This is a genomic window from Bdellovibrio sp. 22V, assembly GCF_030169785.1.
In the GTDB taxonomy this organism is placed as follows: domain Bacteria; phylum Bdellovibrionota; class Bdellovibrionia; order Bdellovibrionales; family Bdellovibrionaceae; genus Bdellovibrio.
In genome coordinates this window covers 112,655-170,325 of record NZ_CP125854.1, presented here as the reverse complement: position 1 = coordinate 170,325, position 57,671 = coordinate 112,655, and the positions used below count along the sequence as shown (strand labels likewise).

At 46.8% G+C, this 57,671-nt stretch carries 55 protein-coding genes (2 of these 55 running past the window's edge); 31 read left to right on the top strand and 24 right to left on the bottom strand.

The genetic code is table 11. The features are described 5' to 3' along the window. Both QJS83_RS00845 and trmFO read right to left on the bottom strand, forming a co-directional pair. Positions 1-209, bottom strand: the start of a protein-coding gene (locus tag QJS83_RS00845) for a fatty acid desaturase family protein (protein WP_284606915.1). 742 nt of this gene lie to the left of the window's left edge; 209 of the gene's 951 nt are visible here — the first part of the coding sequence; it begins with the start codon at positions 207-209; its stop codon lies beyond the left edge, outside the window. 93 nt (positions 210-302) lie between these two features. After that, the gene (gene trmFO / locus QJS83_RS00840; RefSeq protein ID WP_284606914.1) at positions 303-1,625 is read right to left on the bottom strand and encodes a methylenetetrahydrofolate--tRNA-(uracil(54)-C(5))-methyltransferase (FADH(2)-oxidizing) TrmFO; all 1,323 of its coding nucleotides are present in this window, start codon (positions 1,623-1,625) and stop codon (positions 303-305) included. A 22-nt stretch (positions 1,626-1,647) separates the two neighbouring features. Here trmFO and QJS83_RS00835 point away from each other — a divergent pair, with 22 nt between their 5' ends. Further along, positions 1,648-2,043 carry a DciA family protein gene (locus tag QJS83_RS00835; RefSeq protein ID WP_284606913.1) on the top strand — a complete coding sequence of 132 codons (396 nt, stop codon included), beginning with the start codon at positions 1,648-1,650 and terminating at the stop codon, positions 2,041-2,043. Positions 2,044-2,133: 90 nt separating this feature from the next. Beyond that, positions 2,134-2,982, top strand: coding sequence for a S1 family peptidase (locus QJS83_RS00830; RefSeq protein ID WP_284606912.1), 849 nt, complete (start codon positions 2,134-2,136; stop codon positions 2,980-2,982). On the opposite strand, the gene QJS83_RS00825 is transcribed toward QJS83_RS00830, so the two are convergent. The 7 genes from QJS83_RS00825 to QJS83_RS00795 all read right to left on the bottom strand — a co-directional run bounded on the left by QJS83_RS00825 (position 2,970) and on the right by QJS83_RS00795 (position 10,383). Continuing rightward, entirely contained in the window at positions 2,970-5,741 is a 2,772-nt protein-coding gene (locus QJS83_RS00825; RefSeq protein ID WP_284606911.1) for a PAS domain S-box protein, read from the bottom strand. The two genes, QJS83_RS00830 and QJS83_RS00825, sit on opposite strands and share 13 nt — an antisense overlap. Before the next feature lie 308 nt (positions 5,742-6,049). Next, positions 6,050-6,955 (bottom strand): hypothetical protein, encoded by a 906-nt coding sequence (locus QJS83_RS00820; protein ID WP_284606910.1) that lies wholly within the window; start codon positions 6,953-6,955, stop codon positions 6,050-6,052. Between the two features lie 12 nt (positions 6,956-6,967). Further along, positions 6,968-7,486 (bottom strand): hypothetical protein, encoded by a 519-nt coding sequence (locus QJS83_RS00815; protein WP_284606909.1) that lies wholly within the window; start codon positions 7,484-7,486, stop codon positions 6,968-6,970. A gap of 89 nt (positions 7,487-7,575) precedes the next feature. Beyond that, positions 7,576-8,391 carry an MlaD family protein gene (locus QJS83_RS00810; protein WP_284606908.1) on the bottom strand — a complete coding sequence of 272 codons (816 nt, stop codon included), beginning with the start codon at positions 8,389-8,391 and terminating at the stop codon, positions 7,576-7,578. Next, the gene (locus QJS83_RS00805; RefSeq protein ID WP_284606907.1) at positions 8,391-9,137 is read right to left on the bottom strand and encodes an ABC transporter ATP-binding protein; all 747 of its coding nucleotides are present in this window, start codon (positions 9,135-9,137) and stop codon (positions 8,391-8,393) included. The genes QJS83_RS00810 and QJS83_RS00805 overlap by 1 nt, the downstream gene beginning before the upstream one ends. After that, positions 9,134-9,859, bottom strand: coding sequence for an MlaE family ABC transporter permease (locus QJS83_RS00800; protein ID WP_284606906.1), 726 nt, complete (start codon positions 9,857-9,859; stop codon positions 9,134-9,136). The genes QJS83_RS00805 and QJS83_RS00800 overlap by 4 nt, the downstream gene beginning before the upstream one ends. Positions 9,860-9,921: 62 nt before the next feature. Beyond that, a complete protein-coding gene (locus QJS83_RS00795; protein ID WP_284606905.1) occupies positions 9,922-10,383 on the bottom strand; it encodes a hypothetical protein in 462 nt (153 codons plus the stop codon). Positions 10,384-10,613: 230 nt separating this feature from the next. Between QJS83_RS00795 and QJS83_RS00790 the strand changes: the two genes are divergently transcribed. From QJS83_RS00790 to QJS83_RS00680, 23 genes are all read left to right on the top strand, one after another. Beyond that, complete coding sequence (locus tag QJS83_RS00790) at positions 10,614-13,397, top strand: tetratricopeptide repeat protein (RefSeq protein ID WP_284606904.1); 2,784 nt, start codon at positions 10,614-10,616, stop codon at positions 13,395-13,397. 8 nt (positions 13,398-13,405) lie between these two features. Continuing rightward, positions 13,406-14,248 carry a sigma 54-interacting transcriptional regulator gene (locus QJS83_RS00785; RefSeq protein ID WP_284606903.1) on the top strand — a complete coding sequence of 281 codons (843 nt, stop codon included), beginning with the start codon at positions 13,406-13,408 and terminating at the stop codon, positions 14,246-14,248. Continuing rightward, the gene (gene flgB, locus QJS83_RS00780; protein ID WP_284606902.1) at positions 14,245-14,658 is read left to right on the top strand and encodes a flagellar basal body rod protein FlgB; all 414 of its coding nucleotides are present in this window, start codon (positions 14,245-14,247) and stop codon (positions 14,656-14,658) included. Before QJS83_RS00785 ends, flgB begins: the two co-directional genes overlap by 4 nt. Positions 14,659-14,660: 2 nt before the next feature. Next, entirely contained in the window at positions 14,661-15,104 is a 444-nt protein-coding gene (flgC, locus tag QJS83_RS00775; RefSeq protein ID WP_284606901.1) for a flagellar basal body rod protein FlgC, read from the top strand. Between the two features lie 87 nt (positions 15,105-15,191). Continuing rightward, positions 15,192-15,527 carry a flagellar hook-basal body complex protein FliE gene (fliE, locus tag QJS83_RS00770; protein ID WP_284606900.1) on the top strand — a complete coding sequence of 112 codons (336 nt, stop codon included), beginning with the start codon at positions 15,192-15,194 and terminating at the stop codon, positions 15,525-15,527. A gap of 37 nt (positions 15,528-15,564) precedes the next feature. Next, positions 15,565-17,214 (top strand): flagellar basal-body MS-ring/collar protein FliF, encoded by a 1,650-nt coding sequence (gene fliF, locus QJS83_RS00765; RefSeq protein WP_284606899.1) that lies wholly within the window; start codon positions 15,565-15,567, stop codon positions 17,212-17,214. Then, a complete protein-coding gene (gene fliG / locus QJS83_RS00760; protein ID WP_284606898.1) occupies positions 17,214-18,248 on the top strand; it encodes a flagellar motor switch protein FliG in 1,035 nt (344 codons plus the stop codon). The genes fliF and fliG overlap by 1 nt, the downstream gene beginning before the upstream one ends. Beyond that, positions 18,235-19,020, top strand: coding sequence for a FliH/SctL family protein (locus tag QJS83_RS00755; RefSeq protein ID WP_284606897.1), 786 nt, complete (start codon positions 18,235-18,237; stop codon positions 19,018-19,020). Before fliG ends, QJS83_RS00755 begins: the two co-directional genes overlap by 14 nt. Continuing rightward, the gene (locus QJS83_RS00750; RefSeq protein WP_284606896.1) at positions 19,020-20,348 is read left to right on the top strand and encodes a FliI/YscN family ATPase; all 1,329 of its coding nucleotides are present in this window, start codon (positions 19,020-19,022) and stop codon (positions 20,346-20,348) included. The genes QJS83_RS00755 and QJS83_RS00750 overlap by 1 nt, the downstream gene beginning before the upstream one ends. A gap of 54 nt (positions 20,349-20,402) precedes the next feature. Continuing rightward, positions 20,403-20,852, top strand: coding sequence for a flagellar export protein FliJ (gene fliJ / locus QJS83_RS00745; RefSeq protein ID WP_284606895.1), 450 nt, complete (start codon positions 20,403-20,405; stop codon positions 20,850-20,852). A gap of 3 nt (positions 20,853-20,855) precedes the next feature. Then, entirely contained in the window at positions 20,856-21,668 is an 813-nt protein-coding gene (locus QJS83_RS00740) for a magnesium transporter MgtE N-terminal domain-containing protein (protein WP_284606894.1), read from the top strand. 27 nt (positions 21,669-21,695) lie between these two features. Then, the gene (locus QJS83_RS00735) at positions 21,696-23,543 is read left to right on the top strand and encodes a flagellar hook-length control protein FliK (RefSeq protein WP_284606893.1); all 1,848 of its coding nucleotides are present in this window, start codon (positions 21,696-21,698) and stop codon (positions 23,541-23,543) included. A gap of 14 nt (positions 23,544-23,557) precedes the next feature. Then, the gene (locus QJS83_RS00730) at positions 23,558-24,562 is read left to right on the top strand and encodes a flagellar hook assembly protein FlgD (protein WP_284606892.1); all 1,005 of its coding nucleotides are present in this window, start codon (positions 23,558-23,560) and stop codon (positions 24,560-24,562) included. Continuing rightward, positions 24,562-24,993, top strand: a complete 432-nt coding sequence (locus tag QJS83_RS00725) for a TIGR02530 family flagellar biosynthesis protein (protein WP_284606891.1) — start codon at positions 24,562-24,564, stop codon at positions 24,991-24,993. Before QJS83_RS00730 ends, QJS83_RS00725 begins: the two co-directional genes overlap by 1 nt. Positions 24,994-25,133: 140 nt before the next feature. Continuing rightward, positions 25,134-26,417 (top strand): flagellar hook protein FlgE, encoded by a 1,284-nt coding sequence (locus QJS83_RS00720; RefSeq protein WP_284606890.1) that lies wholly within the window; start codon positions 25,134-25,136, stop codon positions 26,415-26,417. Positions 26,418-26,697: 280 nt separating this feature from the next. Continuing rightward, positions 26,698-27,372 (top strand): response regulator transcription factor, encoded by a 675-nt coding sequence (locus tag QJS83_RS00715; protein ID WP_284606889.1) that lies wholly within the window; start codon positions 26,698-26,700, stop codon positions 27,370-27,372. Further along, a complete protein-coding gene (locus QJS83_RS00710; RefSeq protein ID WP_284606888.1) occupies positions 27,353-28,765 on the top strand; it encodes an ATP-binding protein in 1,413 nt (470 codons plus the stop codon). The genes QJS83_RS00715 and QJS83_RS00710 overlap by 20 nt, the downstream gene beginning before the upstream one ends. Positions 28,766-28,861: 96 nt before the next feature. Continuing rightward, positions 28,862-29,542 carry a dienelactone hydrolase family protein gene (locus tag QJS83_RS00705; RefSeq protein ID WP_284606887.1) on the top strand — a complete coding sequence of 227 codons (681 nt, stop codon included), beginning with the start codon at positions 28,862-28,864 and terminating at the stop codon, positions 29,540-29,542. A 308-nt stretch (positions 29,543-29,850) separates the two neighbouring features. Continuing rightward, on the top strand, positions 29,851-35,247 hold the full coding sequence (locus QJS83_RS00700) for a HAMP domain-containing protein (protein ID WP_350159301.1): 5,397 nt from the start codon (positions 29,851-29,853) through the stop codon (positions 35,245-35,247). 3 nt (positions 35,248-35,250) lie between these two features. Further along, positions 35,251-37,317, top strand: a complete 2,067-nt coding sequence (locus QJS83_RS00695) for a hybrid sensor histidine kinase/response regulator (protein WP_284606885.1) — start codon at positions 35,251-35,253, stop codon at positions 37,315-37,317. Beyond that, positions 37,307-37,684: a hypothetical protein gene (locus tag QJS83_RS00690; protein ID WP_284606884.1), complete on the top strand. Its 378-nt coding sequence runs from the start codon at positions 37,307-37,309 to the stop codon at positions 37,682-37,684. Before QJS83_RS00695 ends, QJS83_RS00690 begins: the two co-directional genes overlap by 11 nt. 4 nt (positions 37,685-37,688) lie before the next feature. Continuing rightward, complete coding sequence (locus QJS83_RS00685) at positions 37,689-37,946, top strand: DUF5985 family protein (protein WP_284606883.1); 258 nt, start codon at positions 37,689-37,691, stop codon at positions 37,944-37,946. Between the two features lies 1 nt (position 37,947). Next, complete coding sequence (locus QJS83_RS00680; RefSeq protein ID WP_284606882.1) at positions 37,948-38,214, top strand: DUF5985 family protein; 267 nt, start codon at positions 37,948-37,950, stop codon at positions 38,212-38,214. A gap of 2 nt (positions 38,215-38,216) precedes the next feature. On the opposite strand, the gene QJS83_RS00675 is transcribed toward QJS83_RS00680, so the two are convergent. From QJS83_RS00675 to QJS83_RS00645, 7 genes are all read right to left on the bottom strand, one after another. Further along, positions 38,217-38,933 (bottom strand): ABC transporter ATP-binding protein, encoded by a 717-nt coding sequence (locus QJS83_RS00675; protein ID WP_284606881.1) that lies wholly within the window; start codon positions 38,931-38,933, stop codon positions 38,217-38,219. Beyond that, on the bottom strand, positions 38,930-39,706 hold the full coding sequence (locus QJS83_RS00670; protein WP_284606880.1) for an ABC transporter ATP-binding protein: 777 nt from the start codon (positions 39,704-39,706) through the stop codon (positions 38,930-38,932). Before QJS83_RS00670 ends, QJS83_RS00675 begins: the two co-directional genes overlap by 4 nt. Continuing rightward, positions 39,687-40,658: a branched-chain amino acid ABC transporter permease gene (locus QJS83_RS00665; protein WP_284606879.1), complete on the bottom strand. Its 972-nt coding sequence runs from the start codon at positions 40,656-40,658 to the stop codon at positions 39,687-39,689. The genes QJS83_RS00670 and QJS83_RS00665 overlap by 20 nt, the downstream gene beginning before the upstream one ends. After that, positions 40,658-41,560: a branched-chain amino acid ABC transporter permease gene (locus tag QJS83_RS00660; RefSeq protein WP_284606878.1), complete on the bottom strand. Its 903-nt coding sequence runs from the start codon at positions 41,558-41,560 to the stop codon at positions 40,658-40,660. The genes QJS83_RS00665 and QJS83_RS00660 overlap by 1 nt, the downstream gene beginning before the upstream one ends. Positions 41,561-41,568: 8 nt before the next feature. Further along, positions 41,569-42,690: an ABC transporter substrate-binding protein gene (locus QJS83_RS00655; RefSeq protein WP_284606877.1), complete on the bottom strand. Its 1,122-nt coding sequence runs from the start codon at positions 42,688-42,690 to the stop codon at positions 41,569-41,571. 83 nt (positions 42,691-42,773) lie between these two features. Next, on the bottom strand, positions 42,774-43,763 hold the full coding sequence (gene pfkA / locus QJS83_RS00650) for a 6-phosphofructokinase (protein WP_284606876.1): 990 nt from the start codon (positions 43,761-43,763) through the stop codon (positions 42,774-42,776). A gap of 18 nt (positions 43,764-43,781) precedes the next feature. After that, the gene (locus QJS83_RS00645) at positions 43,782-44,879 is read right to left on the bottom strand and encodes a hypothetical protein (protein WP_284606875.1); all 1,098 of its coding nucleotides are present in this window, start codon (positions 44,877-44,879) and stop codon (positions 43,782-43,784) included. Between the two features lie 322 nt (positions 44,880-45,201). On the opposite strand from QJS83_RS00645, the gene QJS83_RS00640 reads away from it, so the two are divergent. The 4 genes from QJS83_RS00640 to QJS83_RS00625 are packed head-to-tail and all read left to right on the top strand — an operon-like array spanning position 45,202 to position 48,229. Beyond that, entirely contained in the window at positions 45,202-45,819 is a 618-nt protein-coding gene (locus QJS83_RS00640; RefSeq protein WP_284606874.1) for a hypothetical protein, read from the top strand. Further along, positions 45,797-46,735, top strand: a complete 939-nt coding sequence (locus QJS83_RS00635) for an HTTM domain-containing protein (protein ID WP_284606873.1) — start codon at positions 45,797-45,799, stop codon at positions 46,733-46,735. The genes QJS83_RS00640 and QJS83_RS00635 overlap by 23 nt, the downstream gene beginning before the upstream one ends. Positions 46,736-46,737: 2 nt before the next feature. After that, positions 46,738-47,313: a hypothetical protein gene (locus QJS83_RS00630; RefSeq protein WP_284606872.1), complete on the top strand. Its 576-nt coding sequence runs from the start codon at positions 46,738-46,740 to the stop codon at positions 47,311-47,313. Continuing rightward, positions 47,291-48,229 (top strand): HTTM domain-containing protein, encoded by a 939-nt coding sequence (locus tag QJS83_RS00625; protein ID WP_284606871.1) that lies wholly within the window; start codon positions 47,291-47,293, stop codon positions 48,227-48,229. The genes QJS83_RS00630 and QJS83_RS00625 overlap by 23 nt, the downstream gene beginning before the upstream one ends. 13 nt (positions 48,230-48,242) lie before the next feature. Here the strand turns inward: QJS83_RS00625 and QJS83_RS00620 are convergent, their stop codons facing one another. Next, positions 48,243-48,638 (bottom strand): group II truncated hemoglobin, encoded by a 396-nt coding sequence (locus QJS83_RS00620; RefSeq protein WP_284606870.1) that lies wholly within the window; start codon positions 48,636-48,638, stop codon positions 48,243-48,245. A 3-nt stretch (positions 48,639-48,641) separates the two neighbouring features. Continuing rightward, a complete protein-coding gene (locus tag QJS83_RS00615; RefSeq protein WP_284606869.1) occupies positions 48,642-49,091 on the bottom strand; it encodes a hypothetical protein in 450 nt (149 codons plus the stop codon). 107 nt (positions 49,092-49,198) lie between these two features. Here QJS83_RS00615 and QJS83_RS00610 point away from each other — a divergent pair, with 107 nt between their 5' ends. Further along, entirely contained in the window at positions 49,199-49,558 is a 360-nt protein-coding gene (locus QJS83_RS00610; protein ID WP_284606868.1) for a zinc ribbon domain-containing protein YjdM, read from the top strand. 2 nt (positions 49,559-49,560) lie between these two features. Here QJS83_RS00610 and QJS83_RS00605 read toward each other — a convergent pair whose 3' ends face one another. Beyond that, positions 49,561-49,908 carry a hypothetical protein gene (locus QJS83_RS00605; protein ID WP_284606867.1) on the bottom strand — a complete coding sequence of 116 codons (348 nt, stop codon included), beginning with the start codon at positions 49,906-49,908 and terminating at the stop codon, positions 49,561-49,563. Positions 49,909-50,022: 114 nt separating this feature from the next. Between QJS83_RS00605 and QJS83_RS00600 the strand changes: the two genes are divergently transcribed. Continuing rightward, positions 50,023-50,877, top strand: a complete 855-nt coding sequence (locus QJS83_RS00600; protein ID WP_284606866.1) for a LysR family transcriptional regulator — start codon at positions 50,023-50,025, stop codon at positions 50,875-50,877. A gap of 36 nt (positions 50,878-50,913) precedes the next feature. On the opposite strand, the gene QJS83_RS00595 is transcribed toward QJS83_RS00600, so the two are convergent. The 5 genes from QJS83_RS00595 to QJS83_RS00575 form a co-directional block, all read right to left on the bottom strand. Then, positions 50,914-51,972, bottom strand: a complete 1,059-nt coding sequence (locus tag QJS83_RS00595; protein ID WP_284606865.1) for a lactonase family protein — start codon at positions 51,970-51,972, stop codon at positions 50,914-50,916. Positions 51,973-51,990: 18 nt separating this feature from the next. Then, positions 51,991-52,743, bottom strand: coding sequence for a class I SAM-dependent methyltransferase (locus QJS83_RS00590; protein ID WP_284606864.1), 753 nt, complete (start codon positions 52,741-52,743; stop codon positions 51,991-51,993). Positions 52,744-52,929: 186 nt separating this feature from the next. After that, the gene (locus QJS83_RS00585; protein ID WP_284606863.1) at positions 52,930-54,315 is read right to left on the bottom strand and encodes a sigma-54-dependent transcriptional regulator; all 1,386 of its coding nucleotides are present in this window, start codon (positions 54,313-54,315) and stop codon (positions 52,930-52,932) included. Next, entirely contained in the window at positions 54,316-56,403 is a 2,088-nt protein-coding gene (locus tag QJS83_RS00580; RefSeq protein ID WP_284606862.1) for an ATP-binding protein, read from the bottom strand. A 53-nt stretch (positions 56,404-56,456) separates the two neighbouring features. Continuing rightward, positions 56,457-57,671: the 3' portion of a glycoside hydrolase family 13 protein gene (locus QJS83_RS00575; protein ID WP_284606861.1), read on the bottom strand. It continues 456 nt past the right edge of the window; the window shows 1,215 of its 1,671 coding nt (coding positions 457-1,671); the start codon falls outside the window, past its right edge; the stop codon is at positions 56,457-56,459.

Genomic DNA, 57,671 nt, shown 5'->3' with positions numbered 1-57,671 from the left:
TGCCGGGCTGCGATGACAACCACGGCCGCCAAATACAAAAGGGGATGAGGGTAGGCCAGTGAAACCGCGATGGCGCCAGCCATAACAGTCCAATCAAACGCGACACTCAGAAGCTGTCGAGGAGTGTTGATTTCGGCATGATCGCTAACGATTTTTCTGACCTGGGGATCTCGCTTGAATGATTCAACTAAAGACTTATCGCAATCCACGATGACACCTTCTTTTAAACAGACGTGAATTTATCGGCAAAACGTCTGGGTTTCTGAAGGAGGAAGGTGTCTTAGAATGAGAACTGGAAAGTTTTAATGTTTCCAGTTCTCCAGCGCTGCTTTCGCAATCGAGATTTGCTTTTGTTTGCGGACTTCTTTGTCTCGTTCCTTTTCAGGCAACGGCGGAAGAAGTCCAAAATTGATATTGGTTGGTTGAAAATGTTCTGCTCGAGAAGGATCCGTGATGGCCTCTAAGAGAGAACCTAAAGCGGTTTCTCTTGGTGGCGGAGAGAACGGACGATCTTGCAGTTTTTGATTCAGGAAACGCGAAACCAAAATACCTGTGCACGTTGATTCAAAGTAACCTTCAACACCAGTGATTTGTCCCGCAAAAAACAACCACGGGTCGTTCTTGCTGGAAAGATCTTTATTCAAACGTTTCGGAGAATTGATGAACAAGTTGCGGTGAATGCTTCCAAGCTTTAAGAACTCGGCGTTTTCCAATCCAGGAATCATGCGAAAAACACGCACTTGTTCGCCATAAGCCATGCGAGTTTGGAAGCCGACCATGTTGTAAGCCGTGCCTTCTTTATTGTCCTGGCGCAATTGCACGACAGCCCAAGGATAGCGACCCGTGCGAGGATCATCCAGACCGATGGGTTTCATCGGACCGAAACGCAATGTTTGCGGACCGCGATCAACCATCACCTCAATCGGCATGCAGCCTTCAAAGAAGTCTGTTTTTTCGAAATCTTTGGGTTCAATCTTGCGTGCATTTTTAATTTCATCGATGAAGCGATTGTACTCTTCTTTGTTCATCGGGCAGTTGTAATAATCGCCGGTGCCTTTGTCGTAGCGGTCCGCTTTCCATGCGATTTCCGTGTTGATCGAGTCCGCATCAATGATCGGAGCAATGGCATCGAAGAAATAAAGAAACTCATCGCCAAAATGTTTGCGCATGCTTTCCGCGAGATCATCATGAGTCAACGGACCCGTTGCAATCACTGCAGGGCGAGGAATTTCATCCAAAGATTTAACGACATCATTGCGAACTTCAATGCGAGGATGATTTTTTACTTTCTCGGTGATGACGGCAGAAAAAACCTCACGGTCCATGCCCAAGGCTTGACCGGCGGGAACTTGCGCTTCAAAAGCCGCTTCAAGAATATGCGAGCCCAGTTTTTTTGCTTCCCACTTCAATTGTCCCGGGGCGGAATATTCACCCAAACTGCCAAAGGAATTGGAACACACAAGTTCAGCGAATTTGGAAGTTTTATGCGCCGGAGTCATCGTTTTATCGCGCATTTCGTAAAGCACGACCTGATAGCCCATGTCAGCAAGTTGTAAAGCGCATTCAGAGCCTGCGAGCCCCGCACCAACCACTGTAATTTTTTGATTTTGAGTGAAATTTGTCATCTTTGTGGTAGACCTTTTCTTCATGGATTCCAATAAGAAACCCAAGGGCAAATTATCTATCGGCTCGGAAGTACTACAAAGTCTTTTCGAAAATGGCAAGTCGCCATTGTCCGAGCAATTTATGCGCTGGAAACTTTGGGCCAAATGGGAAGACGTTGTCGGTCCCACTATAGCAAAAAACGCCGAGCCAGTGGGCTTTCAAAGAGGCGTTCTTTACGTTTGGGTGCGAAACTCGACGTGGATGCAGCAAATGATCTTTATGAAGGATCCTATTCGCGACACCATCAATCAGAAATTTGAGAATAATTTTGTAAAATATATCAAGTTCACATTAGATCGCCGTGAGGTTCCCACCTCCGATCAGAGTGAATTTAAACAGATGATTCAGAAGATCGCGCCCGAGGGTGACAACGACTGAGTCCCCGGAAGGGCACTGTCTAAATTTGCGACACTTCAACTGCAATAAGTTTCGCGCGGCTTGAGTCGGCTTTTTGCACGGCAGATCGCCATGAGAAAACTGTTAGTACTTGCACTCATGTTAACGGCCTGCCAAGGGTCCCAAGAAGTTTCAGAGATCAGTCCCCTTAACGACGCCACTCAGGTTATCGGGGGCACAGACGTGCCTTTGGAGGACTCTCTTACCCGCACGGCGCTGTCGTTAAAAGTCTTATTCGATCCTGTGGTTAAAGAAACGGAAGAGGGCACATTGACCACCTACAGGGCTTCGCAATGTACAGCTTCGGCCCTTGGCCCTCGTCTGATTTTGACGGCGGCTCACTGTGTTTCAAAAACGGCCGAGATTCATAAAATTGAATTAAACACTCCTGAAGGGGAGGTTGAAATTGAGGCGGAAAACTTTGTCGCGCATCCTGATTACAATGCCGAGAATAAGGTTCCTGACTTGGCTCTCATTCTGCTGAAAGAGGACTTGCCGTTGGACGTTCAAATTGTGCAATTGCCTCCGCCGGTGGTGGCGTTGAATTTGACTTCGATTCAAGCTGCGGGATTCGGGCGTATGGAAGGCAAAAGAAGTCTTCCGGGAAAAACCGGAGTTTTGCGCGCGACAAATCTAAATGTTTTGAACTACGCGCCGACGTCGCCGTTCTTCCAGGTGGATCAAACGCAAGGGCGTGGTGTATGCCAGGGCGATTCCGGTGGACCGGCTCTAACAACTCTCGATGGAAAACTTTCTGTTGTGGGTGTCGTTTCAAAAACGCGCTATGTCCCTGTTGCGGAAGGCGACGGGGAGCAGGATTACTGCAATTATCGCGGAGAATACGTCAACGTGCAGTTCTATCTGGATTGGCTTGTGCCTGCGATGAAGACGTTGTCGTCGCCCGTGACTCAGACTCTTTGAGAAATATAAATCTGGTGAAGCATTTCTATAAGGTCTTCTTTGTTGACGGGCTTAGAGCGAAAATCTGAAAAACCCGCTTCCATGCAGCGATCTATTTCTTCTTTCATGGCGTGAGCGGTTAAGGCGATCACGGGTTTATCATAACCCTTCGAGCGTAATTTACGTACAGCTGTAATGCCATCCATCACTGGCATTTGCACGTCCATCAGGATGGCATGATAAGAAGAATTCAGCGCCATCTCGCAACCTTCGATGCCATCTGAAGCGATTTCTACCTGTGCACCGGAACGAATCAAATAAAATGAAATCAACGATTGAATATCTGGGGAGTCTTCTACTAAGAGCACGCGCATGCCCGTTAGCTTTTCTTGCATAGGAGGATTTTTAAAGGGTTCTGTTTTAAATCCCAAACCCTTCACCATTTGTGATTCTGCAGGCCGATAAACGCGAATGCGAGATAAAAAGATGGAACCTTTTCCGGGAGTACTTTCTTTAAGAAAGAACTCTCCGCCCATCGCTTCACTTAGGCGTCGGGTGAGCACCAGACCCAACCCCGTGCCGCCGTATTTTCTTGTTACAGTGGCATCGGCTTGCGTGAAAGCTTGGAATAAATTCTTTTCCTGTTCCTTGTTGATGCCTTGGCCGGTGTCGATAACTTCAAATTCCAGAAAAGGTTCATGGAAAGATACATTCATTTGCACATGTCCTTGCTCCGTGAACTTAATGGCGTTACCCACGATATTTCCCAGAATCTGCCGCACGCGAGTTGGATCGGACCTGATGATGTCTGGAATATCTGTCGTTGCGTTGATGAAAAAGCCAATACCTTTTTCGCGGGCTTTAAATCCCATTAAGGCAGAGAAATCAGAAAGCAGGTTAACAAGGGAAAAATCAATTTCTTCGATCGTCATCATGCCGGCTTCGACTTTAGATAGATCAAGAATGTCATTTATAATACGCAAAAGTTGTTCTGAGTTGCGCGAAATGACAGAGATAAATTCCTCTTGTTCACGGCTGCTCAGGCGTTCGTCCTTAAGCAGATTGACGAAACCCATAATTGCTCCTAATGGTGTTCTGATTTCGTGGCTCATATTAGCCAGAAATTGGGATTTCGCTTCGCTTGCAGATTGGGCAGCACGCACGGCCTTATGCAATTCTTCGCGGTGACGGACTTGTTCTGTGATATCCACAACAGTTCCCGTTAAGCGGATGGGACGCCGTTGCGGGCCGAAGCCACCGAAAACAGTTTTCCCTAACGATCGTGTCCATCGAATGTCTCCGTCGGGCATGAAGTGCCGAACTTCGATGTCAAAAAAATCGGGGCCATCCACTTTGGCTGAGGCCAAGATCTTTTCCTCCACCTCTCTGCGGTCATCAGGATGAAAAAGGGGGAGAATGTCGGAAAGAAAAATATCGCTTTGATCCAGAGCGAAGATTTGCTGAGCGATGCGGGAAAAGCGCAGACGGCCTGACGCAAAATTCAAATCCCAAACTCCGACGCCAGACACTTCCGTCGCCATGGCCAGAATTTGTTCGTTGTATTGCAGTTCTTGAGAAAGCTCTCTTTGCTCGGTGATGTCGGCTGAAATGCGGATAATACGATCAATTTTTCCTTCCGTGTTTTTCACTGAAGAAATACTGTTTTGCACCCAAACGATTCTTCCATCCTTGCGAATGTAACGTTTTTCAAGAATATGCGCGGGAATTTCACCGCTGATAACTTTGGCGATTTCATTTGTTTCAAAATGACGATCCTCTGGATGTACGATCTCAGAAAGATTAGTTCCCACGAGCTCCTCATTTGCGTAACCGGTGATATCCGTATAAGCGGGGTTGACTTCGATCACGCGATTTTCTGTGTCAGTAATGGCGATGCCCACCGCCGCGTGCGCAAACGTCGAGCGGAATCGTTTCTCACTTTCTATTAAGGCTTTCTGAGCTTGCTTGGTGTTAGTGACGTCGAGAATCATCAGGGCTAGGGTTTCAGGATGGCCGTAAGAAGCTGGCAGAAACTCTGAGGTGACGGCGATATCGAAAAAACCGTTCGGTGATTGAATTTGAAATTCTTCGTTCGTTAGCTTTTCCCCGCGGATCGCCCTGACAGAAGGAAGCTCGTTTTTTTCGAGGGGGCGGCCATCTTTGAAAACCAGGACGCGTCCCTGGCCAAAACGTTCATCCAAAGAAACTTGATCAAAACGGATGCCTAACATTTCTTGTGCACGATGGTTGCCGAAGGTTAACCTATTGCTCGCCGGATCAATCAGCATAAAAGCCGTGGGTATTTTGTCTAAAACCGAGCGTAACCATTTTTCTTGATCTGCCGAAATATCTCGCTCCAGAACGAACTCCTTAACTGCAATGGCGACGGCAATGTCAAAAATACGACCCATCAAAACATAGCATTCTGCATTTAAAGAATTTCTTTCGTTCACTAAGTTGTAGATGGTTTCTCGCAATAAAGAATATTCGTGAACAACGTCGGGAATCTCATATTCTCTGGTGGTGGCTCTTTGCTGACCGTGAGAGGCACTATTATTTCTCGCATCAAGAATAGCTTCGATATCCATCGGATTTTTAAGGACCTCGCTCAAGTATTGCAAAAATTCTGGAAGTTCGTTTTTAAGGAAAGATTTTTTCTTGGAACGGGCCGCCTCTAGATTCTCAAGCTCTTTGAGCCAGGTTTGTAGAATAAGATCTCGATTGTCTTCGATGAATTCGGCGAAGTCTGAAGGGTTCATCACAGGCGTGCCTCGGCTCATGCATCAAGTTTAAGACGTCCAGTAAAACAGCGTAAGCCCGACAGGAGATAAGCATTGTATTAATCGCCCGCAATGCTTCTGACATGTTCTGAGTTTATAAACTTGTTTTTGATATCAAAGACAGAAACCGTGGCATTCGCGGCATAGCAGGCTTCGAAGGTTAATAAGAGGGCGACAAAGACTGTGAGTAACTGAACAAACTTTTCCATGAGTTGAGAATAAGAAGGCCTGACAAAGTTCTCCACTCGGATTTGCCGAACTTCACGACCATCTTCAAGAATCTTACGGAATTTAAATAGAAAGCAGGCCTAAGGGCACCCTTCGGGGCCATAGACTTTTACGCAGATCAAGCGCGTCTCTTCGCCATCGGGCAGGCGGTCGTATTTTTCCCGGAAATTCGCAATAACTGTGTCGAACAGGACATCCTCTTTGCTCTCAGTTTCAGAGCGGGATTCCAAAGATTCATTAAGACGTTTCATCATCTCATCGAATGCCTGAGCACTTTCTTCTTCACTTTGACCATCAAGCTTCGCGCGTGTTTGTTCGTACACAATATACATCAAAACGCCCAATGCCACACGTGTGTAATAACGGCTGAACAGGTCATAACCGCGATTAGCTTCCAATTTCAAACGGTACCGCTGCAGGATTTCTTGGCCCTCAACCGAGTCTTTGCCTTTTAAGAGCAATGTGTTGAGATCCGCCTCTTTGACCGCAAATTTCATTTCCGGCAACAAAACCGGCGGGGCTCCCTTGGCCATGGCAAAAATAGACCACACGGCGCTAATGCCATTAAAAGTGCGGCTGCGATTGAGAAAAACAAGTTTGGTGTAAAGACGGGATTTGTCGACAAGCAAGCCGTTGTCTTCAAAGTATTTAAGAATACCTTGCTTCGCGACTTGTTCGCTGATTTTTCTTTCCAGAACCAAGGCGGCCCTTTTTTCTGAGTTCAGTTTCCAGTAGGCCGAAACTTTATGGGCTTTACCTTCTTTTTTATTAAAGACACGTTCGATCAGAAGGTCCAAATCTTTCGATGAAAGCCCTTTCACCTTTCCACGTTTAGTAATGGCTTTACCCAAAGCCGCTTCAAGCACGGCTTCATGGTACGGACTGGTTTCGAAAACGCTCTCGCACTTCTCAGCAGCCTGAGAAATCGAGGCGACAAGCACCGCCGCCATTAATGATAGTAGGAAAGAGGAGATGATCAAACGCACAAGCTCTCCTGATTATTTCAAAAATTCTGCGTTTTGTTTTTCTAACGTTTGTTTCAGCTCCGCCATTTTTTCCTGAAGAGCAGGAAGCTTGTCTTCGTCAATGCGAACTAAAAGATATCTGTAACCGGCATTTCCCAGGAAGTTGATAGTTGCACCCGTACCGACAAGAAAAGCCCCAGTGGAGAACAGCAAGTTCATATGATCGGCTATTTCACTGCGGCCTACTTTTCCTTGAAAATAGAAAGTCGCAATTCCTGTCGCCAATGCCGTGCCGCCGGCGATATAAAGGTTTACTTTCATGCGCTCACGGTTTTCGCCGAGATTGCTTTGAATTTCATTGATCTGAAGCTCCAGCTTTGTGATTTCAGCAATGAGCTCTTGGTTCTCTTTAAGTTTTTGTTGGATGGTTTCTTCCGCTTGGGGGCGGCTCTCCATGAGCAATCGGTCGATTTCAAGAGAAGTCGCCGCAAAACTGTTCACGGGAACGACATGAAGACAAATTAGGGCAGCACTGATCGCTCTTTTAAGCATGGTAGCTCCTTATATTCATTTAAATCGAATTCGGAGCTTCAAGGAGCAAAACAAAAGCCAACCGAAAGCGGTTGGCCGGGATTAACAGACTATTTTTTGTCTTCTTCTTCGATGGACGTTCTGAGCAGGGTTTTAACGTGGTTCTTGCGGGCCGAGCCGCCCAGCATGGATTTCAACTGATTATGAACGGAAGGGTCGTTAATAAGCGCCCCCAGTGAGCCTTGCCCCTTATCGATCTTTGTTAAGATAGAGTCGAGACGATCGATAGATTGTCCTAGTTTTTCTCCGGTATTTTGCGCTGTCACCTGTGACATCATTTGGCGCATGTCTTTGCTTGTCGTTGAAAAGTTCATAGCGGCGGAATCCAAGTTGCTCATCACACGACCCAGGCGATTTTCAGCGTTCAGAGTTTTCGTGATCGCATGAAGCTCATTGATAATATCAAAGACTTTATTAGCTTCGTTGCCTCTTTCCGTTAACACGCCAAGGATATCAGTCGCTTTGGCAACATCAAGAATGTCGCCTTCTTGCACAACTTTACCTTTAGGGTCTGAGGGAATGATAAAGACGTACTTGTCTCCCAAAGCCCCTTGGGTGCGGATTTCCACTTGCGATCCTTGACGGATACGTTGGATGTAATCTTCATTGATGCGCATTTTTACGTCGAGCGCGTTGGCCTCTGGTAAAAACGTGATGCTTTCAACGTTACCTACGGTGACACCGGAAAGCGACACCACACTCCCCGCGGAAAGACCTTGCACTTGATCAAAGTGCGCGTGAATTCTGACGTAAGAAGTGAAAAGAGCTTTGTCCGCTCCTAAAAAGAAAATCGAACCGAGAATAAAGATCGTCCCGATCGCTAGGAAAATTCCGACTTTCAGTTGAGTGCTTGTTTGTGATTCCATTAGGCACTTTCTCCGTTGATAAACTCGCTCATGGCGCCTGGAGGCTCTTGTTTTAACTTTTCAATTGTATACTGCTCGCCGATACGACCGTGTTGCAGAAGTGCGACTTTGTCGCAAACGGCATAGACCGTGGGCATATCGTGCGTAACCAAAATGGAGGTCACGCCCTTTGCTTTCAAGGCCAAGATAGATTCTTGGATTCTTTTTGTGTTGTAAGGATCCAGCCCTGCCGTCGGCTCATCATACAGCACGACTTCAGGATGCATCATCATCGCTCGAGCCAAACCCACACGCTTTTGCATCCCGCCGGAAAGATTTCCCGGAAGAAGATTTTCTGAATTTTCCAATCCAAACTCTTGCAGCTGTTCGCGAATTTTCCGCGCCACTTCATTTTCTGTAAAATTAAAATGTTCGCGTAAGGGATAGGCAAGATTTTCGTAGACCGACATCGAGTCAAATAAAGCGCCGCCCTGAAACGCGTAAGCCACTTTTTTGCGAATTTCGACAAGCTCAGATTCGCGCAGCGGTGAAATATCCACGCCATCAATCAAGATTTGCCCGCGATCCGGTTTCTCCAAACCGACAAGGCTGCGTAAAAGAACGCTCTTTCCTGTCCCGGATCCACCGATCAATCCCAGACACTCGCCTTTGCGAACGTAAAAGCTCACACCTTCGTGCACCTTTTTGGTGCCGAATGATTTGTGGAAATCAACAACTTCGATAAAACCGCGGCGTTGCTCGTTCATATCATCTTCTCGAAGATCCAAAAGAGTTTCGACAAAAAGAAGTCGCCGACCAGAATAAGAATGGAGGAAACCACAACGGCTTTCGTTGTTGCGATACCGACCTCTTTTGTTCCAGCTTTGACGTTCAAACCAAAATAACAGGCCGAGATGGAGATAAAGATCGCAAAGAAAAATGTTTTTCCAAAACCGGAAAGGTAGTCTTCAATCGTCGACGTGGTGAGCACTTTTAAAAGATAAAAGTTCGGATCGAGGTTTAGCTCGACAGCACCGACAATCAAGCCGCCGGCATTGCCTACGATATTGGCCATTGACACCAGAATCGGAAGAGCAATCAAACAAGCAAGCACGCGCGGAATGACGATTTTCTTAATCGGCGAGGTGCCGAGCGCGCGGATGGCATCAACCTGCTGAGTGACCACCATACTGCCGATCTCACTCGCAATACCGGCGCCCACGCGGGCCGCCAGCATAAGACTTGTGAACACGGGACCCATTTCGCGCAGAATCGTCACGGCAAGAAGTTTTGGCACATAGAGTTTTCCGCCGAACTTTTCAAGACCCAGGCCAAACTGTAACGACATCACCATGCCGATACTGACAGACGTGATGATGATCAAAGGCATAGAACGCATGCCAATCTGATAGATTTGTTCGATAAGAAGTTTCCAATAAAAGCGGCCCTTAAAAAGTTCGCGAAGCACGTCGCGAAACAATATGCCCACGCCTCCCAAAAAGTGGAGGATTTCAAGCACGAGTTTAGTGAAGGGTTGCGCGATATTATTCATCAAGGCGCCTTAAAACTCTGTTTGAATTTTTCAAAGACGTCTTCTTCGACGGAAAACTGTTTGGCGACTCCACCGTAACTTAAAGTGTAGTTACAGCCGTTTTTCTTAAAAACCAAAAGGGCCATCTGCACAGAGACGCCGTCGATTTGGCCTTGGGCGGTGCTTTGGCGTGCGGCCCGACCATTAAACATTGTTTCATCGGACTGAAGAACTTTGACTTTGTTGATCGCCCCTAAAGAGTCCACTTCCAGTTGTTCCAAACTTGGATCCGCTCCGCCGCCGCATTCAGAAAGAAACGAGATCGTGTTGCCGGTTTTGCCGCTCAACCAAGCTTTGTCGGAGCTGTCAGCTTTGATTTCTTGAAAAGGGGATGGGGGAGCCGTGAACGTGACATCCTTGGCAGACGTGACTTTCCCGCCCGGCAGCTTAACCGATACGCAACTTCCAAGAAGAAGACTCATGATGCAAACAATGAAGTGGTTTCTCATAGCACCTATCTATCGGAATCTTCTGAGGGAAAATTCAGTCCCGCCGTTGCAAACAGGACCAAGGTCTCTGTCATGAGTTTGTCGGCCCCGACAAAAATTCTATGAAACTTTTTGCCCATCTTGAACATATTTGCCAATAGACCTTCGAAAGGCATGGCACCGTATGTGCAACAGCACAAAGCAGGGAAAAGAGGGTTCAAGGAGTGAACACTTTACGATTTGTGTTGATGGCAGGATGCCTGATCTTAGGTCTAGCTGAAGCTCGAGCTAATAAAGTCAATGGCGTGATCAATTTCCAAGGCGACACTGTTCATTTGGAATTGATGGGCCAGCAGAATTGGGATTACGACGTTAAACGTGTGGAACGTAAAGGCCAGACCATTGTCGAGATGACGGTTCCGGCGATGGACGATGCGACGATTCAATCTCTTGCCTCTTTCAAAAGTGATTTCATTCAAGGTGTTTCCGTGGATCGTAAAGGTCCCGATGGCAAACATATTATTCTATTCACGCTTTCCGGTGATGACGTGGATACGTTTGATTATCTTACGGATCAGCCTTCGCGTTTGATTGTGGATTTCTATCTAAATCCCAACCTCAAACCTAAAAAAGAAAACAAAACAGTCGCGCAAAAAGAAGAAACTAAAAAAACAGAGGCAACAGCTAAGCCGGCAAAAACAGCTGCAAAAGTTAAAACTGATAAAGCCAGAAAGCCGGCAACGGCAGACGCTTTGACGATTGCGAATCAAGGTGTCTCTGTCGCGGCAAATGATACGGTGAAATCCGGTATCTTTGATGGCGGCGATCCTGACTATGATCGTTTCTCTATTAAAGATTATGAAATCAAAGAAGAGGCGATGATTCGCGCCAAAGACAACTATTATATCCCGTTTCCAATGTTGGAAACGCCGGTGTCGTACTGGGAGAAGTTGAAAGTCACACCGACAATTTATCAGATTTCTCCGCAACAAAGTGATGAAAACAAACAAGCGCGTCTTTTGCTGACTTTGTTTGAGAAACAAAGATACGGCGTATTTTTAAAAACACGTGAGTGGTTCCAAGATAAATATCCTCAATCTCAATACAACGAAGTCGTGGATTTTATGACCGCTGATGTTCACCTTGCTTTGTGGCAGGATGAAGGCAAGCCTTCGCATTACGACGAGGCTTTGCAGAAATATAAAGAAGCGATTCAGAAATATCCGAAGTCTCCTTTGGCGGAAAGAACGTCTTTGAAAATTGGCTATCTTTCATTGGAAAGAGGCGATTACTTAGGTGCTCTTCGTCTTTTTAAAGAGCACATCGACAACAAAAACTTCGGCGAGAACGCGTCGTTATCAAAAGACCTGGCTCGTTTGGGAATGGGCTTGGCTTACATGAAATTGAATAAATGGCAGGATGCCGTTGCACAATTTGATGAGGTCGAAAAAACATCGACGAACCGTGATCTTAAAGTCGAAGGGGCTTTCCGTCGCGGTGACGTATGGGTGCGCGCGAAAAACTACAAAAAAGCCGTCGAAGATTATCAAACGGCTTTGAAGAAATATCCCGAAGGACAAAACTCTTATCCGAACGCCTATTACAATCAGGCGGAGTCTTTGTTTTGGATGAATAAATACAACCAGAGCTTGGATGTATATCGTGACTTCGTAAAAAAATTCCCAAGCAACGATCATGCGCCGTTTGCGATGACTCGTATGGGCGAGCTTTTGGAAATCTTCGGCGCGGATAAATCCCGCGTGATGGGCTCCTACCTTGAAACATATTTCCGCTATGGTGAAAGTCCAAGTGCGGTGATTGCACGTTTGCGCCTGTTGAGCGCGCGCATGAAAGGCATGAAGCCGAAAGAAGTGAACAATGCTGTCGGTGAAATTATGTCTTTGGCAAAAAAAATCGACTTGCCGAATATCGAGCAGTTCGCGACTGTCATGGTGGCGGATGGATATTCTTCTCGCGGCGAACAACAAAAGGCGATCGATCTTCTTTCAAAGTATTATAAAGAGCATCCGACTTCAGTGGACGTGCCATTGATTTCTAATCGCATCGTTTCAAATATCAACGATAAGTTGCAAACGGAAGTGGATAGCGGAAATTTCATCAGAGCTTTGAAAACTCACAGTCAGTACGCCGACACATGGTTGAAAAACTCGAAGCGTCTGGATACGAAGTACAACGTAGGCCGCGCTTTTGAAATGGGGGGCGCTCCCAATGAGGCGGAAAAATATTATAAAGATGTTTTGAACCGCGTTTACGCAATTCGCGGAACTCCGGAAGCGCGTGAAATTCAAGTGAAAGAGGAAATTCCCTCTGAAGACGAATTGAATCTGCGTTTGGCGGCCGTCTTCACGCAAGAACACAAGTACAATCAAGCTTACGAAAATCTTAAGAACATCAAAACGCCGGAAAAGCTTTCTGAAGATGCACAAATTGAGCGAGTGAATATCGCAGTTCGTCTTTTGGAAAAACGCGGCGACAATGAATCGGCGATTCGTTATCTCGGTGAACTTTTGCGCACGTGGAAGGGACAGCCAGAGCTTGTGGCGGAACCTTATCTAAAATTGGCCGAATTGCAGCTTAAGCAAGAGCGTCCGACGGAAGCATTGCAAGCATTGGAAATGATCGACAAACAACAAAAAGATTCAAAGAAAGTCGCTCCGGTTATTCACGCGAAAGCTTTGGAAATGATGGGCGATATTTACATGCAAAAAGGTCAAGTGGACCAGGCGATTACTTCTTACGATTCTCTTTTGGAAACGTATGAAGAAAGCCGTCCGCTTTCTTCAATTCGCTATAAGTTAGGACAAATTTACTTCAAACGCGGCGAGATTCAAAAGGCTGCGGAAGTATGGAACGACTTTAAAGGTGAAAAAAGCGCATTCTGGAAAAATTTGGCTCAAGAGCAGTTGAAGAATTCGGAATGGCGAGACGGTTACAAAAAATATATCAAAAGAATTCCAGCAATGTCTGAGAACGAGCAAGGCAAATAGGGGATTTGATGTCGTACTTTGATTTTGATGCTTTACACATTGAAGACAGAAAAATGTATGAAGTGAAGCAATTGAGTTTGCAATTGGCGGGCACGCAGGCCAGCCTTTTGATTCTCGGTGAAGCCGGTGTTGGAAAAACCAGCTTGGCTCGCTACATTTACACAAAAAGCCGTTCGCCGCGTTTGTACTGCTTGGATTGTAAAAATGCCGGCGGTTTTGATTTTTCAAAAATCGACGGTGGCACTCTTTTGATTGAAGATTTGGATTGCGCTAATCCTGCTTTGCAAAATGAATTGATGAAGTTGGTTGAAAGAACCAATGGTTCACGTCCACGCTTCATTTCCACATCGCGCCGTGATTTGCGCAGCCTGGTGAAGCAAGAACAATTCCGTCAGGATTTGTTCTATAAGCTTGCGGTGGTTCATTTGGAAATTCCGCGTTTGGAAGACCGTGGCTCTGATTTTCAGAATATCGTGAATTTTCTTCTGGAAGTTTCCCAAATCATGTATGGCAAATCGGGCCTTCGTTTAACTGCGGAAGCATACGGTCGTTTGAACTCCTGGAACTGGCCTGGAAACATCCGTGAACTCGAAAACGTGCTTGAGCGTGCCGTGGTTCTTGCAAAAAGTTCACTCATTGGACCTGAATCTATTCAATTTGAAGCTGTGAATGATGAAATGGCGGCTGATTTTGCTCCGGGCATGTCCCTTTCCGAGGTGGAAAAGCGTCTTATTTTACAGACCTTAGAGCTTACGGCACAAAACCGGACTCGGGCAGCACAGATGTTAGGTATTAGCATTAGAACATTGAGAAACAAACTCAACGAATACAAGGAGGCAGGTGTTTTATGAGCAGCGGGCTTTTTGATAAAACAACCAACGCTCTCGCGACGTCACTCGCGATGAGACAACTCCGACATAATGTCACGTCATCCAACATCGCCAATGCCGAGACTCCGGGGTACCACGCTAAGAAAATGGACTTCGAGGGCGCTTTGCAAAGAGCATTGGATTTGGATGGCGGTAACTCGCTCAGCACAAGCAATCCAGAGCACTTCGCTGTCGGCGGAACTTCGGTGACGAAAACACGTCCCGATATCTACGAAGATCCCGAAGGCGCTGTGAACAACGACGGCAATACGGTGGACGTGGAAAAAGAAATGTCTGCGCTTTCTGAAAATGCCGTGATGTACAAAGCGGCTTTGCAATTGATCAATAAAAAGATGGCGGCGTTAAAATACGCTGCGACTGAAGGGCGCTAATCATGGCTGATTTTTTGACGGGCATGAGAATTAGCAGCAGTGGTATGGCGGCGCAAAGAATGCGCATGAACACCATTGCCAGCAATATCGCGAACATTAATACCACGCAAACGCCTGAAGGTGGGCCGTACCGCCGTAAGGACGTGGTTTTCGAAGCGATGCCTGATGCAAAGAATTTCGGTGAGATCATTACTTCGACGGATCCTCACGGCAGTTTTCAACGGGTCCAGGTCACCGACATTCTTTCCGATCGCAAAGCTCCGCTTTTGAAGTACGAGCCTGATCATCCCGATGCGAATGCTGACGGTTACGTGGCGTACCCTAATATCAACCTTATGGAAGAGATGACCAATATGATACAGGCATCGCGTTCTTATGAGGCAAACGTGACGGCGCTTCAGGCGTCAAAAGATATGGCTTTAAGCGCCTTAGAGATCGGCCGGTAGAGGAGTTATTTACCTAGACCGGGGCAAATTTTAGGGACTTTTTAGGATTAGTTATAATACAATTTTTAGTAAGGAGAAGGTGAAGCCATGGAGGGTTTTACTGTATCAAATGCAAACAGATTTCTTGACACTGGACTCGTCCGCGATTCCAAGTCGTTAAGCATCGAAGGCCCCTCATCCGCAAGTTCGACAGCAGGTACTGGTAAGAGCTTCGCCGACACTCTGAAAGACGCCGTAAGCAGCGTGAACGAGATGCAAAAAGCTTCAGACAAAGCAATGCAGAATCTCGCGACTGGTAAAACGGACAACGTTGCAGACGTTATGATCGCTGCTGAGAAAGCAGACATCGCCCTCAAGGTGATGGTGCAAGTACGTAACAAGATTATTGATGCGTACCAAGAAGTCATGAAAATGCAGGTTTAATTTAGGCAAGTGTAGTTTTTAGGCCGGAGGGGTTGCCTTGAATAAGATTTTCGGTGGATTGGTTGTCCAATTTCGTGAGTTCTTCAAAAACTTGGGTCCAACCAAGCGTCTTTCAGTCATTGCGGTTTCAGTCATCGCGCTTGTGGCTATTCTCACAATGCTTTTCATGGCTTCCGGTAAGGACTATGTTCCACTTTTCACAAATATTCCTACGGAACAAGTTTCTACAATCGTAGCGAAATTGAATGAAAAGAATATTCCATTCCAGTTACGTGACGACGGTAAAACCGTCGCTATTCCCAAAGAGCTTTTACATTCAACGCAAATGACGTTGATGTCAGAAATTGGCTCTCCGAAAATGGGTTCCGTCGGTCTTGAAATGTTTGAAAAACAAGACTTCGGAATGAATTCTTACGCGCAAAAAATCAACTACCAAAGGGCTTTGCAGGGCGAGTTGATGAGAGCGATCAACACTTTGACGGCGGTGAAGCAGTCGAAAGTGATCTTGGCTCTTCCAAACAAAAAAACATTCCTTGAAGAAGGTGGCCAAGCGTCCGCTTCGGTTGTCGTTGAACTTCATCAAGGTAAAGAACTCGCTCCAGAGCAGGTTCGTGGTATCCGTTACCTCGTCGCGAACGCTGTCGAGGGTATGGACGCGGATAAAGTGACGGTTCTTGATGAGCGTGGAAAAGTTCTGACTCGCACGGAAAACGGTGCGACAGGCGGTTCCAACGAACTTCTTGATCTGAAAGCGAAGATCGAAGGCGATCTTGAAAATCGTATTGAAGATATTCTTTCCAAGGTGGTCGGCCACGCTAAAGTGGTTGCGAAAGTCGACGCGACCTTGAATCACCGTGTGATTTCATCTGTGGAAGAGTCTGTGGATCCGGATAAAACGGCGATCCGTTCGCAACAATCCGAAGAGGAATCTTTGGATGGTTCCCGTACAAATCCGGCGGGGGTTCCCGGTTCACGTTCCAATCTTCCGGGTGCGGAGGATCAGGGAACAGTCGGTTTTAGACAAGACGTTAAAAAAGAAATTAAAACGACAAACTACGAAGTTCCAAAAACAGTTCGTAATATCCGTGAAGCTGCCGGCGGTTTAGAGCGCGTGAGCGTAGCCGTCGTGGTTGACGGTATTGCGGTAACGACGACAAAGCCTGACGGAACAACGGAAACAAAGTACCAACCGCGCAGTGCTGAAGATCTTAAAAAGTACGAAGACCTGGTGAAAAATGCGATTGGCTTTAACTCTGCTCGTGGAGACAGCGTTAGAATTGAAAGCATGCAATTCCAACCGGAAGACTTCTCTGAAGCTGAGAAAATCTTGACGACGCTTGAGCGTAAGAAGTTGATCCACGCTTTGTTCAAGTGGGCGCTTCTAGGTTTCAGCTTGGCTTTATTCTTCTTCATCGTCGTTCGTCCATTCATGCAATGGATCACCGACAGTTTCCAAGATTCGGTGGAGGAAATGTTGCCTCGTACAATTGAGGAACTCGAAGAATTACAATCAGTGGATAATACACTTCCTGGAATGTCGACGGCTCTTCCTGTCTTGCAGGAATCTATCGATCCGGAAAAAGCAGAAAGCGAACTTCTCAAAGACCGTATCATGGCGACCATGTCACGAGACGAAGAGAAAGCCGCCAATGCGTTTGGTATGTGGCTAGTTAGGAAGGATGGCTAATGAAACTTCATAAGGCCGATAATATTGAGTACGAAAATCTAAAAGGTTTTGATAAGGCCGCAATCCTTATCAACTATTTGGGTCGTGATGCGGTGAAAGTCCTTCTGCGCCGTATGGATGACGCTGACATTCGCAAGCTGATCAATCAGATGAGCAAGCTGCGTGTCGTTCCTGTGCACGTGACAAAGCGTGTGTTGGAAGAATTCTATGAAATGATCTCTGAAACGGAAGATTATATCTTCTCGGAAAGTATTTCTGCTAAAGACACTATTGTCGACGCTTTGGGAGAAGAAAGAGCGCGTGGCATCCTCGGGGGTTTGAATATCACTTCCGGTGGTTCCCGTTCTTTGGAATCTCTTGAAATGGTTGACGCGAAGTCATTGGCGACGTTCCTAGTGAACGAACATCCGCAGACAGTGGCGGTGATTTTGGCTCACTTGGAGCCAGAGAAAAAAGGCGAGGTTTTGAAACGTCTTCCGGAAGCCCTTCAAGCAGAAGTGGTTTTGCGTATGGCGAACCTCGAGCACGTCGATCCAGAGCTTATTGCCGAGATCGACCGCGTTCTTAAAAATCAATTGTCCAACACGGCGACGGTGGAACAAGCGGCTTTGGGCGGCGTTCAACCGGTGGCGGAAATGCTCAACGTTATGGACAAAAACACAGAGACGGCGATTATGTCCCGCCTCGAAGAAAAAGACCCACTCTTGGCAGAAGAGATCCGCAAACTTATGTTCGTCTTCGACGATATCGTCAAGATCGACGATCGCGGTATTCAGGCTCTTCTCAAGGAAGTTCCAAACGAAAAACTTCTTTTGGCTCTCAAAACAGCCAGCGAAGACATTCGCAACAAGATCCTCAAGAACATCTCTGCTCGTGCGGCGGAAATGTTACGCGAAGACTTGTCGAACATGGGACCGTCTCGTTTGTCCGACGTCGAATCGGCACAACAAGAGATCGTCAACGTCGCTCGCCGCCTAGAGGCGGAAGGAAAGATTTTGATCGCAAGAGGTGGTTCGGAAGATGCAATGGTCTAATCGTGTTTCCAAATCCGTTCTTCCCAAGGAAGTGGCTGAACAAACCGTTCTCGAGTTTGTTCCAGTCCGCTTTGACTTGGGAACTCCCGAGCAGGCCCTTAACTATCTAGCCGAAAAGAAAAAAGGTTCGGACTTCCGCATGAACGATGCCGTTCGTGTGCAGACCGGTATCGACCAGGTCGAAAAAGTCAGTGAAGAAGAAAAAGTCGAAGCGGCTGCTTTGGAAAAACTTAAGGAAATTCAAGAAGGCGCGTATCAAGAAGCCTATCAGTTAGGTCTTGAAGAAGGCCGTAAGAAAGCTTTCGAAAAAGTTTCCGCTGAAATTGCAGAGCGCATGGAATCTTTGGATACATTATTGAATGCGATTAAAGAAATGAAAAAAGAGATGGCCGCATTCAATGAGTCGCATTTGCTTCAGTTGATGTTCCAAATGGCGGCGCGTTTGGCGAAGACGGAATTGCAAGGCAATAACGAGGCAATGGTGCAAATTCTTCGCGACGCTGTGGCATTGTCTCAGGATGAAGAAAACATCACGGTGCATGTTTCTCAGGCGCAGTTTGAATTCCTTGAAGAGCTTAAGCGCGAAACCGGCCGTGAACTTGAATTCCTTAAAAAGATTCGCTTCGAACCCAGCGCGGAAGTTTCCGACGGTGGTTGTATTGTTGAAACGAATTATGGCGAAGTCGATGCGCGTATTGAACAGCGTATTGCTCAATTGTGGTCTGTTCTTGCCGAGAACATGCCAAAAGTAAAAGACAGGATTGCCGGTTAATGAGCGACCTTGAACTGAACCTGGATAAATACGCCGACGTTATTCATTCCATTCACTTGACTCGCGATAGTGGCAAAGTCACTGAAGTGAACGGGATGTTGATCAAGGGTTATCTTCCGGGTGCCAGTGTCGGCAGTATCGTGCAAATCATTCCTAACGGCATGGAAAAATCCTTCCTTGCTGAGGTTGTCGGTTTTAAAGACAAACACGTTTTGATGATGGCTCTCAACGATATGAGAGGCGTCGCTTTGGGTTCTAAAATCGTCTTGGCTCGCCAGATCGCAACTGTGCGTGCAGGCGAAGAACTCTTAGGCCGCGTTGTCGATGGTTTGGGCCGTCCTTTGGATGATAAAGGTGAAATCGAAAATTTCCGTGAAGTTCCTCTTTATAGTGAAGTCAGGAATCCGTTAGACCGTCGCCCTATTCGCGAACCTATTGATCTTGGCATTCGGGCCATCAATGGTGCATTAACCGCAGGCCTTGGCCAGCGTGTCGCTATTATGGCGGGTTCAGGCGTGGGTAAGTCCGTTCTTCTGGGGATGATGGCTCGTAACACAAGCGCCGACGTGAACGTCATTGCAATGATCGGTGAACGGGGACGTGAGGTCCGTGAGTTCATCGAGCATGACCTGGGTCCTCAAGGGATGGCTCGTTCGGTGGTTGTTTGTGTGACCAGCGATCAAAGTCCTCTTCTGCGAATGCGCGGCGCTTACGTCGCGACAGCCTTGGCGGAGTACTTCAGTTCGCAAGGTAAAAACGTTCTTTTGATGATGGACTCTGTTACTCGTTTTGCAATGGCGCAAAGAGAGATTGGTTTGAGTACCGGCGAACCACCTTCCCAAAAAGGTTATACGCCGAGTGTTTTTGCGACTCTGCCAAAGCTTTTGGAACGTGCCGGTTCTTTCGAAGGAGAAGGCAGTATCACGGGATTCTATACAACCCTTGTTGAAGGGGATGATATGAATGACCCGATCGGGGACTCTGTTCGTTCGATCGTGGATGGGCACATTGTGCTTAGTCGTGCTTTGGCACAAAAAGGTCATTTCCCGGCGATCGACATCGGGCAAAGCGCGAGCCGTGTGATGCGGGCTGTGGCCTCTTCAGAACACGTAAAGTTGGCGCAGAAGCTGCGTGAAACGTTGGCGGTTTATAAAGACGCCGAGGATCTTATCAATATCGGTGCTTACAAACCAGGATCGAATCCTAAGATTGATAAGGCTGTGAAAGTGATCGACTCCGTGAATGATTTCCTCAAACAACGGGTGGAAGATCCGACAAACTTCACGCAAACAATCCGTCAGTTGCAGCAGATTCTTGTGAATGCTTAAGGCGCCTTGCGCGCAGAGTGAAGGGCCGCAGGCCCGGAACTGGAGTGACTTCTAATGAAATTTAAATTTCCTCTTCAGAAAGTTCTTGAGCACCGCAAGATTAAAGAGAATCTTGCGCAAAAGGATTTTCAAGAGGTTGTTACGCAGCTGAATCAGGAAACCGAAGTGCTGGAGAAGATGCACGATCAGGTCACTCAGGCGCATTCGCAGGCGGGATCCTTCGCTTCCCAGGGTGGGGCCCAAGGTCCAGCTCTTTCACAAATCCATGAATTCTTAAAAGGACAGGAAATCCGCATCCAGCGGCAAAAGCAAAAAGTACAAGAAATCGAGAAATTGGTCGAGGCCAAGAGAGAGATTTTGCGACAAGCCGCACTCGAATATAAAATTATGGAGAAGATGCGGGAAAATAAGTTCGAGGAGTACAGACTCGAACGGCTTTCCAATGAACAAAAAGAAATGGATGAGCAGAGCATCCTGCGTTTTAAAGCGGTGAAGGAATCCTAAAAAATGAAAAGCGGATACGATCAGTTCTTCAAAAATGCACGTAAGGTCGCCGATCAATCAGGTGGAGTGAAGTTTCAGAAAAATCCTTCCTCTCCGCGTTTGCATTTGGATTTGGCCTCTGAAGATATTGAAGCGCAGATTCGCCGTCGCATGAAAATGGGTGCTCCTCGAAAAAAGAAAAAAGCCACGGTTCCTTGGAAAATGGTCGGCGTTTCTTTCATGGGGTTGCTTGTTGCCGTTTGGGGATTTCAGAATCACGAAGAAGTTGAACGTATGATCAAGCGTGTGGAAGTGCAATGGACGGGGGAAGCCATGGCGGAACCGTCAGCAGCTCCGGCGGCGAAAGCGGCGGCAGCGGCACCAGCAGAATCCGCGGAAGCAGCTCCTGCCGCGGCAATGAGCTCCGTGGAAATTGATCATTTACAAAAGCTCAACGATAGAAAAAAAGAACTGGATGCGCGCGAAGAAGAACTCAACCGTATGGAGAGTGAACTGCAAGTGCAGAAAGTGGAATTGGAAAAGCGTTTGAGCGAGCTCGAAGAAATGCGCGGTAAAATCTCGGGCATGCTTGAAGACCGTGTTAAGGCGGACGACCAGAAAGTCGATACCTTGGTACAGATGTACTCGAATATGAAGCCACCACAAGCGGCTAAAGTCTTTGAGACAATGGACGAGGATTTGGCGGTTGAAATACTTGGTCGTATGAAAAAGAAGAACGCTGCTGATATCATGAATTTATTAAAGCCAGAAAAAGCTCAGATCCTGTCTGAGATGTTTGCTGGATACAAAAGACGCTCGCCCGCGAGCGCGAAGTAAGAACTTTTTCCAAGGAAGGAGGAAGGTTTGTTACAAAGTATAGTCGGCCCTCCCATGGTGGGTGCGACCGAGTTGAAATCTCCGCCCGAGAGATCGGTGGAAAGGGATTTCAAAGGTTCCGGCTCCGAGTCTTCATTCGGAAAGGCCCTCGAAGAAAAGATTTCTTCAAAAGCGCCGAAAGAAATGAAAGACACGAAAGAGACGCCGCAACGAGAGATGAGGCAAAATGAAAAAGAAGAGCCTCAGAAATCGGAAGCGAAAAAGGAATCACCGGTTCAGCAGCAAGATGGGAAGATAAGTAAGAAGGCGACGGTTCGACAGAAGGCAATTCAAGAGTTCATGGACTCATTCGAGAGTGAATTCAAAATCCCCCCCACACGACTTGTGGAGGCGATGGCCCAGCTGGATGAAACCCAACTCGCACAATCTCCTGAAGTAACAGCGAATGCTGTGATTGCTCAATTGGGACTGGATGAAGAGCAAACGGACAAAGCGCAGGCAATGTACGTTTCGCTTCTTATGCAGTTGCAACAGGCGCAACCACAACAACCTAAAGCCGTTCCCGAAATGACTTTCGGTGGCGCAGGTGTATCGCTGCAACAAGTGCAACAGCGTATTGCGGCTGCTCAGCAGAAGCAAAACGGACTGGAAGCATCCGTGGATCGCGTGAATTCAAAATTCTGGATGAGACAAGAGCCCAAGGCAATGCCGACCGCAATGCCTGCTCTTGAATCTTCCTTGGCGCAAAGAATGATGATGGATGAAGGAGCCTTTGCTTCTCTTCCTCAAGAAGAAATGCCCATGGAAATTCCAGCTGATTTGATTCCACAAGAAGAAGAAGCGCAAGTTCCGGCTCAGCCACAAACTCCGATGAAAGAACTTCCTCCGCATTTGCAAGGGCAAATGAAAGAGGCGGCTTCTCCGGCATTGTTGGCGGCTTTAGCAGCGGCGCGAGCGCAGCAAAGTTCCGGTGCATCGGCTGAAGGCGAAGAGTCTGCGGAATTGATGCAGGAGTTCCAGCAAGCGGTGCAAAATCCGCGAATGGAGAAAGCTCCAATGCCGGATCAACAAGCTCCGGTAATGCAGGGAAAAGCGGCGCAAGACTTCTTCCAAAACGCTTCACAAGATCAATCCATGATGCAACAAAACTCGCAAGAGTTCATGCAACAGGGAACGGGCGCTGAAAAAGACGCGGCGAAGTCCAAACTTGTGACGAAGGGTGCGGAGTTTAAGCACAGTCTGAACGGTTTGGAAGCATTGCAAGCGGCTCCGATCAAAGGTGAATCTTTGAAGCTTGAGGGTTTGGTTCCAATGGCACCGGCGGCTCCGACAGCTCCTGTAAATCAGGGAGAGAATGATGCGGCCGTGAAGCAGTTGATGAATCAAGCACAGTACCTGATCAAAAAGGGTGGCGGAGAGATGAAAGTTCAAATGACCCCCGAGGGCATGGGAACGATTCACCTCAAAGTGATGCTTCAAGACGGTAAGGTGAACTTGCAGATGTCAGCAGATACTCAGGAAGCCAAGAAGACGATTGAGTCTAGTCTAGCTGAACTGAAAACCAGTCTTGCTGCTCACAAGCTCTCCATGGAAAATGTAAAGGTGGACGTTGTGAATTCGACTTCCACGGATACAGCGACGCAAAACCAGACCAACATGAACGGCAATCAAAACAGAGATCAAGCTCGTCAATTCTGGAACCAGTTTAACGAAAACTTTGGTTCACAGGGACGCAGAGAATCTTTGATGGATATGCCGAACCTGAAAGGTTATGGTGCGCGCAATCGTGATCCTCTTCAACCGATCGAGACAGCAAGTAAAGCTCGTCCTCGCAACGTTGAAGGCAAGGGCAACGGACTTAATCTGGTAGCTTAACGAAGGAGTAAGGCATGACAGTCATGAGTACAAAATTAGGAGTGAATGCATTCGGGGCGACACAAACAAAACCTGAGTCTGCAGGCGCTTCCAATATCAGTGCTCACGATAAGGACAAAATCGGCGGTGAAAACGTCGGTGAAGTTCTGAATAAAATTGTTGATCCGAATTGGACTGATCCGTCGAAGAAAGTTCGTGCAACGGGAAATCCAAATTTGGATAAAGATGCTTTCTTCAAGTTGATGCTGACACAAATGAAAAATCAAGATCCAACGAATCCGATGAAGAGCCATGAGATGGCGGCGCAGCTTGCGAACTTCTCGTCACTCGAGCAAATGCAGAATATGAACAGAACGCTCGATGAAATGAAGAACGGTCAAAAGCCGGCGGAAAATTTCCAAGCGTTGAATTTGATCGGTAAAGCGGTGGCGGGTGATTCTTCGAAAGTGGTGCGCGGCCCGAATGATAAAGATCACGATTTCAAATTCACTCTGCCAATGGAAGCAAGTGAAGTGACAGTGAAAGTTCGTGACGCCGAAGGAACAGTTGTTCGCACTTATAATCTGAAAGGTCTCAAGAAGGGTGAAAACAAACTCACTTGGAACGGTGAAGATGATAGAGCGATGAAAACTTCTCCCGGCGAATATCAATTCATGGCTGAAGCGAAAGGCGCAGACGGTAAAAAAATTGCGATCAAAACAGATTTCGACGGAGTGATCACAGGCGTGAGTTACTCTGGTGACGGACCTGTTCTTCACGTAGGAAACCAAGCGATTCGTTTCTCTGACGTGAAAAAGATCACAGACCCTCGTCTTATGAGCAACGACCAGAAAGCAAATGATGTTACAAACCTAGACTTGAAAAAAGATGATGCTACAGGACAAACTAAAAAAGAGGGGAATGTTGTTCAACAAACATCTTCCACTACACCGGTTCCTGCAGCAAAATCGAATATCATGAATACAGTGGGATTATCCCGCGACATGATGGAGAGAATCGCTAAGGAGACGGCGAAGTAATGGTAGATTTAAAGAAGATACAAACATTCGACCAACTTGTTCCGAGCCAGCCAGGGAAGGTAAAACAACCTGATCTGGGCACGGGACCTTCCTTCAAGGATACTCTGAATAACATCGGAGGCATGAAGCCTCAGAATGTTGGACAGATCAATCCTCAAGGCCTTGCCAAGGCTGCTGAAGGAGTGAAGTTCTCGAATCACGCGATTGAGCGTATGCATACTCGGGGAATTAGTTATTCACCTGAAGATATCGCAAAACTCAATGATGCGATCTCGAGAGCGGCGGCGAAAGGTTCCAAGGATTCATTAGTGTTAATGAATGACTCGGCACTGATCGTCAGCGTGAAGAACAAAACAGTTGTGACTGTGATGGATAAGAATGCATTAAAAGAAAATGTATTCACGAACATCGACTCAACAGTTGTTTTGTAATCGGCGGACGCCGAGGAGGCCGAAGAGCGGAGCTCGTAGGCTGAACTGATTTTAAAAATTAAATATTAGGGCTGGTCCTCGTAGAGGAGGCCCTCCAAACGGCGGATTCCGATTGAAGACGCCAACGACATGGAGGTCACATGGGTATTCTTTCATCTCTTTACACAGGTGTGTCTGGTATGACTGCTCAAGGCGAAGCCTTGGGTGTTATCGGTGACAACATCGCCAACGCGAACACGACAGGTTTTAAAGCCAGCCGTGCAGAATTCCAAGATATCATCTCTAAAAACTTAAAAGGTATCCTTGGTGGTAACCAAATCGGTCGTGGTGTGAAGATCGGTGCAGTAAACCCTATCCTTACTCAAGGTAACATCGATGCGACAGAGAAAGTCACTGACTTGGCGATCTCTGGTGACGGTTACTTCAAAGTAAAAGGTTCCGACGGTGAGTCTTACACTCGTGACGGTTCCTTCCACTTTGACCGTGAAGGTTACCTTGTAACTAACGACAATCAACGCGTGCAAGGTTTCTCGACGGACGAGAAAGGCAATATCGTTAACAAAATGACGGATATCAAGTTCCCACGCGCATTGATCCCAGCGAAAGCAACTAAAGAATTGAAATTGGATTTGAACTTAGACTCGCGCATGGAAGCGACTAAAAAGTTCGATATCAAAGACCCTTATTCGACTTCTCACTACTCTACAGGTGTTGAGATGTACGATTCTCAAGGTAATAAGCACTTGGTAAGCTTCTTCTTCAATAAAGTGGCTGACCGTGAGTGGGAATTCAAAGGTCTTGTTGACGGTAAAGAAGTCACTGGTGGCGAAGAAGGAATGTTGTCTCAAGTATGTGCTGGTAAGTTGACGTTCACAGTGGACGGTAAACTTGACAGCCAAGAAACGACAGAGACGAACTTCAACTTCAAAGGTGGTGCTCTTCAAGACCAACAAGTAAAATTGAACTTCGGTGACGCTATTAAAGAAGGCGGTAAAGGTTTGGACGGTACTAAGCAGTACGGTAAAAACTCAGACCTTATCACTTGGCATCAAGACGGTGCGGCGGCTGGTACGATCACTGGTTTGTCATTCAATGACGAAGGTATCTTGACAGCGGTTTACTCGAACGGTCAGGCTTCTGACCTTGCGCAAATCGCTTTGGCGAAGTTCGAAAACCCAGAAGCTCTTTTCAAAGTCGGTAACAACCGTTTGAAAGAGTCCAGAGATTCCGGTACGGCTTCTTTGGGTGGCCCGGGTGCAGCTGGTCGCGGTAAGTTGTTCGCGAAATCTCTCGAAAGATCTACAGTAGACTTGGCGACAGAATTCGTAAACATGATCCAAAACCAACGTGGTTTCCAAGCCAACGCGAAGACAATCACGACAACAGATGAACTTTTGAACGAAGTGATTCAGTTGAAGAGATAATATCTCTAGTACCAGCTAAATTGTAAATCCATGACCATGTCGACAGGCCCGCTGACCCCGGGCCTGTTCTTTTTTTAGCGATTTTTATTGAATCTAAATTTGGCAAGTCCGTTTCAGAGCGAGAATATTTTAACTCTGCAATCTCATTCCCAGTGTCGATTAAAAGTGTGTAATAATAAGGTATTTAGGAATAATTACGACATTTGCTCCTTTTGTTTAAGAACAAATCTGATATATCCTAGCCCCACAAATAACACTTGTTTAGCAAAGGTGACTCCAAATGAGATGCTTGGTAGTTGAAGACGATAACGAAATTGCAACAATCGTGAAGCAAGGACTAGGGGAACTTCAAGGCGACGTCGAAGTTGAATCTAACGGCAGACGCGCTTATGAAAGAGCACTGACTAATCATTACGACATCATCGTTCTAGATCTAATGCTTCCAGAGATGGACGGTTACACGTTCGCAAAGTCTCTTCGTGAGAAAGAAATCAATACCCCGATTTTAATCTTGAGTGCCCTTCGTGAGCTTGATGACCGCTTAAAAGGTCTCAGCATGGGTGGAGATGACTATTTGACGAAACCATTTGCAATGGCTGAATTGCAAATCCGCGTGAAAAACCTTTTGAAGCGTGCTCAAAAAGCTTCGGAAGTAACTCAATTGGTTTTCCAAGATTTGAAATTGAACCGCTTAAATCGTGAAGTGATCCGTGCCGGCCGTAAACTTGATCTTCAAGAAAGAGAATTCGTGCTTTTGGATCTATTCATGTCCAATCCGAATAAAATCATCGGTAAACAGACTATCCTTAAAGAAGTTTGGAATTATGATTTCGATCCGCAAACGAATGTGGTAGACGTATTAGTATGTCGTTTACGAAACAAGCTAGAAAAAGATTTCCCTACACGCCTCATTTATACGGTTAGAGGTGTAGGATATGTTCTTAAGTCGTCTTAAGCCGACGCTCTTCCGGATCAGCACTAAATTAACGCTCGCGTACTCTTTAGTGCTGATTCTCAGTTCAACAGTCATTTTTAGTTTCCTCTACTTTCAAATCAGCCATGCCCTGAATGATCAGGAACGGGTCGTTCTTGATGCCAAGCTCGAGGAATATCGTAATCGCATAGAAATTCGCGGTCTGAAGGACTTCAACGAATATTTTATGTATGTCCCTAACTATGACCGGGACGCCTCTTTGTTAGTGACCATCGTTTCTCCGCGGGGAGAAGTGCTTTTCACTCACGAACCTTTTCCGAATTTCAAAGTGGATGCAGAAGCGCTTCGCCGGGATGCCTTGTCGCAAAAAACTCAAATCTTTGAAATGAAGATGCCCGAGGTGCATGGCAATGACACGATCCTTATTTTGGGTCGTGTTTTGAAAGATGGGAATCGTCTTATCGTCGCAAAAAGCACGGAAGGCCTTGCAACTCAATTGCGCAATTTGCAGAAAATTTTCTGGTGGCTTCTTCTGCCGGTCGCTTTGATCGGTTTCTTGGGCGGTCTATTTCTTTCCAACAGAACACTCAGTCCTGTGCGTGAGCTGATCACCTCCATGAAAAAAATCGAAAGCGGATCACTGTCGACTCGCGTGCCCGTGGGTGGAAGCGAAGACGAGCTGGAAGAACTCAAAATTCTTTGTAATAAGATGCTAGATAAAATCGAAGGTTTGGTAAACGGTCTGAAAGAGGCCTTCGATCACTTGGCGCATGATATTCGTACGCCGGTGACCAGACTTCGCGGTCGGGCGGAGATCGCATTGACCAGCGAAGGGGATGTGGATTCCTATCGCGAAGCTTTGCAAAGTTGTTTTGAAAACTCCGATAAGATTCTTAATTTCCTGCAGGTTCTTACGGATATCACCGAAGCTGAAAATCGCAGTAAAAAGCTGAAGCTTGAGAAGAAATACATCAGCGATCTTGTGCGCGAGATTATGAGCTTGTACGAAATGGCTTTTGAAGAAAAAGAAATTCGGGTCGTGCAGAAGCTGGATACCCATGATTGGGCGATGGTGGATGCAAGACTTATCAGTCGTGTTATCGCCAATCTTTTGGATAACGCCCACAAGTACACTCCTTCCGGCGGCGAAGTGACAATCGAGACCATCAATCAGACTGAAAATGTTATTTTGAAGGTCACCGATTCGGGGCCGGGAATTTCGCCGGATGAGCACGCGATGATATGGCAGAAACTTTATCGCAGTGATAAGAGCCGGTCTGAATACGGAATGGGTTTAGGGTTGACGTTTGTCAAAGCGGTCGTCGAAGCGCATGACGGAAAGGTTTCCGTTCGCAGTCCCGTGAAGGACGGGCGTGGCACTGAGTTCGAAGTTATCCTGCAAAAGATGTCATAAACCCTGTCAACAGACAGAGTCTTTAATTCAACAAAGATCTGATATTCCATAGAACAAATGCCTCTACCTTAATATAGAGTGGAGGCCGAGGTATCTATGGTTTCCCATCATGATTTAACGGATATTGAAAAAGAAATTGAAATTCCAAGTGGAGACCTTCGTCTGAAAGGAATTCTGGGTTTACCGGAGTGGGTAACGTCTATCGTGATTTTTGCTCACGGAAGCGGAAGCAGTCGGTGGAGTTCACGAAATAACTTTGTTGCGCACGTCTTACAAAAAAGAGGCCTGGGAACTCTTCTGATGGATTTGCTCACAGAAGAAGAATCCAACGATCGCAACAAAGTCTTTGATGTCGAACTTCTTGCGGAGCGTTTGCAGGCCGCTAAAAAATATCTTTCAACCCAAGCTAAAACAAAGAATCTGCCGGTCGCCTACTTCGGTGCAAGCACGGGAGCGGCCGCGGCCCTTACAGCAGCTGCTCACGACAGAACTATTTTCGCGGTGGTTTCCCGAGGCGGTCGTCCGGATTTGGCAGAGCCGAACTTAAAAAAAGTCAAAGCACCGACATTGTTGATTGTCGGGGGAAATGATCCCGAGGTGATGACTTTAAATAAAAAAGCTCTGGCGCAGATGAAATGTGAAAAGCAATTGATCGTTGTCTCGGGTGCGACTCATCTTTTTGAAGAAAGTGGGACGTTAGAGCAAGTCACACATCACGCAGTCGGTTGGTTCCTGCAGCACTTGCCCCTAGAGAAAACAAAAGAGGCTTCTTTATGAAAGAAATGGGGCGAGCTTATCACGTCTATATGTTTTGGCGAGAGTTTCAAATGAGAAGTCTGTAATTTACCAAAAGGGCCGGTAAAATTAAAACGCGGTAATAGATCTACTTTTTGTGTTTACTAAGATTGCGACAATGTTATGTGGGTTTGGCTCTGTAACGGGAGGAAATCTTTGTGGCGAAGTTGGACACGACTGTTGAATTAAAGAATAGGTCTTTGAAAAAGAATGCAAAAAATCTGCGGACTTCGAAGGACGATCCGGAACAAGAGAGAAGAAAACGCGCTCTCAAAAAACAGCGCAATCACATGGCAGCCGATCTTGGCAATGGTAATGGCTTTGAAATCACGTTCGACTCCCAAACCAAAGAACAACTTCGCCAACTTCTTTTCACGGTCAAAGCCGTGCGCCGTGGGGAGTTTTCGACGCGTATGCCGGTTGGTGAAGAAGGAATCATCTCTGAAATCGGCGAAGTTCTGAATGACATTATCGAACTCAATGAAAACATGGCTAATGAATTTGTGCGCGTTCGTAGTACCGTCGGTCAAGAAGGTCGCATGAATGAACGCGTGAATATGGGAACCGTTCGTGGCGCTTGGTCCACGAGTGTCGATTCCGTCAATCTTCTTATCGGCGATCTGGTTCAGCCGACTCAAGAAGTCGCACGTGTCATCACGTCGGTGGCGAAAGGGGACCTTTCACAGAAAATGACGATGGAAATTGACGGTCGTATGGTGAAAGGGGAATTCCTGCGCATCGGTACGACGGTGAATGCCATGGTGGATCAGCTCAACTCATTTGCTTCCGAGGTAACTCGTGTCGCGAAAGAGGTAGGTACTGAAGGAAAACTGGGCGGACAAGCTGACGTGCGCGGAGCTTCGGGAATTTGGCGCGATCTTACCGATAACGTAAACGGTCTCGCGGGAAACTTAACGGATCAGGTGCGTAACATCGCGAAAGTAACAACTGCGGTTGCGAAAGGCGACTTGTCGCAAAAAATCACCGTCGATGCCAAAGGGGAAATCTTTGAACTTAAGAATACCATCAACGTGATGGTGGATCAGTTGTCGTCGTTCGCAGCCGAAGTAACTCGTGTCGCGAAAGAGGTGGGTACCGAAGGACGACTGGGCGGTCAGGCTGACGTAAAAGGTGTCTCTGGTACTTGGAAAGATCTGACCGACAACGTAAATGGTCTTGCAAACAATTTGACAGCGCAGGTCCGTAACATCGCGAAAGTAACAACCGCGGTTGCGAACGGAGACTTGTCACAAAAAATCACCGTTGATGCGCGAGGTGAGATCCTTGAACTTAAGAACACCATCAACGTGATGGTGGATCAGCTGAACTCGTTCGCCGCCGAGGTGACTCGTGTCGCGAAAGACGTAGGTACCGAAGGTCGTTTGGGTGGTCAGGCTGACGTAAAAGGTGTGTCGGGTACATGGAAAGATTTGACCGACAATGTGAATGGTCTTGCGAACAATCTGACAGCGCAGGTACGTAACATCGCGAAAGTGACGACCGCCGTTGCGAACGGGGACTTATCACAAAAAATCACCGTTGATGCGAAAGGTGAAATTCAAGAACTGAAAGACACCATCAATACGATGGTGGATACACTTCGTTCCTTCGCGGCCGAGGTGACTCGTGTGGCGAAAGAGGTGGGTACAGAAGGTAAACTGGGCGGTCAGGCCGACGTAAAAGGTGTGTCGGGTACGTGGAAGGATTTGACCGACAACGTAAATGGTCTTGCGGGAAATCTGACGGCACAGGTGCGTAATATCGCGAAAGTAACGACGGCCGTTGCGACAGGGGACTTGTCGCAAAAAATCACCGTCGACGCCAAAGGCGAAATCTTAGAACTAAAAAATACAATCAATACGATGGTGGATCAGTTGAACTCATTCGCGGCCGAGGTGACTCGTGTCGCGAAAGAGGTGGGTACCGAAGGGAAACTGGGCGGACAAGCGGAAGTGCGCGGTGTTTCCGGTACGTGGAAGGATCTGACTGATAACGTAAATAGTTTGGCTGGAAACTTAACAGACCAGGTTCGTAACATCGCAAAGGTAACAACTGCGGTTGCGAAAGGGGATTTGTCACAGAAGATCACCGTCGATGCCCGAGGTGAAATCTTGGAGCTTAAAAACACCATCAACGTGATGGTGGATCAGTTGTCATCGTTTGCTGCCGAGGTGACTCGTGTGGCGAAAGAGGTGGGTACTGAGGGACGTCTGGGCGGTCAAGCCGAGGTAAAAGGGGTTTCCGGCACCTGGAAAGATTTGACTGACAACGTAAACGGTCTTGCAGGAAATCTAACGGCGCAGGTTCGTAACATCGCGAAAGTAACAACAGCGGTTGCGAATGGAGACTTGTCACAAAAAATTACTGTTGATGCCAAAGGCGAAATCTTCGAATTGAAGAATACGATCAACGTGATGGTGGATCAGCTGAACTCGTTCGCCGCCGAGGTGACTCGTGTGGCGAAAGACGTGGGTACCGAAGGAAAACTCGGAGGACAAGCCGAAGTTAAAGGTGTCTCTGGTACGTGGAAAGATTTGACAGATAACGTGAATGGTCTTGCTGGAAATCTAACAGCGCAGGTTCGTAACATCGCGAAAGTAACAACGGCGGTGGCGAAAGGCGACTTGTCGCAAAAAATTACCGTTGATGCCAAAGGCGAGATCTTGGAACTCAAAAATACCATCAACGTGATGGTGGATCAGCTGAACTCGTTCGCGGCCGAGGTGACTCGTGTGGCGAAAGAGGTGGGTACGGAAGGTAAACTCGGCGGTCAGGCCGACGTAAAAGGTGTCTCTGGGACGTGGAAAGATTTGACTGACAACGTGAACGGTCTTGCCGCCAATTTGACAGCCCAGGTTCGTAACATTGCGAAGGTAACAACCGCGGTTGCAAACGGAGACTTATCACAAAAAATCACCGTGGATGCAAAGGGTGAGATCTTAGAACTTAAAAATACAATCAATACGATGGTGGATCAGCTGAACTCGTTCGCGGCCGAGGTAACCCGTGTTGCGAAAGAGGTGGGTACGGAAGGACGTCTGGGAGGACAAGCGGAAGTGCGCGGTGTTTCCGGTACGTGGAAGGATCTGACCGACAACGTAAATATCATGGCCTCGAATCTGACCATGCAAGTGCGTGGTATCGTAAAAGTCGTTACCGCGGTTGCGAACGGAGACTTGAACCAGAAATTCGTTCTTGAAGCCAAAGGGGAGGTCGCAGCCCTGGCGGAAACGATCAACTCAATGACGGATACACTTCGTACATTCGCCGATCAGGTAACAACCGTCGCGCGTGAAGTGGGTATCGAGGGTAAACTGGGAGCACAAGCCCACGTACCTGGCGTTGCTGGTACATGGAAAGATTTGACCGACAACGTAAACTTCATGGCATCGAACTTGACGAAACAAGTGCGTGGTATCGTGAAAGTCGTAACGGCCGTCGCAAACGGGGATTTGAATCAGAAGTTCGTCCTTGAAGCGAAAGGGGAGGTCGCGGCCCTCGCTGAAACAATCAACTCAATGACGGATACTCTGCGCACATTCGCCGATCAGGTAACGACGGTGGCACGTGAGGTGGGTATTGAAGGTAAACTGGGCGGCCAAGCCAGCGTACCGGGAGCAGCCGGTACATGGAAAGACTTGACCGACAACGTGAATCAGCTTGCCGGAAACTTAACCGCACAGGTACGTGCGATCGCGGAAGTATCAACGGCGGTAACCAAAGGGGATCTTACTCGTTCCATCACCGTTGAAGCGGAAGGCGAGGTCGCAGCTCTTTCTGAAAATATCAACCAAATGATCTCGAATTTGAAAGAGACCACACAGAAGAATAACGAACAGGACTGGTTGAAAACGAACTTGGCGAAATTCTCGGGCATGATGCAAGGTCAAAGAAGTATCACCTCTGTAGCTCAGCTTATTATGTCAGAGCTGACTCCTCTCGTAGACGCGCGCCAGGGAACTTTCTTCATGTTAGAGAGCGAGAACAACGAGCCGTCTTTAAATCTGATCGCGAGTTACGCATATTCGGAAAGAAAACGCCTGAATAATAAATTTAAAATGAAAGAAGGTTTGGTTGGTCAGTGCGCCTTCGAAAAGAAACGCATTCTTCTGACAACACCTCTGGAAGATGATTCGATTATGATCAGCTCAAGCATCGTCGACGAAAAACCGCGCAATATTATCGTTTTGCCGGTTCTATTCGAGGGTGAGCTTAAGGCGGTCATCGAGCTGGCGTCTGTTCAGCCGTTCTCGCAGAACTATATCAACTTCCTGGATCAGTTGATGGATAGCGTGGGCGTTATCTTGAATATGATTTCTTCAAGCATGCGTACAGAAGAACTTCTGCAAGAGCTGAAACGTTCTAATGCCGAGCTTGAAGCGCAAGCAAAAGAGCTTGAAGAAAAAGCCAAACTTCTTGAGGTTAAAAATCAAGAGGTCGAATTGGCCAGCCGTTCTTTGGAAGAAAAAGCGGAACAATTGTCGCTTATCTCCAAGTATAAATCGGAATTCTTGGCGAATATGTCGCATGAATTGCGCACGCCTCTTAATAGCTTGTTAATTCTTTCCAAAACACTTGCGGAAAACCGCGATAAAAACCTCAGTAACGAGCAGGTGAAGTTCGCGAGTACTGTGCATTCGGCAGGACAAGATTTGTTGGCCTTGATCAACGAGATCCTGGATCTTTCGAAAGTCGAAGCAGGCAAAATGCCGGTCACACCGAAGGCGGTCTCTACGAACGAGGTTAAAGAATACATTGAACAGACATTCCGTCCTGTTGCTGAACACAAGGGGCTGGAGTTTGTTATAGAGACAAGCACAGATTTACCGCCGGCGATTTTTACCGATGAAAACCGCTTGCATCAAATCCTTAAAAACCTTCTTTCTAACGCCTTTAAGTTCACTGAAAAAGGCCATGTGAAACTGGAAATGCTTTTGGATGATCGTGTGAAAGAGGGCATTGTTGATAAAGAAAAGATGGATGTCATCTTCCGAGTCAGCGATACAGGGATCGGTATTCCTCTCGAAAAACAAAAACTGATCTTCGAAGCCTTCCAACAAGCTGACGGCACGACCAGCAGAAAATATGGCGGTACTGGTTTGGGTCTTACGATCAGCCGCGAGATCGCACGTCTCTTGGGTGGCGTGATCGAAGTGCAAAGTCAGCCGGGTGTCGGCAGCAGTTTCACTCTTTACTTGCCGCAAAAATACACGGGCCCTGATGCCTCAACGATCGGTCCGCAAGTGGAAGAAACGCCAGAAGCGGCACCTCTTCCGCTTGACGCCGATTTTACCGGCAGAAAAATTTTGATCGTTGATGATGATGTCAGAAACGTATTTGCACTCTCGAGCGTGTTAAAAATGCGCGGCATGAATGTGATTTATGCAGAGAATGGCAAACAAGGCATTCGTGTGCTTCAGGAAAATCCGGATACAGATCTGGTGTTAATGGATACGATGATGCCGGAAATGGATGGTATTGAAGCTACACGGGAAATTCGCAAACTTCCTGAGTTCCAGCATCTGCCTATTATTTCATTAACGGCAAAGGCGATGAAAGGAGACCGAGAAAAGTGTCTTGAAGCGGGAGCATCTGATTACGTCACCAAACCTGTCGACGAAACGTATTTGCTGGCAGTGATGTATTCGTGGCTTCCTAAAAAGAATGGCCCTTCTCAAACCGAGTAATCCATGCCAAACAAGCAGAATCCCGTAGACATACTGATTGTTGATGACAGGATTGACGGCCTCATTGCTCTTGAGGCCGTTCTGGATATGCCTGACATCAATCTCGTTAAAGCCCAATCAGGACGCGAAGCCTTGGAGCTTTTAAGTCACTATGATTTTGGCGTGATTCTGCTCGATGTGCAAATGCCCGAAATGGATGGTTTTGAAACGGCCATTCGTATTCGTCAAAATGAAAAGTACCGACTGACACCGATTATTTTTGTTACGGCGATCAATAAAGATGACCGTTATATCTACCGCGGATACGAGGCGGGCGCTGTCGATTATATTTTCAAACCTTTTGAGCCACAGATTTTGCGCGCCAAAGTCAGTGTCTTTATGGAGCTATTCCGAAAGTCACGGCAGCTTGAAGATCAAGCCGAGAAAATCCGCGAAAGTGAACGAAGAGAGCGGTACTTACGCCTGACGGAACTGGAAAACGAAAGTCTTAAAAGATATCGAGCTCTGGCTGATGCGATTCCGCACATGGTATGGCGGGCACGTAATGATGGCATGCTCGATTATGTGAATAAGGGATGGATTGATTATACTGGTCTTTCTTTAGAGCAGAGTTCCGGTAACGGATGGCATTCAGCGATAGATTCGGAAGACCTTAAAAGTTTTTTGAAATGCTGGATGGATTCGATGACCGACGGCCGTGCTTTTGAGGCGGAACTTAAAGTTCGCAATGCCAAAGGAGAATACCACTGGTTTTGGGTCAAGACCGTTGCAGAAATAAATCAGATGGGACAGGTTGCAAGCTGGCTGGGAACCTGCACTGACATTAATGATCGCAAAATCACCGAAATGAAGCTTATCAAGGCGGAGAAGGAAGCCAAAGCCGCGAGTGTTTCAAAAACAAGTTTCCTTGCGAATATGAGCCATGAGATTCGTACTCCGATGAATGCGATTTTAGGATTCACGGAGTTGATGCTGGATCCTTACCAAACGGCGGAAGAAAGAATCGAGTGCATTCATACAGTGCAAAGAAACGCGAGTCAGCTGCTTAAGATCATTGACGAGATCTTGGATATCTCCAAGGTGGAGTCGGGCCACATGCAAATTGAAAAAGTTGAAGTGAATGTCCCGACACTTCTTGATGATTTAAAAAACTTGCTGCAACTGCAAGCCGCAGACAAGGGATTAGAGTTGCGTTTCGGTCTTGATACGGAGATCCCGCGTACGATCATTTCCGATCCGACGCGCCTACGGCAAATTCTTCTAAACCTCATAGGCAATGCCATAAAATTCACGCAAAAGGGCTCCGTCGTGATCAACGTCGCATGGCACGCTAAGGAAAGCGCGGAGGCACGGGATAAAATGGAGTTTCGAATCATCGACACCGGTGTCGGTGTATCTGCGGAGCACGCGCATCGCCTGTTTCAACCGTTCATGCAAGAAGACAGCTCAACGACAAGAAAATTTGGCGGAACCGGATTGGGCTTGGCGTTGTCGCGCCAGCTCGCGCGAGCCATGGGGGGCGACATCTCCTTACTGCGAAGCGAACAAGGCAAAGGCAGTGAGTTTTTGATTCAGGTGGATGCTCCGGCTCTTTCAGATACGTCCTTTGTCGATAATCTTTCTGTGGCCGTGAAACGCAAGACCAAGAATTTTCCGAAAAGAGGAGATGAGCGTCTTAAAGGCATGCGCATTCTTCTTGTGGAAGACGTCGTCGACAATCAGGCGCTGATGGTGCACTTCCTGAATTTAGCGGGGGCGACGGTGGAAGTCGCCAATGACGGCTACGAAGGTGTTGCGAAAGCACTTGCGGGAAAATTTGATGCTGTTCTTATGGATATTCAAATGCCGAAATTGGACGGTTACGAAGCGACCAAACGTTTACGTCAGCAAGGATATAAAACACCGATCATCGCCTTGACGGCGCACGCGCTGAACGAAGAGCGCGATAAAAGCATTGAGGCAGGATGTGACGATCATCTTTCAAAGCCCGTCGAATTTAATAGCTTGATTGAGCACTTGGTTAAATTCAGTCCGAAGAAACCTAAGGAGGGAGAGCGCAGTGCTGAATGAAATCCCTTTTGAGGTGCGGGAATTTATTAAAAAATATATTTCTTCTGTCTCTCTGCTAGAACTTCTTCTTTTGATGAAACGTAATCCGCAACGTTCTTGGACTGCAGAAGAGCTGAGCGGAGAAATGCGCACAAACAATTCTTACGCTTCTCTTCAACTGGGAGAGCTTGTCGATTCGAAACTTGTTATACCCGGCGATCGCCAGGGAAGTTTTCGCCTCACGGAAAATCCTGAAGACAACAAAATGCTCTCGGAGCTTGAGTTTCTTTACAATAATCGCCGCTCGAGTCTCATTAATAGTATTTACGCTCAACCCATGGATAGCATTCGCGATTTTGCGAACGCGTTTAAAATTAAGAAGGATTAGCAGAATGGTTTATTTTGTCTATATGCTTTGTTCGCTGATGAGTCTTGGGGTCGCCATCGTTCTGTTGCGCGCCTATAGATCGAATCGAACCCGACTTCTTCTGTGGAGCAGTCTGTGCTTCGTCGGCATCGCCGTAAACAATATTCTTCTGTCCATCGATTTCAGCCTGGGACCTAACTATGACCTGACGACCGTGCGGGCGTTCTCGTCTTTGATTGCTATGTTTGTTCTTCTTTACGGTTTGATTTGGGATACGGTGTAATATGGATAAAGTCGATCTAAACAATTTCGTTTACGGTGCGGTGATGATGGCTTCGGTGATCGCCGGTCTGTTCTTTTTGAAGTTCTGGCGAAAAACCCGAGATCGTTTTTTTGCGATTTTCGCAGCAGCTTTCTTTTTACTCGCGATTGAAAGATGGTTCTTTTTATTTATTCAAATTCAAAACGAAGTGCACACGTATATTTTCGTGATTCGTTTGTTTGCCTTCTTATTGATCTTGGGAGCCGTCGTCGATAAAAACCGGGCGTAGATTTAAACGCCCAGATAGGATTTGCGAACTTCGTCGTTATTCAAAAGATTCTGGGCCGAATCTTGCATCACGATACGGCCGGTTTCTAAAACGTAGGCTCGGTGTGAAATCTTCAGCGCCATTCGGGCATTTTGCTCCACCAAAAGAATAGTCATACCCTCTTGATTCAGTTTTTTTACAATTTCAAAAATCTGCGCGACGATCAACGGAGCCAGGCCTAACGAAGGCTCGTCTAACAAAAGCATTTTCGGATGACACATCAAAGCGCGACAGATCGCGAGCATTTGCTGTTCTCCGCCTGAAAGAGTTCCCGCCATTTGCGAAACACGTTCTTTCATGCGCGGAAACAATGTGAAGCACATTTCCAGATCCGCCTTAATGCCCGCTTTATCCTTGCGCGAATAGGCACCTAATTCCAAATTTTCTAAAACGCTCATCTGAGGAAAAACGCCGCGACCTTCCGGGGACTGCGCCAGTCCCAGTCCAACACGTTTATGCACAGGGACCGTTAGCAGATTGTGCTCGCCAAAAGAGATTTGTCCCGAGGCACACGGAACAAGGCCCGATATCGCGCGCAGAGTGGTTGTTTTTCCCGCACCGTTAGCGCCGATCAAAGAAACGATTTCGCCCTGATGTACGTTAAAGCTGATGCCTTTCAAAGCTTGAATGGAACCGTAGCGAACTTCCAGATTTTCAACGGTTAAAAGAGGAGAACTCATTCTGCTTCCTCCACGCCAAGATAAGCTTCGATAACTTTCTGTGAGCTTTGGACTTTTGCCGGCGCGCCTTCTTCGATCTTTACGCCGTGATCAAGCACGATGATGTTTTCACAGATACCCATGACCAGTTTCATATCGTGTTCGATTAACAAGACCGTGAGGTTGAACTGCTGACGGATTTTCGCGATGGTTTCCATCAAATGATGGGTCTCCGAATGGTTCATTCCGGCAGCGGGTTCATCAAGCAGGATAATCTTAGGGTCTGTTGCGAGGGCGCGAATAATTTCAAGTTTGCGTTGTTCACCATAGGGTAAGGCGCCTGCGGGTTTGTGTGCTTTCTCGTCCAAGTGGAAAATCTTAAGCAAGGACATTGCTTTATCCTGCAACTCGATTTCGGTTTTTTTGAAGCGGGAGTTTTGCAAAAGCGTATCGAACAATCCGTAACGAACGTGCTGGTGGCTGCCGACAAGAACGTTGTCTAAAACGGTGAGACCCTTAAAAAGACGAATGTTTTGAAATGTGCGAGTCACACCACGGTGAGAAATCTCGTAAGGTTTTAAACCTTTCAAAGACTTTCCTTCCAACAGCACTTCGCCTGAAGTGGGTTGATAGACGCCCGTGAGCATATTAAAAACCGTGGTCTTGCCGGCACCATTCGGTCCGATCAAACCGGCAAGCTGACCTTTTTTGATCTGGAATTGCAAAGAATCGACGGCTTTAAGGCCGCCGAACTGCATGGTGATCTTGTGTGCCTCAAGCAGAACGTCGGACATATTTTCTCCAAACATCAGTGAGTTCAAGATCTCCGAAAAGGCCTTTAGGACGCAAGATCATCACAAGAATCAAAGCCAATGAATAAATCACCATGCGCAAGTCGACGCCTGTCAAATCCTGCAGGGGGCGTAAAACTTCCGGCAACGCAGTAATCAGAAATGCGGCGACGATAGAGCCCGTCATAGAACCCATGCCGCCTAAGACCACCATGATGACGGCATTCACACTTTGCAAGAACGTGAAAGAAGACGGATTGATGAAGTTCGTGAAGTGTGCGAACAAAGCGCCAGCAACGCCTGCAAAGAAACTGGAAAGAACAAAGGCGCGTACTTTCATTTTTGTTGTGTTAATACCCATGGCCTCTGCAGCGATTTCATCTTCACGCACCGACAAAAAGCCGCGACCGTATGTCGAGTGCATCACGCGCCAGATCGTGAAGAAGCAGATCACGCCCCACAAAGAAGCGAAGATGAACGAGAATAGGAAGGAACCAAATCCTGGAATACCAGAGTAGCCGCGCGGTCCACCAAGGAAATCCATGTTCAAAAGGGCAACACGAATAATTTCACCAAAACCCAACGTCACAATCGCAAGATAGTCACCCTTTAAACGAAGGGAAGGCAGACCGACAAGGAATCCTGCTGCTGCGGCAGTAAGACCGGCTCCCGCTGCCCAAACGAAAAATTCAATGTATTGCAAAGACGGCGGAAGAATATCCCAATGGGTGTTGGCGTAAGCGGAGAAGTAAGCTCCAATAGCCATGAAGCCCGCGTGGCCCAAGGAAAACTGCCCCGTGTAGCCATTGACCAAATTTAAGCTCATCGACATCAGGCAGTTCACCAGAACGAAGAGCAAAGTCAGTTGAATATAAGCGTTAAAGCCGAAATCAAAGATAAGACCTAAAACGGAAAGACCTGCTAATGCAAGAAGAGGCATTTTGAGAAACTTCATCACACCTTCTCCACTGTGTATTTGCCCAAGAGGCCTGCGGGTTTAAAAATCAAAATAACAATAAGAATACCGAATGCCAAAGCGTCGCGGTACGTACTTGAAATATACGCGACGACCATCTCTTCAGAAAGGCCCATGATAAGAGCGCCAAGAACAGCGCCGCCGACGTTGCCGATACCACCAAGCACCGCCGCAACGAAAGCTTTAAGGCCAATCATCATTCCCATCAAAGGATCGATTTTTGGATACTTCATTCCGACAAGCACGCTGCCGACACCTGCGAGCGCAGAGCCAACGATAAACGTAAAAGCAATAATGCGATCGGGATTCATTCCAAGAAGACTTGCTACAGAAGCATTGCTGCTTACGGCGCGCATGGCTTTGCCGATTTTGGTTTTGTGAATAAGAAACTGCAAGCCCAGCATCGCGATCAAGCTGACCACCAAAACAGTGACGTCAAAAGATTTCAGTTCGACAGAGCCGATGTTGAAAAGAACAAAGTCCTTCATCACCTCAGGGAATACCTTCGGGTCGGCGCCGAATACCACTTGGCCACCGTACTCGAGGAAAAGACTGACACCGATCGCCGTAATAAGAATATTGAGTTTAGGAGAAGAACGCAGAGGACGATACGCCAAACGCTCGATCGCAAGTCCCAAAAGACTGCAGACCACCATGGAAGCGACAAGAAGAGTGATCAGAGTCGGAAGGCCGGGGTTGGCTTCGATGCCAAAGAAGCGGGCGACATAGTAGGCGGCAAAAGCGCCCACCATATAAACATCAGAGTGGGCGAAGTTGATCATTTTCAGGATTCCATACACCATCGTGTAACCAAGGGCGATCAGTGCGTAGATAGAGCCAAGACTGATGCCGTTGATTATATGCTGAATGAAATCCTGCATGCACGTCCTTAAGGGTTCACCGTTGTGACAAATTTACGGTTGTTTTTATCCACTTGAATGATCACGGCGCTTTTCACAGCATCGCGATTTTCATTCAAAGAAATTTTGCCAGTCACTCCGGCAAAATCTTTCGTCTTAGCTAGTTCATCACGAATTGCTTTGCCTGACAAGTCAGGAGCGCGCTCAATCGCTGCCACCAAGATTTTCGCGGCATCGTAACCTAAAGCCGCCAAGGCATCCGGAGTTTCATTGTATTTCGCTTTGAATTTTTTGATGAACTCAGTCACGACAGGATCTGTGGACTCCGTGGTGTAATGATTCGAATAATAGTTGCCGTTGATAGCGTCTTTGCCGATTTCGTAAAGCTTGTCACTATCCCAGCCGTCGCCGCCCATCATTGGAACTTTAAGACCCAATTGGCGCGCCTGTTGGGCAATCAGACCGACTTCGGTGTAATAACCAGGCACGTAAATACCGTCTGGATTTTTAGAGCGGATTTGCGTCAATTGCGCTTTGAAATCAATATCGCCCGCTTGATAGCTCAGATCCGCAACGATTTCACCGCCGCGCTTTTTAAATTCTTCATTGAAAACGTCTGCCAAGCCCACGCTGTAATCATTTTTTACGTCACGAAGAATAGCGACTTTTTTAAGTTTCAAATTCTCTGAAGCGAATTTCGCCATCACCAAACCTTGGAATGGATCGATGAAGCACACGCGGAAAACGTAATCTCCGATTTTGGTGACATCAGGGTTTGTCGATGCCGGAGAAACAAAAGGAACTTTGTGAGATTGAGCGATAGGAGCTGCCGCTTTGGAGCGACCGCTGGCAACACCACCCAAAATCGCTACGACATTATTCTGTGTGATCAAACGAGTCGTCGCGGAAGCCGCTTCCTCATTTTTTCCTTGGTCATCCAAAGTGATGACTGTGATCTTCTTGCCTTTGACTCCGCCTGCCGCATTGATCTCATCTATGGCCAAGCGAACGCCTTTGTTTGTACTCAAACCAAAAGTAGCATCGCTGCCTGTCAGTGAATCGTATTCACCAATAACGATTTCATTTTCTTTTTTTGTACAGCTTGTAAGTAGGGGTAAAACTAAAACAAGAGCTAAGAGCAAGCGTTTCATCGGGACCTCGTTTCTAAATACATGAATGGGAATACATCTAGAATTCAAGTATCTAAATCCGAGGTCAAGACAAAACGCACCTTCTACATCGCTAAAATATTCGCGAGAGAGATCAAATCGAGTTGAGATTTTTTTTCATGCTTCGTCACGAGATCTAGAGGCACTTGCACGAGGCGCTCTCCTTCGGTGCCGATCATGACATCACAATAGCCTTTGAGCAGAGAATCCACCGCAGCAGCTCCCATACGGCTGGCAAGAATGCGATCCGCCGCCGTCGGTGCGCCACCACGCTGAGTGTGCCCAAGAATACAAACCTTTGCATCCAATCCTGATTTTTTGCGAATAGCATCGGCAAGATCGTAAGCGCGTCCGGGCTTTTGCCCCTCTGCTGTAATCAAAATACTCGATGTTTTTCCGCGAGCCTTGGCATCTTTGATTCGATCCAGCGCTTTTTCAACAGTCGTGTTGCCTTCAGGAGTAAAGATTTCTTCCGCGCCACCAGCAAGGCCTACGTGTGAAGCGATGAATCCGGAATTTCTGCCCATGACTTCAACGATAAAAAGACGATCATGCGAAGCCGCCGTATCACGAATACGGTCGATCGCTTCGAGAGCCGTATTCACTGCCGTATCGAAGCCGATGGTTTTATCACTTCCATAAATGTCGTTATCAATCGTGCCGGGAACGCCGACGATAGGAATCTGGTGTTCTTCCCAAAGAGCATGAGCGCCGCGGAAAGAGCCGTCTCCGCCAACGCAGACAAGAGCATCCAAACCCGCCGCTTGCAAATTCTGCGCGGCTTTTGCGCGACCTTCGGGTTTCATAAACTCAGTGGAGCGTCCTGTTTTTAGAACAGTTCCGCCTCTTTGAATGATGTTGGCCATATCCCGAAGTTGCAGAGGAAAAATTTTATTCTCCATCATGCCGACGTATCCATTGTGAATACCGTAAACTTCAAGATTTTGCGCAATACCGACACGAACCACGGCGCGAATCGCCGCGTTCATTCCAGGCGCATCGCCCCCACTTGTATAGACACCGATTTTCTGAATTTTCTTTGTAAACTGAGCCATAAGAAGAGGCTACTACCGTCAAATTAAAAAAGGAAGGTTATTCGCGTTGTTGGCGTTATTGCCGTTATTGCCGTTATTGCCATTGTTTGCGTTGTTCGCATTGTTCGCATTGTTTGCGTTATTTGCGTTGTTACCGTTGTTACCGTTATTGCCGTTATTGCCGTTATTGCCGACGATACCTGCAACGCCTACAATAGAACTATTTCCGTTGTTGCCATTGTTGCCATTGTTGCCATTGTTGCCGTTGTTAGCGTTATTGGCATTGTTCGCGTTATTAGCGTTATTGCCGTTGTTACCGTTGTTACCGTTATTTCCATTGTTACCAACGATACCCGCAACACCTACAATGGAGCTGTTTCCGTTATTTCCATTATTTCCATTGTTGCCATTATTGCCGTTGTTTCCGTTATTGCCGTTGTTGCCGACGATACCTGCTACACCAACAATAGAGCTATTTCCGTTATTGCCGTTATTGGCATTGTTAGCGTTATTGCCATTGTTCCCATTATTGCCGTTATTCCCGTTATTTCCTACGATACCGGCTATACCAACGATGGAGCTATTGCCATTATTTCCATTGTTAGCATTGTTGGCGTTGTTTCCGTTATTACCATTGTTACCGTTGTTACCAACGATACCGGCTATACCAACAATACTGCTGTTTCCATTATTTCCATTATTTCCGTTATTGCCGTTATTGCCGTTGTTGCCGTTGTTGCCGTTGTTGCCGTTGTTACCAACGATACCCGCAACACCGACGATACTGCTATTGCCATTGTTCCCATTGTTACCATTATTGGCGTTATTACCATTATTACCAATGATGCCAGCGACGCCTACGATACTGCTATTTCCGTTGTTACCGTTGTTGCCGTTATTCCCGACAATCCCGGCGACACCAATACTCCCCGCATTGCCCGGACTTTGCACTTCGATGCCGGGGCCTCTATAATTAATAAAGCCACCCTTTCCACCGATGTAAGCCGTCTCAGAAGGACGCTGATTCATTTGTTCATTCTTCGTGGCATTATTATTCCCCGGATTATTCGCGAAAGCGAAATTCACAGCGAGAGTAAATCCTGCCAAAAGGAATGTGCTCTTAGACTTCATAGTCATACATTCTCCTTTTGTTGTTTTTTACGGTTGCTAAAAAATTGAAAAGAACTTTTGTACGACTGGATTTTTTTAGCACGATAAAATTTTGTTACTTGCGTTGATTTAATAGCACTAAACAAACGCGGCTCTACTTAAAAACGAAACATATCCTTTTTGTTTAGTTTTCATATCTTTTCTGTTTAGTAGTGTTGCGCTGGCGATTTTTCTCCGCGCGAAAACTTCATCAATGTTTCAAATCAATAACCAGACTTTGTCGAAACAGACGTGATAGATGTTTGCGAAACTATTTTTTGTTTTCTCAAAGTTTATCATAAGGACGGGTATGAAAAACATGTTGATAAAAAGAATGAAACCATTCAAAGAGGCGATGCTAAAGATTGTGATCTTTCTTTTCTTTAGCGCGAACGTCGGAATTATGGTCGCCGATGGACTTCCGGATCGCAGTGCACTCGGCACCAAATATATAAAATTGATAGCGCGTTACCAGGCTTTTGGAATGCTCTACCAACCTTGGAGTATGTTTGCTCCAAATCCGATGAACACGAACGCACACATTGAAGCCGTGATCTACTTTGACGACGGCTCTCACGATATATGGAAGATGCCGCGGCAAAGAAACACAGAGGGTTTACGCAAGCTTCTTGTGGCCGACCGCTATCGTTTAATGGGACAGGAAACACTTCTGCCGAATCAAAACGAACTCGTATGGTTCGATCTTTCGAAATACATTCTCAAACAAACAGCTTTGAAGGAAGCAAAAGAGAAAAAGCGCGTCGTTAAGAATATCGTCTTCAATCGCTTCCACAGCCAAATTGCTCCGCCGACGGATTCAAATTTTATTCCGCACGGCCGACTCAGCTCTTCTTATAAAGCAGAGCCGGTATTTTTCTTTACTCCAACAGCACAACAGGTGAGACATGAAGCTAACAACCGCTATTAAAAATATTCACGATTTTATTTTCAAACCTCAACCCGTGCATAGCGTGGCAGCTCTTAGGATCGGGATCGGTCTGCTTATGCTCTTAAATTGGTTTATGATCTATAGCGATCTGGATGTTCTATATGGGCCGGAGGGAATGGTGTCCCTGCAAACCGCGCAACAATACGGAAACCAGCTGCGTTTTTCTCTTTTTGATTACATTCCGCTCACCGATAAGACGACCGTGACACTGGCTTTCGTAAACCTGATTGCCGTACTGGGGATTATCACCGGAACCTTCACGCGAATGGCGATAGGGATTACCTTCATCACCTTGGTGTCTTTCCATCATCGCAACGGATTTATTCTGAACAGCGCCGATTCTGTTCTCCGTATATTCTTGTTCTTCCTTTTCTTTACTCCCAGCGGAGATCTTTGGTCCGTCGACCGCTGGCGCAAGCTCAAACAAGGCCGGGCTCCGCTCGTGCCTCTGGAAAGAAGCCCATGGGCCCTACGCCTGATTCAGCTGCAATTTTGCACGATCTATGTCGCAACAGTTCTCTTCAAAATTAAAGGAGAGCCGTGGGTCGATGGAACGGCTGTTTATATCGCCACAAGGCTTGACGAGTTTTACCGTTTTCCATTTCCACTTCTGAATAGCATGCTCTTTATCAAATTTCTCACATGGTCGACTCTCATTGTGGAGTTCGCGATGGGCACATTGGTGTGGTTCAAAGAACTGCGCTACTGGGTTCTGCTAGCCGGCGTCGGCCTGCATCTGGGAATCGAATACACTATGAGTATTCCGATGTTCGAATGGGCCATGATCGTGATGATGATTGCGATGATTGACTCGCGGGATCTGGCAAATCTCTGCGAAAAGATAAAATCAGGCGAACTCACGCTACGCAAACCCTTAAAGAGTAAGGAAGCATAATTATGGGACTCGTCTGGAAAACAATCATTTCCATTTTCATCGCCGTCCATCTGTCTATGGTTATTATTGCCGGTCTTCCCGATCGCAGTTTGTTTGGACAGAGGATTCTAAAAAAGTTGGAACTCTATCAGGTCTTTTTAGGACTGGACCAACCTTGGAGTATGTTTGCTCCGAATCCTTCGCCGACAAACTCTTATATCGATGCAGAAATCACATTTAACGACAGTTCCACTGAGAAATGGACGTTCCCAAGGTCCTCCCGTCTGGATTCTTGGGAACGTTTCACCTCAGGGGAACGTGTCAGAAAATTCTCGCAAGAAAATCTGATTCCGATGCAAAGACCGGAGCTTTGGTTGGATCTCTCACGCTTTCTGGAACGCGAGATTAATAAAATTGAGGCGCACGGTCGCGGTCGTACTGTCGCATCGGTGCAATTCTATCGGCACGTAAACACCGTCAAACCTCCGACGGAGCAGTTTATTGAGCATGGCAAACTTAGTACCGTGTTCAATAAAGAATCCGTCTATCAATACAAACCTACTCAGGAGTTAAGACATGAAGCTAAAAACGATCACTAATTCCCTTCATGATTTCTTTTTTAAACCGGCGCCGGTTCATACCGTGGCTCTTCTGCGCGTGGCTTTAGGGATTATTTTACTTTTTAACTGGATTTCGATCTGGGACAATCTGGAATTTTTCTGGGGCGTCGACGGAGTCATGTCACTTAAGACCGCTATTAAGTACGGACATTCTTATCGTTTTAATCTGTTCGAGCTTCTTCCCAATAAAGAAAGCGTTCCGGTTTTCCTCGCGCTTCTGAATCTTGTCGGCGTTGTCGGAATGCTCTTTGGCTTCTTCACCAGAACGTCGATTGCCATCACGCTCTTTACTTTGCTCTCGTTCCATAACAGAAATATTTTTGTTCTTAATAGCTCTGACGTGGTTATCAGAAATTTTCTTTTCTTGCTGCTTCTTTCCCGCTCGGGAGATTGGCTGTCGCTGGACCGCTGGCTTCTTCGTCTGCGCGGCCTGGCTCCGGAAATTCCTGAAGATAAAGCGCCGTGGGCTCTGCGCCTTATGCAGCTCCAAATCTGTGTTATTTATATTGCGACCGTGATGTTTAAACTTAAAGGAGCTGCGTGGGTGGACGGCACAGCTGTTTACATCGCCACCCGTCTGGATGAGTTCGTTCGCGTTCCGCTCGGTTTATTGAATCACCTGGCCGTGATCAAATTTTTGACGTGGTCGACCTTAGCGGTGGAGCTGTCTTTAGGAACATTGATCTGGGTTCGCGAGCTTCGTTACTGGGTATTGCTCGCCGGTGTCGGTCTGCATCTTGGAATCGAAATCACTATGAACATTCCCCTGTTCGAGTGGGTGATGATTGCTACGATGATTTCAATGGTACCTGCTGAGGACGTTAAAAAAGTCGTGGAGGGTTTCCGCTGGCGTCTTCCGCTGCGACTAAGCCGACGCAAAGCTTTGAGCGTTTAGCTAAGTCTTGAATCTAAGTAGGCTCTTGCTGATTGCGCATGTGATCAGCAAGCCTCAACAACGAATGCAAAAGCTCAGAACGCAGAGGTTCTTGAACTTGCAGATCGTCGAAAGCGTGAACCATACACAACATCCATTGATCTCTTTCCGACTTTCCGATCTCAAAAGGCATATGGCGCGCACGTAAACGCGGATGGCCGTATTTCTCTTGAAACAAACTCGGACCGCCTAACCATCCTGATAAAAACATAAAAAGCTTTTCTTCCGAGCCCTGCAAGTTACCTGGATGCATATCACGCAGCGGTTTCACTTCAGGCAAAGTGTCCATCACTTCATAAAAACGTTGGGTGAGTTTTCTTAAAACGGCTTCTCCACCAAGAAGTTCATAAGGAGTCTTTTCCTGATCCATGATTTACTTCTTCGGAATAAATTTGCTGCCGGCTTTGCCCGAAGGTTTCACCGCTTTCTTTTTGTATTTTTTAGGACGAAGATCATCATAGCCATCGTCATTTACTGCGAACACAGTGTCTCTTTTATTAAAAGGCTCTGCCGCTTTATCCATAGATTTTTCTTCGGCGTCTTTTTTGACCTTAAGGGGTCTTTCTGACTTGGGTTTCGCTTTTTCGAATTTTTCGATGTCTTCGAAACGAAGCAAAGAAACTTTGTTAACAGCAAAAACTTTAAGGCCTTCAGCAGCGACCGTTTTGATAAAACCCGTGAACCCCAAATGGCCCAATGTCTTCCCGGAGATTTTGTACTTCACTTGTTCTGTGTTTTTATCTTTAAGAAGTTTATTGAGCTCATCAACATTCGTTGTTTTATAGTCCTGCGCTAGAACTTTGGTGATATCGGCTTGTTTCATGGAAGGTCCTTTAATGATTCGTCCTATTATAAATAAAAATGGCCCTTCTTACTATGAATATTGCAATTTAAATAGCCAAAAAGGCTCGGATATGGTTCAACTACAACATGAGTAACGAATCTAAATGCCCTCAATGCAGTTCTGAAAATATTTACCAAGACGGCAACCTTTGGGTCTGCCCTGAATGCGGTCACGAGTGGAGCGCTCATGCTTCAGCGAATTCCGAAGAAACTTCTGAGCCTGCAGAGCACGTTATTAAAGATGCCAATGGCAATATTCTGCAAGACGGCGACACTGTCGTCGTGATCAAGGATCTAAAGGTTAAAGGTTCCTCGTCCGTCGTAAAAGTCGGAACAAAGGTTAAAAACATTCGCCTGGCAGATGCAGGCGATGGGCATGACATTTCCTGTAAGATCGATGGCTTTGGAGCCATGAATCTCAAGTCTGAATTCGTCAAGAAGGCTTAGGCCTAACGGGACGGACAAGTCAGCTGCAACGAGCGTTTTGTCGTGCGAAGATTTGCCGTCACACCCTCTTGTCCTTCGGCGAAAGTTTTAACTCCGTTGAACTTAATAGAGGCAAAATAATTTCCGTCCACTTCCATAATATAAACTTCAAAACCTTCGATCTTGCCTTCGTACACATAAGAAGCAAGATCCAATCCTGGTTTTACTCGCACCTCTAATTCAACCGTGTGAGTTACACGGCCTTTTGCAGAAACAGAAACTTCCACCTGGCACTGACGGCCTGAAGCGGACGCCGTTGAGTAAACAAACGCACTTGCCATCACCAAAAAAAGACCGACATAAGATTTCATAAAATCTCCATAAATGTTGTTATTGACACGACCTATATAAAATCATTGCGGCTATTATGAAAATGGATTATTTGTATTTTAATTATAACTAAAAATTATATCCCTCGAGGGTCCATGCTCGAACCCAATATTTACCACCTCAAATACTTTAAAACCGCAGCAGAGCTCCAGAGTATCGCCGCAGCGGCGAAAAAACTGGGGATCAGCCAGCCCGCGATCAGTCAGGCCATTCGGAAACTCGAAGAAGCTTTGGATTGTGACCTTCTTATTCACACGCGGAACCGTTTCAAATTGACGGAAGAAGGGAAAATTTTACTCGAAAAATCCACCACCCTGCTCGAACAGGTCGATAACTTGCGCGCGGATCTTCGCGGAAAAAAGTCCGAAGTCTCGGGTCCCTTGCGTATTGCCACTTCTCCCGAAGTAGCTCATTACCTTTTTCCGTCGGCTTTAAAAGAACTGCAAAAAGAACTTCCCAAAGTGCGTCCCTCATTTGAGTTTGGCTCAACTCAAGAAATCTTAAACCTCGTTAAGTCTGGAGAAGCCGAATTCGGCCTTGTGATAGATGATGGCCGCATGACGGGACTGGAAAAGAAACTTCTTCGCAAAGGACACTTTCATTGTATTCGGAGTTCCCGTGAGACCGCGACAGACGCTACTCGCTTTCTCGTAACCCGCGAAAGCCCGGGTCTCTTTGAGTTGGAAAAGATTTTTAAAGAACAATATAAAAAGAACGTTGAGATCGCTGTTGAAGTTGAAAGCTGGGAAGTTATTGCTCATTACGCTAGCCTGGGACTGGGAACAGGTCTTGTTCCCGATTTCGTAGCTGAAAATCATCTCGGTGTAAAAGTCAGTAAAACTCTGTGGGCTTCGAAAATAGAATATCGAATCTATCTCGTTCACAAAGGCATGCATCAGTTGTCAAAGGCGGCACAAAACTTTATCAGAATTCTCCAGCAAAACTTTTAGAGCCCAGCGAAGTCAGTTCATACGATTGCTAAGGCGTTATTTTACGACGATCTGAATCGAACCCGCTCCCGACACGGCCGTTCCTTTGGTCGAAGGGCTTAGCTCTCCAGTCAAGTTTCTTGCGAAAGAAATAATTTTATCTTCTGCTGAATCGAGTACATAAGCGAAACTTCCCGTTGTATTGACGGCGACAGACTCAGGCTGTATGCCGGCACTCACGGTCGGTTGCAGCAAAGCTTGCAACGTGCCATCCGCTTGAATGCCATACATTGAAACGGTCGCGTCCCCCACGTTCGTTACATACATATTAGAACCCGAGATCGCAAAGCCCGATGGCATCACTCCCGTTTTAATCGTTTGTTGTGAAGACAACGTCCCATCGTCCGCGATCGCGAACACTTCGACTTCATCCGTTATGCAGCTAAGAACATAAACATGCTCGCTTCCATTTTGAGATGTCGCTGAAGCAATCGGTCCCGAAGGACATCCCGAAGATGCCACTGTCGCGGGATTTAACGCCGTCAATGAACCGTCACTGTCGACGGCATACTGGGAAATTTCATCGATGGCATCGTTCACAACATAAGCGAAGCCGCCCGAAGGCGAAAACGCCATCGCGACAGGTCCGTCTGCATGAGGAATTGTCGCCTTTAAAGTCAAAGCGCCGTCGGTGGCCACCGTGTATTGCGAAATCGTATTATCCGAAGCATTTAATGAATAGACGTACCGGCTGCCCGGTCCGATCACAAGTCCTTCGGGAATCGCGCCGACACTCACGGAAGGCGCAAGGGGTTTTAAACTTCCATTTGCAGAGATGGTGAACTGTGAGATCGAACTGCTTCCCAGATTTGCGGTGTAAACCGTGTTATGAACTTTATCCATCACCATGATACGCGGATAATCTTCTGTCGCCACGGCAGGCGCGATCGCTGCAAGCTCCCCGCTGGCTTTGACTTTGAATTGACTGATCGAATTTTCCGCCGAATTTAAGACATATACGAATTGCGCTGGGTTTGGTTGCGGATTTAATCCGCCCGATCCATTCGAACAACCTGCAAGCAAAAGTGTCAGTGACAATAATAATTTGTGGTTCATAACATCCTCGAAAAAAAACTAGCACCCGAGGGTGCTAGTAAGAACAAGTCTTAGAATGGCTGGATTGTTACCGGGAAGGATTTCCAAATCATCGGAAAGAATCGTATAACCTGCCGCCATCACTTCGCGACGGATTTCATCTGCGGGGCAGATTCTTTTTTGGGCCGTCCAATATTTGCCGTTCATTTCAACGACTCCAGGGACGTCACACTCGGGAGTTTCTCTCCATAAGACGTGATTTTCATCCAGGCGCACGGATTCAAAACCCTCCTCGGGAGTGTACTGAGTGCTTTGAACCTGCACAGTCATGACGAATTTCCCGTGCTCAGCCAAAGAATTTTTGACACCTTCAAGATAGCGAGCGCGATCTTCTGGCTTCACAAGATTCGTCAATCCTTCGCAGTCATTGATAAGATCAAACTTCTTATTTAAAGACTCGAGGTGCAAAATACCCCCCATGCCGAAAGAGATATTCAAATCCTGCTGCAAAGCGATTCTTTGCAAGATGGCGATAGAGTTTCTGTACATGTCATAAGCCACCACATTGAAACCAAGTTCCGCCAAAGTCATGGCGGTAACTCCGCGACCCGCTCCTAAATCCAAAGCTGTCATTCGGAAAGTTTGTGGGTAGAAATCATGCACGACCATTTGCAGATATCTCACGGCATCGCGTTCGCACAAACCATTGAGAGCAAGAACGTTGTTGAAGGTCTCATTGCCTGCGATAGTCACTTCATGATTGTTAATGAATGTTTGATATTGCGCTTTCATAACTCACTCCTTTTGACCGGCTTCATTGTCGATCTGATGCCAGACTAAAAAGCACAGGCGGTGCCAGCCGTTTTTAGAGTGAAAATGTGTTTATTTCGATTTGAGAAAGTGCCTGCCGGGATTCCGGCAGAGGGGAATGACGGGTTCCCGGGAGTTGCCGGGAACCCGTCAGCTCATTTTATGGATTTATTTTTTAATTCCTTGCAGGCGTCGGCGAATATCTCCCAATGTACTGCGAGGCACTCCCAGATAGCGAGCCGCTGCAGACTCGGAACCTTTCTTTTTAAGGGCAAAATCAATAAGCTTCAATTCGAATTCAGACACGACATGACTGTAACGTCCTTCAAGCGCTTTTTCGTCAATCTCATCAAGGGAATGGCTCTTAATAACGTCCTCATACACCGGCGCAGACTGGACAAGATGCGGAGTCAGGTCGGGAGGTTGAATCTCATTTCCCTCGACCAGAACGCATGCAACCTCGATCGCTGACTTGAGTTCGCGGATATTTCCGGGCCACGCATAGTTTAGCAACAAGGTCTCTGCAGCAGGACTTAAATATTTATCACGATAGTTGCCGTTGCGAAGAAACTCATTGGCGAGATCCAAGATGTCCTCTTTGCGCTCACGAAGCGGCGGCAACGTGATTGTGAAATTTTTAATTCTAAAGAATAAATCTTCTCTGAATTTCTTTTCTTTAATGAGTTCTTCCAGATTTTCATTGGTGGCAGCAATCGTGCGACACTGAACCTTACGCCCGATATCTTGCCCTACGGGATAAATATCGCCACTGCTAAGAACACGTAAAAGCTTCACTTGCAAATCCATGCTAAGAGTCGCCAACTCATCCAGGAAAATATCGCCGCCATCGGCGCTTTCAAATTTACCGGCGCGGGTTTCCGTTGCTCCAGTAAAAGCACCTTTTTTATGACCGAAAAGTTCGGACTCTGCCAAATGGGAAGGAATCGCACCGCAGTTCACAGCGATGAATGGTCGGGAGTTGTCGCTTTCAAGGCTCCACAGGTATTGCGCCATGATTTCTTTACCCGACCCGCTTTCACCGCGAATCAAAATCGACTGCCCGCTGCCGCGAATTTTTTTTGCCGTATCCAAAACCGCTTTGAAAGCCGGCGACTTCGTATAGAGATTAATATGCGTTACAAGCTTGGAACCTGCTTGATGTTTCAACGTTTGATTACGACGCAAAAGTCGATGCAGCACCGGTGCTTTACGCAGAACCTGCGCCAAAGTTTTGGCGTCAAAAGGTTTCACAAGGTAATCAACTGCTCCGGCCTTCATGCAAGCTTCAACCAAGTGCGCTTCATCATGACCGGTCATTGCGACAACCACTGTCGTCGGATAGTTCTTAGCGATTTCTTGAATCAACTGCAAACCGATGCGGTCCGATGAATCATCCAGAGAAAGATCCGTAAATACGAGATCAATCAGTTGTTTGTCCATGACCTCCATCGCTTCATCGATTCCGTCAGCAAGAAAAACTCTGTGCGGTTCGGCGATTTGTGATTGCATAGTCTTACGTACTAAAGTTTCGTCATCGACAATAAGAATCCGCATTTAGGTCCTCACTCTGATCTCGAATTGGGATATCCAAGGTTTAGGAATTAAATATCCGTTTAATTTTTTAATTTGATCTTGAATCCATTTTTCATCGAACTCAGATGTACAAAGATAAGCTCTTTGACCCAAAGAAAGTTCTTTCAAAACATCCAAACCTTTTTTGCCGTCCCCTAAGTTCTGATCGATCACGATAAGAGCCGACTCAGGCAAAGCACTTGTTCCGATATAAGTTTCCAATTCTTGGACAGAACTAAAGAAACAGGGGTTATGGATTCCCAACGGACTCACTTTATCTCGCCAGGCATTAAGCACGTTCTTATCATCATCAACAAAAAGAATCGTTTGCGTTTTTTCAAGCTCGATAAAAGCAGGCAGCCAAGCAGGATTTTTTTCGCGTGGCAATCTTAACGTAAACGTCGTTCCCTGACCTTCACTCGAACTGACCTCAAGAGTTCCCCCGCTCCACTCCACAGCGGCTTTGGCCTGATAAAGACCTAATCCGGTCCCGGTGGTTTTGCCAAAAGTAAAACTGCGCTCGAAGATTTTCTCAACGACAGCAGATGGAATGCCCTTGCCATTGTCTTTGACTTGCAAAGACCACTCCTTCGGAGCTTCTGTCAGATGTAGTGAGACTTCGGTGGCCCCCGCCTCAAACGCATTATTGATCATATTAGAAAGAGCGGTCTGGAGTTCATTCACTTGAACGACGCTCCAAATATGAGGGGTGGCGTGCAGGCCGGTGATTTTTAATTCTTGCGTCGGGAGCTTTCGCACACGATGCTCATTAAGAACACTCACGATCCATGGCTCCATCAAAGTGAGTTTTGGCGCTTCGACGCCCGAAGGTTCCTCCGGTTTTTCTGACGAAGCGGAAAGTTTTTGGACAATGCTTGCAACTCGAGCCACAGCACTTTTTAAAATAGCCAGCGGTTCTAATTGTGCGGATTCAATCTGGCTGAGCGCCATATTCATGCTCATCAAAGGACTGCGAATATCATGGGCGACCTGCGCCGCCACTTGGGTGCGGGCTTTGTCTCTTTCCGCATCAATCAAACGCGTTTGATGCGATTGCAGCGTGCTCAGCATGTTATTAAAACTTTGACCGAGGTCGTCCAGCTCATCTTGCGAACCCTGCTCAACAGCGACCCTCTTAGAATAATCTTGAGACGATGAAATCTGATTTAAAAGAGATCGTAACGACTGCACCTTACGCAAGAGAGTCTTCGTCAAAACTTGCGACAACCACCACGACAGAAGAATCAAAGCCGCCGCTACCGCTAACAAAGTTCGTTGAATTTTATGCAGCTCTGCTTTCAACGTACGAGCAGAAATCGTTGAAATCAAACGATCGTGTTTGCCGTTTTCGTTTTTAACTGAAGTGACAATCACCATTTTATCGTCAACCCAATGCGCGCCCTCTTTCCATTGCAGAACGGTTTGCAAATCCCACGTGCGTTGAAAGCCTTCTTGTTGAATGTGTCCCAAAGTTTGATTGTCTGCACCGACTAATTCGATCGAAAGATTGTCTTCGTCGTGTTGAACCATCTCGCGCAGCAATTGAACGGCATCATCGAAATAGATCACAACTTCAACGAAACTCTTCCGGCCCGGAGAAGCCACAACCGTGTGAATGCCGACTTGCCCGTCTTTCCCGCGCAACAAGGGGCTTTGGAAAACGTCCGTCGTCCCTGCCTGCACCTCTGGAAATATTTCGAATAAGGAATCCCCCAAAGCATCCGAGGATTGGCGGGGCTTTCCTGTTTTATCGTAAAGATTGATCCGCGTGACCGCCAAAGATTTGGCGAGTGTCTTAAGTTCGCTGCCTGAAAGAGGTCCTTCTTCTTGTTGCAGTTTAAGAACTTCCGCCGCATTGAGTGCGATCCGGGCCTGAGACTCTTCGATACGCACTAACGCTTTCGCGAGAAGTTTCATATGATCGACATAAGAATCCTCAAACTCGTCGACCCGGTATGTGGACAAAGTGCCATAAAGTAAAAGGCAGATAAAAACCGCCGCCCCCGTAGCGGTTCCAAAGATGGCCAGGAATATCTTGCGCGAGAACTTCATTTGGGAAAACTGGAGCATGCCCCATCGTAAAACGGGGGCTTTTCATGTCAATCAGTTTTCCCGAGAGATTCTTATTTTATTCTGTATATGCGAGTTTCATAAGGACGAAGTGCAAATGACGTCGCCTCCTGGTGTTCGGAAACGTCGTAGTTTGCCAGTAATAAATTCTTGGACTTTAAGCTCATCCCTGGCTCGTTAAATTGGGCGGCCTTATCGGAAAGGTTGCTTATCACAAGCGCTTGGCTGTCGCCTAAAGTGCGTGTGTACGCATAAACTTGCGTGTCGTCTTTCATCACAAGCTGATAGCGTCCATAAATAAACACTGGATTTTCGCGACGAATCTTAATCAGGTTCTTATAGAAACTCCATACAGAGTGAGCGTCCGAAGTTTGTTTGGCCACGTTGATTTCTTTATAATTCGGATTCACCTTCAGCCACGGTGCACCTGTCGTGAATCCCGCGTTAGCTTCGCCTGTCCACTGCATCGGTGTGCGCGCATTGTCGCGCGAAGAGTTCGCAAGCTCAGCTGTGATTTCAGCGTCACGAGCTCCCTGCTTTCTGCGAATCGCAAAATGATTTTTTGCCGATACGTCGTTAAAATCCTCGGGCCCGTTGAAAACAGTGTTTGTCATGCCAATCTCTTGACCTTGATAAATAAACGGCGTGCCCTGCATAAGGAAATACATCGAAGCAATGGACGTCGCACTTTCGCGCCAATACTTTTGCGCATCTCCCCACTTCGAGATGATTCTGGGAACGTCATGGTTTTCGACGAACAAGGCATTCCAGCCTTTGTTTTCAAGATGCTTTTGCCAGCGTCCAAAGACCTCTTTCACTTTAAGAAGATCAATACGTTTTTCAGGGTTCGTGTCCCATAAGCCGACATGCTCAAACTGAATCAACATGTTGAATTTCTTTTGCGCTTCACCAACCCACTCTTCGGCATGTTCGGCTGACACACCATTGGCTTCCCCGGTTGTCATGATGTCGTAGTGAACGAAAGTGTTTTTACAAAGATCTGTGATGTACTCCTGAATGCCAGGCACGTTCATGTGTTTGTCATAGGAAGGCACATACTCAAGCCCTTTGGGATTCGGCATGTCGGCAAGGCCAGGCTCTTTTTTCGCGTGGCTGATGGCATCGATGCGAAAGCCGTCGATGCCTTTATCCAACCACCAGCGGATCATTTTGTAAATTTCCTGACGCATCTCCAGATTCTCCCAATTGAGATCCGGTTGCTTGGCAGAAAAGATATGCATGAAGTACTGCTCGGTTTTTTCATCGTA

Coding starts and splice junctions, on each gene's coding strand:
- QJS83_RS00580 (WP_284606862.1), bottom strand. CDS start 56,403: ATGCTCCAGTTTTCCCAAATGAAGTTCTCGCGCAAGATATTCCTGGCC.
- QJS83_RS00600 (WP_284606866.1), top strand. CDS start 50,023: ATGCTCGAACCCAATATTTACCACCTCAAATACTTTAAAACCGCAGCA.
- QJS83_RS00630 (WP_284606872.1), top strand. CDS start 46,738: ATGGGACTCGTCTGGAAAACAATCATTTCCATTTTCATCGCCGTCCAT.
- QJS83_RS00635 (WP_284606873.1), top strand. CDS start 45,797: ATGAAGCTAACAACCGCTATTAAAAATATTCACGATTTTATTTTCAAA.
- QJS83_RS00810 (WP_284606908.1), bottom strand. CDS start 8,391: ATGGAATCACAAACAAGCACTCAACTGAAAGTCGGAATTTTCCTAGCG.
- QJS83_RS00730 (WP_284606892.1), top strand. CDS start 23,558: ATGACAGTCATGAGTACAAAATTAGGAGTGAATGCATTCGGGGCGACA.
- QJS83_RS00700 (WP_350159301.1), top strand. CDS start 29,851: ATGGCAGCCGATCTTGGCAATGGTAATGGCTTTGAAATCACGTTCGAC.
- QJS83_RS00595 (WP_284606865.1), bottom strand. CDS start 51,972: ATGAACCACAAATTATTATTGTCACTGACACTTTTGCTTGCAGGTTGT.
- QJS83_RS00645 (WP_284606875.1), bottom strand. CDS start 44,879: ATGACTATGAAGTCTAAGAGCACATTCCTTTTGGCAGGATTTACTCTC.
- QJS83_RS00670 (WP_284606880.1), bottom strand. CDS start 39,706: ATGTCCGACGTTCTGCTTGAGGCACACAAGATCACCATGCAGTTCGGC.
- flgB (WP_284606902.1), top strand. CDS start 14,245: ATGAGCAGCGGGCTTTTTGATAAAACAACCAACGCTCTCGCGACGTCA.
- QJS83_RS00585 (WP_284606863.1), bottom strand. CDS start 54,315: ATGCGGATTCTTATTGTCGATGACGAAACTTTAGTACGTAAGACTATG.
- QJS83_RS00740 (WP_284606894.1), top strand. CDS start 20,856: ATGAAAAGCGGATACGATCAGTTCTTCAAAAATGCACGTAAGGTCGCC.
- QJS83_RS00620 (WP_284606870.1), bottom strand. CDS start 48,638: ATGGATCAGGAAAAGACTCCTTATGAACTTCTTGGTGGAGAAGCCGTT.
- QJS83_RS00805 (WP_284606907.1), bottom strand. CDS start 9,137: ATGAACGAGCAACGCCGCGGTTTTATCGAAGTTGTTGATTTCCACAAA.
- QJS83_RS00665 (WP_284606879.1), bottom strand. CDS start 40,658: ATGAAGTTTCTCAAAATGCCTCTTCTTGCATTAGCAGGTCTTTCCGTT.
- QJS83_RS00590 (WP_284606864.1), bottom strand. CDS start 52,743: ATGAAAGCGCAATATCAAACATTCATTAACAATCATGAAGTGACTATC.
- QJS83_RS00655 (WP_284606877.1), bottom strand. CDS start 42,690: ATGAAACGCTTGCTCTTAGCTCTTGTTTTAGTTTTACCCCTACTTACA.
- QJS83_RS00830 (WP_284606912.1), top strand. CDS start 2,134: ATGAGAAAACTGTTAGTACTTGCACTCATGTTAACGGCCTGCCAAGGG.
- QJS83_RS00750 (WP_284606896.1), top strand. CDS start 19,020: ATGAGCGACCTTGAACTGAACCTGGATAAATACGCCGACGTTATTCAT.
- fliG (WP_284606898.1), top strand. CDS start 17,214: ATGAAACTTCATAAGGCCGATAATATTGAGTACGAAAATCTAAAAGGT.
- QJS83_RS00825 (WP_284606911.1), bottom strand. CDS start 5,741: ATGAGCCGAGGCACGCCTGTGATGAACCCTTCAGACTTCGCCGAATTC.
- QJS83_RS00710 (WP_284606888.1), top strand. CDS start 27,353: ATGTTCTTAAGTCGTCTTAAGCCGACGCTCTTCCGGATCAGCACTAAA.
- QJS83_RS00660 (WP_284606878.1), bottom strand. CDS start 41,560: ATGCAGGATTTCATTCAGCATATAATCAACGGCATCAGTCTTGGCTCT.
- QJS83_RS00685 (WP_284606883.1), top strand. CDS start 37,689: ATGGTTTATTTTGTCTATATGCTTTGTTCGCTGATGAGTCTTGGGGTC.
- QJS83_RS00610 (WP_284606868.1), top strand. CDS start 49,199: ATGAGTAACGAATCTAAATGCCCTCAATGCAGTTCTGAAAATATTTAC.
- QJS83_RS00725 (WP_284606891.1), top strand. CDS start 24,562: ATGGTAGATTTAAAGAAGATACAAACATTCGACCAACTTGTTCCGAGC.
- QJS83_RS00795 (WP_284606905.1), bottom strand. CDS start 10,383: ATGAGTCTTCTTCTTGGAAGTTGCGTATCGGTTAAGCTGCCGGGCGGG.
- QJS83_RS00615 (WP_284606869.1), bottom strand. CDS start 49,091: ATGAAACAAGCCGATATCACCAAAGTTCTAGCGCAGGACTATAAAACA.
- QJS83_RS00785 (WP_284606903.1), top strand. CDS start 13,406: ATGTCGTACTTTGATTTTGATGCTTTACACATTGAAGACAGAAAAATG.
- QJS83_RS00680 (WP_284606882.1), top strand. CDS start 37,948: ATGGATAAAGTCGATCTAAACAATTTCGTTTACGGTGCGGTGATGATG.
- QJS83_RS00720 (WP_284606890.1), top strand. CDS start 25,134: ATGGGTATTCTTTCATCTCTTTACACAGGTGTGTCTGGTATGACTGCT.
- QJS83_RS00605 (WP_284606867.1), bottom strand. CDS start 49,908: ATGAAATCTTATGTCGGTCTTTTTTTGGTGATGGCAAGTGCGTTTGTT.
- pfkA (WP_284606876.1), bottom strand. CDS start 43,763: ATGGCTCAGTTTACAAAGAAAATTCAGAAAATCGGTGTCTATACAAGT.
- fliE (WP_284606900.1), top strand. CDS start 15,192: ATGGAGGGTTTTACTGTATCAAATGCAAACAGATTTCTTGACACTGGA.
- flgC (WP_284606901.1), top strand. CDS start 14,661: ATGGCTGATTTTTTGACGGGCATGAGAATTAGCAGCAGTGGTATGGCG.
- trmFO (WP_284606914.1), bottom strand. CDS start 1,625: ATGACAAATTTCACTCAAAATCAAAAAATTACAGTGGTTGGTGCGGGG.
- QJS83_RS00695 (WP_284606885.1), top strand. CDS start 35,251: ATGCCAAACAAGCAGAATCCCGTAGACATACTGATTGTTGATGACAGG.
- fliJ (WP_284606895.1), top strand. CDS start 20,403: ATGAAATTTAAATTTCCTCTTCAGAAAGTTCTTGAGCACCGCAAGATT.
- QJS83_RS00815 (WP_284606909.1), bottom strand. CDS start 7,486: ATGCTTAAAAGAGCGATCAGTGCTGCCCTAATTTGTCTTCATGTCGTT.
- QJS83_RS00715 (WP_284606889.1), top strand. CDS start 26,698: ATGAGATGCTTGGTAGTTGAAGACGATAACGAAATTGCAACAATCGTG.
- QJS83_RS00675 (WP_284606881.1), bottom strand. CDS start 38,933: ATGAGTTCTCCTCTTTTAACCGTTGAAAATCTGGAAGTTCGCTACGGT.
- QJS83_RS00705 (WP_284606887.1), top strand. CDS start 28,862: ATGGTTTCCCATCATGATTTAACGGATATTGAAAAAGAAATTGAAATT.
- QJS83_RS00755 (WP_284606897.1), top strand. CDS start 18,235: ATGCAATGGTCTAATCGTGTTTCCAAATCCGTTCTTCCCAAGGAAGTG.
- QJS83_RS00835 (WP_284606913.1), top strand. CDS start 1,648: ATGGATTCCAATAAGAAACCCAAGGGCAAATTATCTATCGGCTCGGAA.
- QJS83_RS00625 (WP_284606871.1), top strand. CDS start 47,291: ATGAAGCTAAAAACGATCACTAATTCCCTTCATGATTTCTTTTTTAAA.
- QJS83_RS00640 (WP_284606874.1), top strand. CDS start 45,202: ATGAAAAACATGTTGATAAAAAGAATGAAACCATTCAAAGAGGCGATG.